Origin of the sequence: Neiella litorisoli, assembly GCF_014773395.1 — a bacterium.
Classification (GTDB): domain Bacteria; phylum Pseudomonadota; class Gammaproteobacteria; order Enterobacterales; family Neiellaceae; genus Neiella; species Neiella litorisoli.
In genome coordinates, this window is sequence record NZ_JACXAF010000014.1 from 57,672 (window position 1) to 115,342 (window position 57,671).

The 57,671-nt window shown below is 50.5% G+C and carries 55 protein-coding genes, 1 pseudogene and 1 riboswitch (2 of these 57 cut by a window edge); of the genes and pseudogenes, 41 read left to right on the forward strand and 15 right to left on the reverse strand.

Annotated features, from left to right (window positions below):
* Together alr and IC617_RS11555 are read left to right on the forward strand one after the other, a co-directional pair.
* Positions 1–943: the 3' portion of an alanine racemase gene (gene alr / locus IC617_RS11550; RefSeq protein ID WP_191145141.1), read on the forward strand. 155 nt of this gene lie to the left of the window's left edge; the window shows 943 of its 1,098 coding nt (coding positions 156–1,098); its start codon lies off the left edge, out of view; it ends in the stop codon at positions 941–943.
* 168 nt (positions 944–1,111) lie between these two features.
* A complete protein-coding gene (locus IC617_RS11555; protein WP_191145142.1) occupies positions 1,112–1,486 on the forward strand; it encodes a hypothetical protein in 375 nt (124 codons plus the stop codon).
* Positions 1,487–1,543: 57 nt separating this feature from the next.
* Here the strand turns inward: IC617_RS11555 and malZ are convergent, their stop codons facing one another.
* From malZ to IC617_RS11585, 6 genes are all read right to left on the reverse strand, one after another.
* Complete coding sequence (malZ, locus tag IC617_RS11560) at positions 1,544–3,409, reverse strand: maltodextrin glucosidase (protein ID WP_191145143.1); 1,866 nt, start codon at positions 3,407–3,409, stop codon at positions 1,544–1,546.
* 151 nt (positions 3,410–3,560) lie between these two features.
* On the reverse strand, positions 3,561–3,995 hold the full coding sequence (locus IC617_RS11565; protein WP_191145144.1) for a secondary thiamine-phosphate synthase enzyme YjbQ: 435 nt from the start codon (positions 3,993–3,995) through the stop codon (positions 3,561–3,563).
* Entirely contained in the window at positions 3,985–4,449 is a 465-nt protein-coding gene (locus IC617_RS11570) for a chemotaxis protein CheX (RefSeq protein ID WP_087506465.1), read from the reverse strand. Before IC617_RS11570 ends, IC617_RS11565 begins: the two co-directional genes overlap by 11 nt.
* 159 nt (positions 4,450–4,608) lie before the next feature.
* Positions 4,609–5,166, reverse strand: a complete 558-nt coding sequence (locus IC617_RS11575; RefSeq protein ID WP_191145145.1) for a CBU_0592 family membrane protein — start codon at positions 5,164–5,166, stop codon at positions 4,609–4,611.
* A 1-nt stretch (position 5,167) separates the two neighbouring features.
* Entirely contained in the window at positions 5,168–6,130 is a 963-nt protein-coding gene (locus tag IC617_RS11580) for a substrate-binding periplasmic protein (RefSeq protein ID WP_191145146.1), read from the reverse strand.
* A 34-nt stretch (positions 6,131–6,164) separates the two neighbouring features.
* Complete coding sequence (locus IC617_RS11585; RefSeq protein ID WP_191145147.1) at positions 6,165–7,412, reverse strand: hypothetical protein; 1,248 nt, start codon at positions 7,410–7,412, stop codon at positions 6,165–6,167.
* A gap of 246 nt (positions 7,413–7,658) precedes the next feature.
* Between IC617_RS11585 and IC617_RS11590 the strand changes: the two genes are divergently transcribed.
* Entirely contained in the window at positions 7,659–8,567 is a 909-nt protein-coding gene (locus IC617_RS11590) for a transporter substrate-binding domain-containing protein (protein WP_191145148.1), read from the forward strand.
* Between the two features lie 244 nt (positions 8,568–8,811).
* Positions 8,812–8,925: riboswitch (guanidine-I (ykkC/yxkD leader) on the forward strand.
* Between the two features lie 144 nt (positions 8,926–9,069).
* Positions 9,070–10,143: a putative urea ABC transporter substrate-binding protein gene (locus IC617_RS11595; protein WP_191145149.1), complete on the forward strand. Its 1,074-nt coding sequence runs from the start codon at positions 9,070–9,072 to the stop codon at positions 10,141–10,143.
* Here IC617_RS11595 and IC617_RS18955 read toward each other — a convergent pair.
* On the reverse strand, positions 10,110–10,244 hold the full coding sequence (locus IC617_RS18955) for a hypothetical protein (RefSeq protein ID WP_255522918.1): 135 nt from the start codon (positions 10,242–10,244) through the stop codon (positions 10,110–10,112). The genes IC617_RS11595 and IC617_RS18955 overlap by 34 nt on opposite strands.
* Here IC617_RS18955 and IC617_RS11600 point away from each other — a divergent pair.
* The 20 genes from IC617_RS11600 (at position 10,243) to IC617_RS11695 (ending at position 32,772) form a co-directional block, all read left to right on the forward strand.
* Entirely contained in the window at positions 10,243–11,073 is an 831-nt protein-coding gene (locus IC617_RS11600; RefSeq protein WP_191145150.1) for an ABC transporter permease, read from the forward strand. The two genes, IC617_RS18955 and IC617_RS11600, sit on opposite strands and share 2 nt — an antisense overlap.
* Complete coding sequence (locus IC617_RS11605; RefSeq protein WP_191145151.1) at positions 11,066–11,878, forward strand: ABC transporter ATP-binding protein; 813 nt, start codon at positions 11,066–11,068, stop codon at positions 11,876–11,878. Before IC617_RS11600 ends, IC617_RS11605 begins: the two co-directional genes overlap by 8 nt.
* Positions 11,879–11,919: 41 nt before the next feature.
* Positions 11,920–12,657, forward strand: a complete 738-nt coding sequence (locus IC617_RS11610; RefSeq protein WP_191145152.1) for an urea amidolyase associated protein UAAP1 — start codon at positions 11,920–11,922, stop codon at positions 12,655–12,657.
* A gap of 11 nt (positions 12,658–12,668) precedes the next feature.
* Complete coding sequence (locus tag IC617_RS11615; RefSeq protein WP_191145153.1) at positions 12,669–13,307, forward strand: urea amidolyase associated protein UAAP2; 639 nt, start codon at positions 12,669–12,671, stop codon at positions 13,305–13,307.
* Positions 13,308–13,608: 301 nt separating this feature from the next.
* Complete coding sequence (gene uca / locus IC617_RS11620) at positions 13,609–17,253, forward strand: urea carboxylase (protein WP_191145154.1); 3,645 nt, start codon at positions 13,609–13,611, stop codon at positions 17,251–17,253.
* Complete coding sequence (gene atzF / locus IC617_RS11625; RefSeq protein WP_191145155.1) at positions 17,250–19,061, forward strand: allophanate hydrolase; 1,812 nt, start codon at positions 17,250–17,252, stop codon at positions 19,059–19,061. The genes uca and atzF overlap by 4 nt, the downstream gene beginning before the upstream one ends.
* A 248-nt stretch (positions 19,062–19,309) precedes the next feature.
* The gene (locus tag IC617_RS11630) at positions 19,310–19,624 is read left to right on the forward strand and encodes a hypothetical protein (protein ID WP_191145156.1); all 315 of its coding nucleotides are present in this window, start codon (positions 19,310–19,312) and stop codon (positions 19,622–19,624) included.
* 53 nt (positions 19,625–19,677) lie between these two features.
* Positions 19,678–20,661: a tRNA dihydrouridine(20/20a) synthase DusA gene (gene dusA, locus IC617_RS11635; protein ID WP_369410397.1), complete on the forward strand. Its 984-nt coding sequence runs from the start codon at positions 19,678–19,680 to the stop codon at positions 20,659–20,661.
* A 271-nt stretch (positions 20,662–20,932) separates the two neighbouring features.
* Positions 20,933–21,154: a hypothetical protein gene (locus tag IC617_RS11640; RefSeq protein ID WP_191145157.1), complete on the forward strand. Its 222-nt coding sequence runs from the start codon at positions 20,933–20,935 to the stop codon at positions 21,152–21,154.
* A 140-nt stretch (positions 21,155–21,294) separates the two neighbouring features.
* Entirely contained in the window at positions 21,295–21,501 is a 207-nt protein-coding gene (locus IC617_RS11645; RefSeq protein WP_191145158.1) for a PspC domain-containing protein, read from the forward strand.
* Positions 21,502–21,688: 187 nt separating this feature from the next.
* Entirely contained in the window at positions 21,689–22,132 is a 444-nt protein-coding gene (locus IC617_RS11650) for a copper chaperone PCu(A)C (RefSeq protein WP_191145159.1), read from the forward strand.
* A 21-nt stretch (positions 22,133–22,153) separates the two neighbouring features.
* On the forward strand, positions 22,154–23,143 hold the full coding sequence (locus IC617_RS11655; RefSeq protein WP_191145160.1) for a DUF2333 family protein: 990 nt from the start codon (positions 22,154–22,156) through the stop codon (positions 23,141–23,143).
* Between the two features lie 161 nt (positions 23,144–23,304).
* Positions 23,305–25,083 (forward strand): assimilatory sulfite reductase (NADPH) flavoprotein subunit, encoded by a 1,779-nt coding sequence (locus IC617_RS11660; protein WP_191145161.1) that lies wholly within the window; start codon positions 23,305–23,307, stop codon positions 25,081–25,083.
* A complete protein-coding gene (cysI, locus tag IC617_RS11665; protein ID WP_191145162.1) occupies positions 25,083–26,813 on the forward strand; it encodes an assimilatory sulfite reductase (NADPH) hemoprotein subunit in 1,731 nt (576 codons plus the stop codon). The genes IC617_RS11660 and cysI overlap by 1 nt, the downstream gene beginning before the upstream one ends.
* Entirely contained in the window at positions 26,788–27,549 is a 762-nt protein-coding gene (locus IC617_RS11670) for a phosphoadenylyl-sulfate reductase (protein WP_191145163.1), read from the forward strand. Before cysI ends, IC617_RS11670 begins: the two co-directional genes overlap by 26 nt.
* A complete protein-coding gene (gene cobA / locus IC617_RS11675; protein ID WP_191145164.1) occupies positions 27,549–28,346 on the forward strand; it encodes a uroporphyrinogen-III C-methyltransferase in 798 nt (265 codons plus the stop codon). Before IC617_RS11670 ends, cobA begins: the two co-directional genes overlap by 1 nt.
* 117 nt (positions 28,347–28,463) lie before the next feature.
* Entirely contained in the window at positions 28,464–29,102 is a 639-nt protein-coding gene (locus IC617_RS11680; protein ID WP_191145165.1) for a tetratricopeptide repeat protein, read from the forward strand.
* A 77-nt stretch (positions 29,103–29,179) separates the two neighbouring features.
* Entirely contained in the window at positions 29,180–31,627 is a 2,448-nt protein-coding gene (gene rnr, locus IC617_RS11685; protein ID WP_191145166.1) for a ribonuclease R, read from the forward strand.
* A gap of 3 nt (positions 31,628–31,630) precedes the next feature.
* The gene (gene rlmB / locus IC617_RS11690) at positions 31,631–32,374 is read left to right on the forward strand and encodes a 23S rRNA (guanosine(2251)-2'-O)-methyltransferase RlmB (protein WP_191145167.1); all 744 of its coding nucleotides are present in this window, start codon (positions 31,631–31,633) and stop codon (positions 32,372–32,374) included.
* 2 nt (positions 32,375–32,376) lie between these two features.
* Positions 32,377–32,772 carry a DUF2750 domain-containing protein gene (locus IC617_RS11695; RefSeq protein ID WP_191145168.1) on the forward strand — a complete coding sequence of 132 codons (396 nt, stop codon included), beginning with the start codon at positions 32,377–32,379 and terminating at the stop codon, positions 32,770–32,772.
* Positions 32,773–32,814: 42 nt separating this feature from the next.
* On the opposite strand, the gene IC617_RS11700 is transcribed toward IC617_RS11695, so the two are convergent.
* Positions 32,815–33,723, reverse strand: a complete 909-nt coding sequence (locus tag IC617_RS11700) for a pepsin/retropepsin-like aspartic protease family protein (protein ID WP_191145169.1) — start codon at positions 33,721–33,723, stop codon at positions 32,815–32,817.
* 91 nt (positions 33,724–33,814) lie between these two features.
* Positions 33,815–35,053, reverse strand: coding sequence for a serine hydrolase domain-containing protein (locus IC617_RS11705; protein WP_191145170.1), 1,239 nt, complete (start codon positions 35,051–35,053; stop codon positions 33,815–33,817).
* Positions 35,054–35,280: 227 nt separating this feature from the next.
* Between IC617_RS11705 and rpsF the strand changes: the two genes are divergently transcribed.
* Genes rpsF through rplI form a run of 4 tightly spaced genes read left to right on the forward strand, consistent with a single transcriptional unit; the run spans position 35,281 to position 36,719 of the window.
* Positions 35,281–35,694 (forward strand): 30S ribosomal protein S6, encoded by a 414-nt coding sequence (gene rpsF, locus IC617_RS11710; RefSeq protein WP_191145171.1) that lies wholly within the window; start codon positions 35,281–35,283, stop codon positions 35,692–35,694.
* Positions 35,694–36,002, forward strand: coding sequence for a primosomal replication protein N (priB, locus tag IC617_RS11715; protein WP_191145172.1), 309 nt, complete (start codon positions 35,694–35,696; stop codon positions 36,000–36,002). Before rpsF ends, priB begins: the two co-directional genes overlap by 1 nt.
* An 11-nt stretch (positions 36,003–36,013) precedes the next feature.
* Positions 36,014–36,241: a 30S ribosomal protein S18 gene (rpsR, locus tag IC617_RS11720; RefSeq protein WP_087506435.1), complete on the forward strand. Its 228-nt coding sequence runs from the start codon at positions 36,014–36,016 to the stop codon at positions 36,239–36,241.
* Positions 36,242–36,266: 25 nt separating this feature from the next.
* A complete protein-coding gene (gene rplI / locus IC617_RS11725; protein ID WP_191145173.1) occupies positions 36,267–36,719 on the forward strand; it encodes a 50S ribosomal protein L9 in 453 nt (150 codons plus the stop codon).
* A 103-nt stretch (positions 36,720–36,822) separates the two neighbouring features.
* Here rplI and IC617_RS11730 read toward each other — a convergent pair whose 3' ends face one another.
* Together IC617_RS11730 and IC617_RS11735 are read right to left on the reverse strand one after the other, a co-directional pair.
* Complete coding sequence (locus IC617_RS11730; RefSeq protein ID WP_191145174.1) at positions 36,823–37,443, reverse strand: glutathione S-transferase; 621 nt, start codon at positions 37,441–37,443, stop codon at positions 36,823–36,825.
* A gap of 65 nt (positions 37,444–37,508) precedes the next feature.
* A complete protein-coding gene (locus IC617_RS11735; RefSeq protein WP_191145175.1) occupies positions 37,509–38,312 on the reverse strand; it encodes a TIGR03899 family protein in 804 nt (267 codons plus the stop codon).
* A gap of 212 nt (positions 38,313–38,524) precedes the next feature.
* On the opposite strand from IC617_RS11735, the gene IC617_RS11740 reads away from it, so the two are divergent.
* From IC617_RS11740 to IC617_RS11750, 3 genes and pseudogenes are all read left to right on the forward strand, one after another.
* Positions 38,525–38,839 (forward strand): hypothetical protein, encoded by a 315-nt coding sequence (locus tag IC617_RS11740; protein ID WP_191145176.1) that lies wholly within the window; start codon positions 38,525–38,527, stop codon positions 38,837–38,839.
* 95 nt (positions 38,840–38,934) lie between these two features.
* On the forward strand, positions 38,935–44,187 hold the full coding sequence (locus IC617_RS11745; RefSeq protein WP_191145177.1) for a PAS domain S-box protein: 5,253 nt from the start codon (positions 38,935–38,937) through the stop codon (positions 44,185–44,187).
* Between the two features lie 44 nt (positions 44,188–44,231).
* Positions 44,232–45,301, forward strand: a pseudogene (locus tag IC617_RS11750) (HD domain-containing phosphohydrolase).
* 93 nt (positions 45,302–45,394) lie between these two features.
* On the opposite strand, the gene ppa reads toward IC617_RS11750, so the two are convergent.
* Positions 45,395–45,928, reverse strand: coding sequence for an inorganic diphosphatase (ppa, locus tag IC617_RS11755; RefSeq protein ID WP_191145178.1), 534 nt, complete (start codon positions 45,926–45,928; stop codon positions 45,395–45,397).
* A gap of 98 nt (positions 45,929–46,026) precedes the next feature.
* Positions 46,027–47,031, reverse strand: coding sequence for a class 1 fructose-bisphosphatase (gene fbp / locus IC617_RS11760; RefSeq protein WP_224745963.1), 1,005 nt, complete (start codon positions 47,029–47,031; stop codon positions 46,027–46,029).
* Positions 47,032–47,282: 251 nt separating this feature from the next.
* On the opposite strand from fbp, the gene mpl reads away from it, so the two are divergent.
* From mpl to IC617_RS11795, 7 genes are all read left to right on the forward strand, one after another.
* Positions 47,283–48,641, forward strand: a complete 1,359-nt coding sequence (gene mpl / locus IC617_RS11765; protein ID WP_191145180.1) for a UDP-N-acetylmuramate:L-alanyl-gamma-D-glutamyl-meso-diaminopimelate ligase — start codon at positions 47,283–47,285, stop codon at positions 48,639–48,641.
* Positions 48,638–49,255 (forward strand): flavin prenyltransferase UbiX, encoded by a 618-nt coding sequence (locus IC617_RS11770; protein WP_191145181.1) that lies wholly within the window; start codon positions 48,638–48,640, stop codon positions 49,253–49,255. The genes mpl and IC617_RS11770 overlap by 4 nt, the downstream gene beginning before the upstream one ends.
* A 51-nt stretch (positions 49,256–49,306) precedes the next feature.
* A complete protein-coding gene (gene hpt / locus IC617_RS11775; protein ID WP_191145200.1) occupies positions 49,307–49,834 on the forward strand; it encodes a hypoxanthine phosphoribosyltransferase in 528 nt (175 codons plus the stop codon).
* Positions 49,835–49,873: 39 nt separating this feature from the next.
* On the forward strand, positions 49,874–50,797 hold the full coding sequence (locus IC617_RS11780; RefSeq protein WP_191145182.1) for an ABC transporter ATP-binding protein: 924 nt from the start codon (positions 49,874–49,876) through the stop codon (positions 50,795–50,797).
* The gene (locus IC617_RS11785) at positions 50,794–51,567 is read left to right on the forward strand and encodes an ABC transporter permease (protein WP_191145183.1); all 774 of its coding nucleotides are present in this window, start codon (positions 50,794–50,796) and stop codon (positions 51,565–51,567) included. Before IC617_RS11780 ends, IC617_RS11785 begins: the two co-directional genes overlap by 4 nt.
* The gene (trmB, locus tag IC617_RS11790) at positions 51,567–52,298 is read left to right on the forward strand and encodes a tRNA (guanine(46)-N(7))-methyltransferase TrmB (RefSeq protein ID WP_191145184.1); all 732 of its coding nucleotides are present in this window, start codon (positions 51,567–51,569) and stop codon (positions 52,296–52,298) included. The genes IC617_RS11785 and trmB overlap by 1 nt, the downstream gene beginning before the upstream one ends.
* A 108-nt stretch (positions 52,299–52,406) precedes the next feature.
* A complete protein-coding gene (locus tag IC617_RS11795; RefSeq protein ID WP_191145185.1) occupies positions 52,407–52,976 on the forward strand; it encodes a DUF4136 domain-containing protein in 570 nt (189 codons plus the stop codon).
* Positions 52,977–53,086: 110 nt separating this feature from the next.
* Here the strand turns inward: IC617_RS11795 and hemL are convergent, their stop codons facing one another.
* A complete protein-coding gene (gene hemL / locus IC617_RS11800) occupies positions 53,087–54,379 on the reverse strand; it encodes a glutamate-1-semialdehyde 2,1-aminomutase (protein WP_191145186.1) in 1,293 nt (430 codons plus the stop codon).
* A gap of 155 nt (positions 54,380–54,534) precedes the next feature.
* Positions 54,535–56,166, reverse strand: a complete 1,632-nt coding sequence (locus IC617_RS11805) for a chloride channel protein (protein WP_191145187.1) — start codon at positions 56,164–56,166, stop codon at positions 54,535–54,537.
* A 50-nt stretch (positions 56,167–56,216) separates the two neighbouring features.
* On the opposite strand from IC617_RS11805, the gene IC617_RS11810 reads away from it, so the two are divergent.
* From IC617_RS11810 to IC617_RS11820, 3 genes are all read left to right on the forward strand, one after another.
* On the forward strand, positions 56,217–56,954 hold the full coding sequence (locus IC617_RS11810) for a DUF6776 family protein (protein WP_191145188.1): 738 nt from the start codon (positions 56,217–56,219) through the stop codon (positions 56,952–56,954).
* A 93-nt stretch (positions 56,955–57,047) separates the two neighbouring features.
* Positions 57,048–57,398, forward strand: coding sequence for an iron-sulfur cluster insertion protein ErpA (gene erpA, locus IC617_RS11815; RefSeq protein WP_191145189.1), 351 nt, complete (start codon positions 57,048–57,050; stop codon positions 57,396–57,398).
* 181 nt (positions 57,399–57,579) lie between these two features.
* A protein-coding gene (locus IC617_RS11820; RefSeq protein WP_191145190.1) for an efflux RND transporter periplasmic adaptor subunit crosses the window boundary here: on the forward strand, positions 57,580–57,671 show its beginning. Its footprint extends 994 nt past the window's final position; only the first 92 of its 1,086 coding nucleotides appear in the window; it begins with the start codon at positions 57,580–57,582; its stop codon lies beyond the right edge, outside the window.

Below are 57,671 nucleotides of genomic sequence, written 5' to 3' on the forward strand. Positions count from 1 at the left end.
CGATGCCTTTGGGGTTGCGCGCTTACACGAAGCGGTGACCTTGCGCGAAGCCGGCTTTCAGCATCGTATCGTGCTACTTGAAGGCTTTTTTGAGGCCAAGGAGTTGCCGTTAATTGCGACCTTGCAGCTCGATGTTGTGGTGCACCAGCAATGGCAACTTGAAGCGCTGGAATTGATTGACGATGGTGAGCTGGAGCAGGCCATAGCCGTTTGGCTGAAAATTGACTCTGGGATGCATCGAATTGGTGTGGCACCCGAGCTGGCCGACGACTATTTGCGGCGTCTACAAAACTGTCTGGCGGTTCGCGCAGACATTAATTTGATGACCCACTTCGCTTGTGCCGATGATTTGCATTCAACCATGACCCAAAATCAGCTGGCGACGTTTGAATCCTTGTATCCCAGCTTTTCAGAACATACCTTCGGTGGCGAAGTGTCACTGGCCAACTCTGCGGCGATTATCGCCCATTCTGCTACTCATCAGGGCTGGTTGCGACCGGGCATCATGCTGTACGGCGCCAGTCCGATGCAGCATGGCCAAGCTCAGGATCATCAATTGCAAGCGGCCATGACCCTCAACAGCAAAGTGATTGCCGTGCGCGGGTTAGAAGCTGGCGAGCCTGTGGGCTACGGAGCTCGATGGCGCTCCGCCACACCGACTCGCATCGCAGTGGTGGCAATGGGCTATGGCGATGGCTATCCGCGTCATGCTGAAGACGGCACGCCGGTCATTATCAATGGCCAGCGCTTTCCGCTAGCGGGGCGGGTATCCATGGACATGCTGACGGTCGATATTGGCGATAGCGATGTCAGTGTTGGCGATGTTGTGGAGCTTTGGGGTCAACAGCTTTCAGCCGATGAAGTCGCCCGATGCGCCGGCACGATTGCCTACGAGCTATTTTGTGGCATGACGCGACGAGTGAAATTTCGTTATTGCTGGTGAAAACCAACCCATTTGTCGTTATTTGATTATCTTGTTCAGCTTTTGTTAATTTTTTGCCTGCTAATCTCTAAATCATTGCTAATATTAGTGAAAGATAAAGAAACTGCCTGACGCCAAGCGCTTAGATGGACTCAGGCTGAGTGATTCCATTTTTCAGATAGGATATGAATGATGAAAGCATTGCTGTTAGGTCTTGGGGTAATGGTTGCTGGTACGGCTGTGGCGAATGATGAAGCCCAGTTGACCGATGAGTTGGTTCAGTTGGCTGCCGAAGCGAAGTACATCAGCATTGATTGCGGTATACCGTTAGATAAAGACAAGTTCATCGATCTCACGAAAATTTATGCCTTTAATAACGGATATGATCCCAGCACTGAAATTAACTGGGAATATGTAAAGCTTGAATCGCATAAACTTTACATGGCAATGAAGAGTGACTTGCCACACGCAGGTCAGGCTTGCGATAGCCTTACTGACAAGTTTAAAGATGCGCTGCCTGCGTTAGAGAAAAAACCAGAATTAAAGTTGGACATTGATTCTTAATCAGCCCATTAAATTACGATAGCCGAGCATTGCTCGGCTTTTTTGTGCCTACAAGGGTTACTGGCACAAGATCACGCTAGCTTCGTAACCATGGACACTGAGTTGCTGTGTTGACAGAGTCAACTGAGCTTGCCCGAGTAAGGTCTGAGCATTGCTAATTGGCGTTGACCAACACGACAGATCGAGTTCAATGGCTTGCTGCTCATCACTGCGATTGATTGCCACAATAAGCATCTGCTTAGCAATAAAGCGCGCAAACACAAATAAATCTGCTTTGGCATATAAGGTGGCATAAGTACCACATTGCAACGCTGAGTATTGCTGGCGTAGCGCAATGGTTTGCTGATACCAGTGTTTCAACTCCTGATGCCAGCTTGTTTCATCCCAGTTAAAACAGGTTCGGCAATAGGGATCATTGTGGCCCGTCAGGCCTATCTCATCACCATAATAAATGCTCGGAACACCGATATAACTCATCAGTAGCAATACCGCTTGCTTCATGGTTGGTAAGTGCTCATTGACTAAGGTAAAAAAGCGTGCGGTATCGTGGCTGCCGAGCAAGTTGAATTGGGCCAATTGATGCTCAAAAGCAATGCCATGACGAGCTTCGGCTAGCCAGTCATCAAAATCTTCGGCGCGAATTCGGCATGGTTGATACGCTACATCCTGATGGGCGAGAAAGGCTCGCACTGGGGTGGCAAAGCCAAAGTAGTTCATGGCGCCATCTTCCTGATCGCCCTGTAACCAGCGGCTAGCCTCAAAGAAATGTTCACCAAGAACCATGGCTTCGGAGTTGGTTTGTTTCACTGCTTGGCGAATTTGGCGCATGCGAGCGGCATTGTTTTTAGCGCCGGGTCCATCGCCCAACATGTGAATGACATCAAGACGCCAGCCGTCAATGCAGTAGGGTGGTTGCAGCCAGTGCTGAATGACTCCCGACTGTGGATTGCAGAAATAGTCTTGCACTTGCGGATTGCTCCAATCGAGAGTCGGCAGCGTTTTAGCGCCTTTCCAACAGTGATAAGAGTCGGCATTGGCCGGATCGTAAAAATAGTAATAGTCGCGTGTCGCTGCGTTTGGTGAAGCGTATGCGCCGGCTGAGTCGTGCTGCTGCCAGCGATCAAACCAAGGGTGACTTTCCGAGGTGTGATTGAATACGGCATCAAGGACGATTTTCATCTGACGTTGGTGGATTTGTTGGCATAAATCAGCCAGCGCGGCATTACCACCGAAGTGACGATCAACATTAAAGTAATCTTCGGTATCGTACTTGTGACTGCTTGGCGAGCTAAATACCGGATTGAGGTAAATCGCGGTAACGCCTAGTTGTTGAATATAATCAATGCCTTGTTGAACGCCAATAAGATCACCACCGTAAAAAGCGGCTTGATCGCCTTCGGCTAGAATAGCCTCGCCCCACGACATGGCTCGGCTCGCCACTTCGCCGTGATAAAGATAAGCATTGGACTGGACATTAAGCTGAGGATCGCCATTGCGAAATCGCTCAGGAAATACCTGATAAAACACTTGGTGGCGAAGCCACTGTGGCGGGTGATTGGCAATTAGCCAACGAAACTGATGCTCACGTTTCGGTGCTCTGGGGTTCATTCCTGTTGCGTCTAACCATAATTGGCGGTCACCACAAATGGCCTTAAAGCAGTAAAAAAATGTCAGCTCATGGTCTGACAGTGGCATTTGCGCCGTCCACCATTGCCAATGCTCATCGGCACCTTCTTGGCGCATTGCCGTCAACTGCTCTTCGTTGTCTGGCTCGGTGCGCAACCATAGTTGATCGACGACGGCATCTTTAGCGAAACGCAGGCGCACGACGAGCTGACCATCGGTGCTGTGGCGATACTCAGGTAACGGATAGTGATGCATATTGTGGGGGTAAGGCGGTGTGGGGTAAGCAGCGGCGACCATGAGCAACAACCAAAGACGATGTGATTAAGCCATTTTAGCGTAACCTTGATGGCAGCGATGGTTGCATTATTTGGTATTCGACAAATGAAATTTGTTGCCACAGCAAGGTGGCGCTAAAGCGGCGTCTTGCAAGTACTGGCCCAACGGTGAGCTAGGTCTGGCCTTGCACGGTAACGATGATTGAGCGGCTAGAGGCGTGATCACGATGCTCGCCGAGGTAGATCCCCTGCCAAGTTCCTAGCGCTAAGCGGCCAGTCTGAATGGGAATACTGACACTCGCACCAAGCAAGGAGGCCTTGAGGTGTGCCGGCATATCATCTGGGCCTTCGTAGGTGTGTTGATAGTAGGGTGCGTTCTCTGGCACCGAGTGGTTGAAATGGCGCTCGAAATCGCCACGAACCGTGGGATCAGCATTTTCGTTGATGGTCAGTGATGCCGAGCTATGGCGAATAAAGGCGTGAAACAAGCCAACGTCAATCTGGCTCAATTCAGGTACGGCAGCGGTTAGCGTATCAGTGATGAGATGGAAACCGCGTCGATAGGGGCGGAGATCAACTTGGGTTTGAAACCACCGACTATTTGTCAAAGCAAATCTCAATGTAGGCTTTGCCGGCGTCGCTGGTAAACGGCAGAATCAGTTTTGGACCTTTTGCTTTGTGGGTAATGGTGTGAGCTGGGCCAGATACCACTGCCGGTGTCGCCATATCAAACTCATAGCCTTTATCGCCCAGTAGATTTTTCGCACCGCCGGTCACCATATTGGTGATTTCACCCACCATATCGGTGACTTCTTCATTCACGCTGGTAGGGCGCTCACCCAGCATTCGCTGCATGATTTCAAAAGCCAGCTCTTGCTCAAAACTAATGGAGAACGAGCCTTTGGTTTGTGGGCCAATCATGCCAATTAACCCTGAAACGTCCCCTCTGGCCACTTCATCTCGCTTTAAGCCTGGCTTGCCTGGCGTTAATTGCATGTTCGCCATAGTGCCAAGAACATTTTGGAGAGAGGTCAGAAAAGGGTTCACGAATTCAGCGTTCATTGAGCAATATGTCCCTGAGTCTTTTGGCTAAGTAAGGTATTTGTCAGACTCTACGGATTCTAATACGAATTAAGTCTTTGACAACTGTTGGGATGCAAGATTATGCAATGCTTTGTTGAGGGTCACAACTATGGCGCTCGATGATGATTTTCTGGCCCGTTACTGGGGTTTATCATTGCTTTTTGTCGACAGAAAGGCTGTCAACGAGATAAATCCCCAAACCACTTCCAAACCAAACACTGGCCAGTTGCCATCTTGATACAGTTGAAACAGCAAAATCCAAGCGGCATAGGTATTGAGTAAATAGTAGTGTTTGGCCTGTAACCGGCCTGCCGAGAATTTCCAATAGCCTAAACAAAACGCGAGTGTTGAACTCCACCCCCATACGGCAATGCCAGACATCGAGCCTTGTAGCAACATGCCGCAACCGATTAACAGCATCAGCAAACAGCTGGCAAACAACACGCGGTTAGATATTGGCAACTTCGGCAGCTGCCAGCATTGAAGTGAAGCTATGCTCACCATCAACCAGAACAGATTAATCGCGACAGGTTGCCAGGACATCAGTGCCAATGAGCTGATCACTAGTGCCAACGCTGCTGTCGCATTAAAGCCAAAGTAAACCGGATCGGCGGATTTACCCAGCACACTGATCCGAGCGTGGGCATACAAGTAGCAAAGGGTGCCAAACCAGCCGAGCAGTGACAACAAGGTCATGTTAATCAATCTCGATGTGCATGTTGCGGATATAGAGCTGCTTGCCCGCATGTGGTCCATTGGCAATCTGAACCAATGAATAACGCATCATGCCATCAAAGATCTGTTCGTTATCGTGAGGCTTTAATACCACCGGATGCCACCTGAGCACCTCGCCGCGAGAGCCTTGCGGTATGACAAAAAACTGTTTGCTACCGTCTTCCGTCAATTGATAGCCAGTGACGACAGGAAACCCTTCTGCGGGCACCAAGCGGATAAAGCCTGAACCTTCAACCATCCGGCCCGAGCTGAGAATTTCATCAAATAAGCCCTGTGCTTTGAGGGTCGCCAGTGCCTGATCAAATTGCTCGATAAAGGCTTGTCCAGAGGCGTTATTGGGGGCCACTAGGTAGACATTGTTGTAGGCGCGATGCTGATTCAACACCTTAAATTCGTGGGTTTTATGGGGCATGTAACGGCGAATCAAGTGCTTCGCCACTTGAATACTAATCGGTAGTAAGTCGATATCGCCGTTGGCCAACGCCTCAAGCGCCAGCAATTCGCTACTAAAAATCTTTGCTTCGGGAAGCAGTTCATCGATTTGTTGGCCATAGCTGTAACCCGCGACACGACCAAATTTCAACGCTGGATTGCGGCCAACGGCGAGTTTGCTGATGTCCTGATGCCAGCGCTCGGAGTAAAACATGCCATTTTCGACTCGCATCAGCGGCGCAGAAAATAGCGCTTGGGCTTGTCGCTCGCGCGTTTTAAAAAATGGGAAGGCTGCAGTAATGTCGCCCTCGGCAGCCATTTTAAAACTGAAGTAGTAATCAATATGCTGCCACGAGGGGCTGCGTTTCATTTGGTATAGCACCAGTTGCACGATGCGCTCGGCGCTGCCCAGATGTTCTTCATCGCCGGTCACAAATGGTGGCCATGGTGCGGTGTAAACCGGTTGTTGTTGCAGTGCTTCAGCTTGAATCACACTGCTCCAACAACACAGAGCAAGTAACAGAGGTTTAATGACGTTTGGCATACAGGTAAACGAAAAAAGCAAAAACAATAAAGAAGAAACTAATCAGTAATAGGTGATCCGTTTCTAAGGTGGCAATCATGGTCAAAAATGATGAAGGCGCCGAATCTCGATAACCCAGAGTGGCGCTGGCAGTATAGGTTCGGCTGTATTCGGACAGCGTAATGGCCAAGTCAAACAGACTAATAAAGCCGATCGCCACCAGAATTAAATCGGTGTAGTAGCTACTTTTCTCTTCCTGAGTTGATTGAATATCGTGGAGCCGGCTCGAACAAATATCGATAAGGCGCTCGGAGTTGGCCGTCACTTTGTCAAAATCCCAGCCTTTGAGGATTTCGTCAATGAGCCGCTTCTTCTCTGGCTTGAGATACTTACGCGCTTCTTGAAAACTACTGATATGCATTCGGGTAATCGCCCGAATCGCGGTGATCGCAGTTTTTGCCTGTTGGACGCTTTTATCTAGATAGGTGGTCGAAATGGTCTCGTACAAATTGCTGTTGCAGGTGTCTTGCACGGCATAAACATATTGGGCCGAGACCATCGCGGCAATTCGCATGTCATTCAGCGGCGCGTCGGTATCGACAAAAACATAGTTGAGCCAGACCATGGAAACATCGGATTCGCCAGCGATAATGGCATCAGCATCTTCTGGGCATGGCGTGTTACTGAGCCATTCGGTAATTAAATTGGCGTGGCTTTGTCGCTGCGATGGCTGCAGGCGCAGCGATCGCGCACTCCATAATTGCTCGACCTCATCATCGGTACTGAATGGTTCGTTGATATCAATAAAGCCGGAAAATTGCCCAATGGGTTCTAGGTATTTCGGTGCTAACTTGGTCGCCAGCAGCTGTAACTGGGGCAGCAAGTGCTGCTGGTAGTATTGGTTAATCAGCAAGGTGGTGTGGTCTTGGACCCAGTTTTCTAAATCGCTATCGGGCAAGGTTTGTTCGTCAAATAGCAGCTCAATGACACTCACCGTATTGCTGTAAATGTGGGCTTTGAGGCTAATTCCAGGTTGCTCGAAACTGTGACTTAAGCTAAACAGCTTCAAGCCATCGCGATCATCAACCTTGAGAGACTTATAAGCTTTTGCTGAGCGTTGTTTGGGGATTTCGGCTGTCGGCACCAGTGATTGGATGGTGTCGAGAAATACTCGATATCCAGCTGTTTTTTCGTTAACCCCAAGGCGCAGGTTCAAGTGCGATCGGATTGGCGTGATGGTGACTATTTGCATGAGTTTACTTTGGCAACTACAACTTCGGTTCCAAGGCTACCATAACGCTTTTGTGAGTTGTTGATTTGTATATAATATTTGCTGGTGTAGTTGGCAGCCGTCAGTATTCGGCAGTTAGTTAGCGCTTTTAGCTTTAAAATAAGGCGTGATGGAACAAGCAATTACTAAGTCCTACCAGCAACAGAGGTTGGTTTTTGCCTAAGATGAACAAAGTCGAACAACAGCTTGGAGCGCGAGGAGCCGTCATTGTTTTATGATTATCAGGCCTGGCTGCGGGCAAGCCTTGCTGCGGTGTTGCTTGTTTCGACCAGTGTTGTTGGCGAGCCAGCGCAAGTGCCGCAAAAAGTTATTTTCAGTGATGCTAGAGCATCTGATGATCCGCGGGTGACCTATAAGCTGGAAGTGTTGACCCAAGCACTAGAAGTGACTCAAGCGCAATACGGCCCTTATGAGCTGGTGATCAATAACGGCCGAATGACTAACAAGCGGGTGATTCAGCGACTCGAAAAGGGAGGCGCGGAAAACGTTTATTTTGGCGTCACATCACACGAGCTTGAGCAGCGACTTCTGCCCATTCGTATTCCTACCCGTATGGGGGTGCTGAATTATCGGTTATTACTGATCCACAAAGATAATGCACACCGGTTTGCCGATATACGCACTGTTGAGCAACTCAAGGCACTGACCGTTGGCTTGGGCTCCCAATGGGGCACGCGTCAAGTTCTCGAATCTCAGGGATTCTCTGTGACGCCCAGCAACACCTACGACGGCTTGTTTAAAATGTTAGAGACCAAGCGTTACGACTATGCTCCTCGTGGCCCCAATGAAATCTACCTTGAGCTGGAACATTTTCGCGAGCAGATGCCCAATGTCATCGTTGAACCGACTTTGGCGCTGTTTATCGCTGCGCCGTTTTACCTATTTGTCAGTCCGCATAACCCCGAATTAGCGGAGCGATTACAAGTCGGGCTTGAACACATGGTCAAATCAGGGTGGCTTCGGCAGCATTTTTATCAACATTATCAAGCAAATATTGAGCGCGCTGCAATCGACAAGCGATACGTCATTTACATCGATAACCCCTTGCTGCCAGAACAGACTCCACTTGAGCGTTCCGAACTTTGGTATTGGCCACATCCGCCGAGAGGCAACTGATCGCCAATTACTGTCTTCTTTGGTGCAGTCAGATTTATGGTGACCTTTATTGGTGCATTTCCTGCTTGGCAAATTAGAAACGAAAAGCTGCTCGATGCTCGCCTATCGTTGTTGTAGCAGCATTTGTCGCAAATTAAGTGCATTGGCACAGGCCTTGCTTCGTCATTCATAACGCACTAGAGAGAACTATCTCCGCTACCAACAAGCTGACGGCTTGTGATGGACCAGCGTTGACCACAATTTGAAAATAGACATCTAGGGTTCCGGCTGACTTCAAATCAGTGACTGGTCCGAGAGTTGTCAACCTCACCGCTTTATCGCAATCGAGGTCACACGGAGGGACAAAAGCCCGGGAGAACGACCTTAGGTCAAAGTTTCTCTCGTGCCACAAGTTTCTTTGGGTGAGCTCAACGCGCACATCCAAATTCGCAAAACTAAAAAATTGAACCACAAGCTATTGCCTGTTTGCGTAGCTTCAAAAATAACCAAGGTGAGGTTAACCATGTTGCAAGTTTTTCGTTCTGTAAAACGAGTTGCCGCGGTCGTTTCTGTTTGTGCATTGACGATCTTCGGTACAGCCCAAGCTGCTGAAAAAACTGAATTTAAATTAGCCTGGACGATTTATGTTGGCTGGATGCCATGGGATTACGGTGCTGCATCCGGCATCGTTGATAAGTGGGCTGACAAGTACGGCATCAAGATTGATGTGGTGCAAGTCAATGACTATGTCGAGTCCATCAATCAGTTCACTGCGGGTCAGTTTGACGCCACCGTGATGACCAACATGGATGCGCTGACCATTCCTGCCGCCAGCGGCGTTGATTCCACGGCGTTGATCGTCGGTGACTTCTCCAACGGTAACGATGGTGTGGTGCTCAAAGGCGACAAGTCGCTCAAGGACATCAAAGGTCAGAACGTTAACTTAGTGGAATTGAGTGTTTCTCACTACCTGTTGGCTCGCGGTCTTGAATCCGTTGGTATGACAGAGCGCGATGTGACTGTGGTCAACACCTCAGATGCTGATTTGGTGGCTGCATTCACCACCGATGATGTCACTGCGGTAACCACCTGGAACCCGCTATTGAGCGAAATCACGGCGATGCCAAAGACTAGCAAAGTGTTTGATTCGTCAATGATCCCAGGCGAAATCATCGACTTGTTAGTGGTCAACACAGACACCCTGAAAGCGAATCCGAAACTGGGTAAAGCGCTGACTGGCGCTTGGTATGAAATCATGGCCACTATGTCGGGTTCAGATGCGGCGGCAGTCAAAGCCAAGACCTTCATGGCCGAAGCTTCAGGTACAGATCTGGCTGGTTATGAAGCGCAATTAGCGTCAACCAAAATGTTCTACAAACCTGCTGATGCTGTTGCATTTACCAATAGCGACAAACTCACAGCGACTATGGCCAAGGTATCTGAATTCTCCTTCGAACATGGTTTGCTGGGTGAAGGTGCGCCTGATGCTGGCTTTATTGGCATTGAAACGCCAGCTGGCGTGTTTGGTGACAAAGGCAACATCAAGTTGCGCTTTGACCCAAGTTACATGGCAATGGCCGCCAAAGGCGCGCTGTAAATACCGTCTGCTGCAATGCTCTTCGATTTTGCCCAGTCGCGTCGTGGCGCTGGCTGGGCGAGATCCGCTTGAACACCAAACACCGACTGTGAGGTGCCCATGACGCGCATCATCAATCGCCAACCCAATCGCTATGGCCGCATTGTGCTTGGGATCCTGCCGTTCATTATTTTGCTGCTGTTCTACTTATCAGCATCCGATGCGAGATTGGCGGAAAACCCTAACGATAAGCTATTGCCTGCATTCAGTAGCTTTGCCGAAGCCATTGAGCGGATGGCATTCGAACCCAGTAAGCGCACTGGTGAGTACCTGCTGTGGCAAGACACATTTGCCAGCTTGCAGCGATTAGCGATGGGAGTTGGTATTAGTGCCTTGATTGGCCTGTTGATTGGCATTGGCAACGGCATGGTGCCTTACATGCGCTCGCCGTTATCGCCTTTGGTAACCGCCTTGTCACTCATTCCGCCAATGGCGATTTTGCCGATTCTGTTTATCGTCTTTGGTTTGGGTGAAGTGTCCAAGGTGGTGCTGATTGTCATCGGTATCAGCCCGATTATTGTCCGTGATTTACAACTTCGCACCGATGCGCTGCCCAACGAACAACTACTCAAAGCGCAGACCCTTGGTGGTAACAGTTGGCAGATTATTGTGCGGGTGGTATTGCCGCAAATCATGCCACGATTGATTGAAGCGATTCGCCTGACGTTGGGTAGTGCTTGGCTGTTTTTGATTGCCGCCGAAGCCATTGCTGCTACCGAGGGCTTGGGCTATCGCATCTTTCTGGTTCGGCGCTACCTGTCGATGGATGTCATTTTGCCATATGTCCTTTGGATCACGGCGCTGGCATTTGCCATGGACTGGTCATTAAAGCGTTTGTCGCTGCTAGCGTTCCCTTGGTATCACGCATCGAAAGGAGGCCGCGATGACTGATTCAATTATTGAGTTCAATAATGTCTGGAAAGAGTACGGCGATAACGTGGTGCTCGAACGGCTAAACCTCAGCGTCAAAGCAGGGGAATTTGTCAGCATTGTTGGTGCTTCGGGTTGTGGTAAAACGACGTTTCTCAACTTATTGCTGGGAACAGAGCAAGCTACTCGCGGCGAGATTTTGCTCGATGGCCAACCGCTCAACCCTGAGCCGGGCATTGAGCGCGGTATTGTGTTCCAGCGCTACTCGGTATTCCCGCACCTGACGGCATTGGAAAACTGCATGCTGGGCGATGAGTTTGCTGGTTCTTTGACGAGTTTATTGCTTGGCCGCTTGGCCGGAAAAGCAAAAGCTGCCGCTCGCGAGCGTGCCATGGGCATGCTGGAAAAGGTGGGCTTGGCTAATGCTGCCAATCGTTATCCCAGTGAATTATCCGGTGGTATGCAGCAGCGTTTGGCGATCGCTCAGGCGTTGCTCAAGCAACCCCGCATATTGCTGCTTGATGAGCCATTTGGCGCTCTCGATCCGGGCATTCGCAAAGACATGCATGGCCTGATTGGTGAGCTGTGGCAGGAGCAACAACTCACCGTCTTTATGATCACCCATGATCTAAGTGAAGGCTTCCACCTCGGTAGTCGGCTCTGGGTGTTCGACAAACTGCGCCACGACCCGCAAGCACCTGAGCGGTTTGGAGCTCAAGTGACTTTTGACATTCCACTTCATCATGAACATTCATCCGCAGCGCAAATGGATCAACTGGCAACCTTGCCGGGAACGCCAAAAGCTGCGGTGCTAGCTGCGTCTTAACCGATAACAATTAAACACGTAGCTGAGTTAGAGGATTTTTTATGGCCGAGACAATTTTTACTGATGTGATACCGCCAGCGGCCCACTGGTCGATGGTGGTTCCACAAGGGCATACCTTAGTGCTCACCGATCCTGAAGGTGGCGCCAATCTGAGTATGTTGTTTTACAACCCCAATAACCTGCTAGAGCGCTACAATGCGCCAGATACCCTCAAGTGTCAGCACACCTTCAAACTGACCCAAGGACACTGCCTGTACTCCGACATGGGTCGGGTATTTTGCTCGATTACTCGCGATGATACCGGTTGGATCGATTCAGTTGCGGGCGTTGCCAATAAAGCTAAGGTCGCCAGCAAATGGGGTAAGCGCGATTACCAGACTGACCGCAACGACTGGAAGCAAAATGGTTATGACGCGCTGTTGGTTGAGGTCGCCAAATACGGCTTAGGTAAAAAAGATCTGGCGGCGAATTTAAACCTGTTCAGTAAAGTGCATACCGATGCTGAGGGTAATTTGCAGTTTGCCACTGATCACAGCAAGGCTGGCGATGTCATTGAATTGCGCTTTGAAATGGACACCTTGGTGGTGTTTACCACTTGTCCTCATCCAATGAATCCGGCTACTGAATACCCGCGCCATTCTGTGCAACTCAGTATGGTTAAGTCGGCTGCGGTCGCTGATGATGATCCGTGCCTTAATTCGAGGCCAGAAAATGGTCGAGGCTTCGAGAACAATCGCCGTTATTTGGCTCATTCGGGCCATAGTACTGGCTGCTGTTAGGAGACAAGTCGATGATTAAAGAAAGTAACTTGCTCGCAGAACACGCGGTACAACGAGATGTGGTCGATGCCGGTGATTACTACATGAAAGTGGTCAAGGCCGGTCAGACAGTAAGAATTCTCGATCTGGAAGGCAATCAGGCAGCCGATACTTTGTTTTATAACGCCCACGATCCATCGGAGCGCTACAGCGCCATGGATACCATTCGAGAGCAGGGTAACGTCTATTTAACGGCAGGCACCGAGCTGCTATCCAATGAAGGGAATCTGATGTTGGAAATTGTCGCCGATACTTGCGGTCGACACGATACTTTGGGAGGTGCTTGCGCGACGGAAAGCAATACGGTGCGCTACGCCATCGACAAAAAATGCATGCATGCTTGTCGAGACAGCTGGCTCCTCGCGGTTGCGGAAAACGAGCAATTTGGCATGAGCAAGCGCGACATTACCCACAATATCAACTTCTTTATGAATGTGCCTATTACTGAGCAAGGTGGCTTAACCTTCGAAGACGGCATTAGTGGTGCGGGCAAATATGTAGAGCTAAAGGCGGCGATGGATGTGATTGTGCTGCTATCGAACTGCCCACAGCTGAATAACCCCTGCAACGCTTACAACCCGACGCCGGTTGAAGTGCTGATCTGGGACTAATTGAAACATCGAACCAATTGGGCAGGGGACGACCCCGTTAAACGCCCACTATTCATCTCGGGACGACCCGAACTAAAGACGCCAGCTGGCAAGGCCAATTGAGTCAACTGCATGCTCGTTCGGACAGGATGTTTATTTCGCAAGACGCCGTGAAATCATCCTTGATGGCTCTACTGCCGCATCCATGCGGCAGAAGCTTGCTTCACAAACATCCTGACCTCCTCAAGGAGCTACTGTGATGATTTTGAAACCAAGCACCAGTTTGATTTTATTAGGCCACTGGCGAAAAGGTGAATGACCTATGTTTGCAAAAGTGCTGATTGCCAATCGCGGCGCGATTGCTTGTCGCATTATTCGGACGTTGCGAGCCATGAACGTCAAAAGCGTGGTGGTGTATGCCGAGGCTGACGCCGATAGTTTGCATGTCTCGCAAGCTGACGAAGCCTACTCCTTGGGTGATGGCGCAGCCGCTCAAACCTACCTTAACCAAGACAAGTTACTGGCCATCGCGGCTCAGTCTGGTGCCCAAGCGGTTCACCCTGGCTATGGTTTTTTGAGTGAAAACCCAACCTTTGTCGAGCGTTGTGAACAGGCTGGACTGGTCTTTCTCGGTCCCACTGCAGCCCAGATGAATGGCTTTGGCCTCAAGCATGAAGCGCGCGCGCTGGCCGAGCAAGCCAAGGTGCCGCTCTTGCCAGGCACCGGATTACTCGATTCGCTAGAGCAAGCGTTAGCGCAGGCTGAGCAGATTGGCTATCCGGTGATGCTGAAAAGTACTGCTGGTGGCGGTGGCATTGGCATGCAACGCTGTGACACCGCTGAAGAGTTGTGCGATAACTACGAGTCAGTCAAGCGCTTGAGCGAAAACAATTTCGCCAACGCCGGTTTGTTTCTGGAGAAATTCATTCAGCACGCTCGCCATATTGAAGTGCAGATCTTCGGCGATGGCCAAGGCGAGGTGGTTGCGTTAGGCGAGCGTGATTGTTCGGCGCAACGTCGCAACCAGAAAGTGATCGAAGAAACCCCTGCGCCGCATTTGTCCGATGACACTCGCGCTGCCCTGCAACAAACAGCGATTCGATTGGCGGCACAGGTCAACTACCGCAATGCGGGTACCGTTGAATTTGTGCTGGACCAACAAACAGAGCAGTTTTACTTTCTTGAAGTGAACACTCGCTTACAAGTAGAGCACGGCGTTACTGAGCAAGTGTTTGCCGTCGACTTAGTGCGCTGGATGATCGAGTTGGGGGCCGGTGAGCTCACGCCACTGGCCGAGTTAGCACCAACACTCAAACCTCAGGGGCATGCAATTCAGGTTCGTTTGTACGCCGAGGATGCCAACAAAAACTTTCAACCTTGCGCCGGTTTGCTCACTCAAGTTGATTTTCCGGCCAATGATGGCTTGCGCGTTGATCATTGGGTTGAGGCGGGGTTGGAAGTGTCGCCATTTTTCGATCCGATGCTGGCGAAGATCATCTTTACTGGCACCGACCGTCAGCATGCGCTCAATGGCCTGGCCAGTGCCCTCGCCGATACCAAGCTTTATGGCATTGAGCATAACTTGGGTTATTTGTCGCAACTGTTGGCCACTGAATTGGTGCAGCAAGGCAAGGTTCTCACTCGAAGCCTGAATGACTTCCATTACCAGCCAACAAGTGTCGATGTTGTTAGTGGTGGTACCCAAACTACCATCCAAGACTATCCTGGTCGGGCCGGCTATTGGGATATCGGTGTGCCACCTTCGGGGCCGATGGATTCATTGACTTCACAGTTGCTCAATCAGCTACTTGGTAATGACGAGTCTGACGCTGGCTTGGAAATGATCATCAGTGGCCCAACTCTCAGTTTTAACAGTGATAGCCAAATTGCCATTGGTGGTGCGGCGATCGATGCCAGGTTAGATGGTCAAGTCATTGCACCTTGGACTGTGATTGACGTTGCCGCCGGCCAAACACTCTCTCTGGGTAAAATTAGCGGCGCTGGCGCTCGTAGCTATCTGGCGGTCGCCGGAGGGATTCAGTGCCCAGATTACCTAGGCAGTAAATCAACGTTCACCTTGGGACAGTTTGGTGGTCATGGTGGCCGCGCTTTGCGTGCCGGTGATGTCTTGCATTTAGCTCAACAATACACGCCAAAGGCCGCGACCAGTAGCGCTATCTCGAAGCCGCCAGTGATGACCCAGGATTGGTCCATTCGGGTGATATACGGTCCCCACGGAGCCCCCGACTTTTTTACCCAAGCCGACATTCAGGCATTTTTCGATGCCCAGTGGCAGGTTCATTTTAACTCGTCTCGAACCGGTGTTCGTTTGATTGGCCCTAAACCACAGTGGGCTCGTAGTGATGGCGGTGAAGCTGGTCTGCACCCATCAAATATCCATGATAATGCCTATGCCGTAGGGACCATTGATTTTACCGGCGATATGCCGGTCATTTTAGGGCCGGATGGTCCGAGCTTGGGTGGTTTTGTCTGTCCTGCCACCATTATCAAAGCAGATTTGTGGAAAATGGGGCAGCTCAAGGCGGGCGACACCATTCGCTTTGTTCCCGTCAGCCATGAGCAAGCAGAACAGGCTGAAAAGCAGCAACTGTTAGCCATTGAAGAAGGACGCTTTGAAGAAACCGAGTTGGACGCTGTGCCCTATTCGGCCGAACAACCGCTACCTTCGCCGATACTGAAAACCCTTGATGCTGCTTGTTATGGTGAGCAAGTGGTTTACCGACCCAGCGGTGAGGATTTTTTGCTGGTGGAATATGGCCCGCAAGTGCTAGATATTCGCCTGCGATTTCGCGTCCATGCGCTAATGCTGGCGTTGCAGGAGCAAGCCATTGAAGGCGTGCTTGAGCTCACTCCGGGTATTCGCTCGCTGCAAATTCACTACAACAATTTGCAGTTACCACAAGCCAAACTACTGGCTCAGTTAGAGCAAATCGAAACGTCGTTGGGCGATATTGATCAGCTGACTGTTCCTGCTCGAGTGGTTCACCTGCCATTGTCTTGGGACGATGAAGCGACCCGCTTAGCGATCAAAAAATACGACGAAGTGGTCCGCAAAAATGCCCCTTGGTGTCCCGATAATATTGAGTTTATTCGCCGTATTAATGGCTTGGATTCAGTCGATGAGGTCAAGCAAATTGTCTTCGATGCCAACTATTTGGTGATGGGATTAGGCGATGTGTACTTAGGGGCGCCGGTGGCAACACCGATGGATCCGCGACATCGCTTAGTGACCACCAAATACAATCCCGCCCGCACCTGGACACCGGAGAATGCAGTTGGGATCGGTGGTGCTTATTTGTGTGTCTATGGCATGGAAGGGCCGGGCGGCTATCAGTTTGTCGGTCGGACCATGCAAATGTGGAATCGCTACCGGACTACCGAAGCCTTCAGTAAACCTTGGTTACTGCGATTTTTCGATCAAATCAAATTCTATGAAGTCAGTGCCGATGAGCTATTGACCATCCGCCAGCAGCATCCGCGTGGTCAGTATCCGGTGAAAATTGAACAGACTGAGTTTTCGCTGGCCGATTATCAGGCCATGCTCGATGCCAATCAGCCGCAAATTCAGCAGTTTAAAACCAAACAACAACAAGCATTTGAAGCGGAGCGGCAGCGTTGGATTGACAGTGGTGACGCCAATTTTGAGGCCGAGACCATTGCTCAAACTGAAGCCAGCGACGATCAACTTAACGACGGCGAACAAGCCGTTGAAAGTCATGTGGCAGGCAATATCTGGCAAGTGTTGGTGAAGCCCGGTGATGCGGTTAAAGCAGGACAAGTAGTGATGATTTTAGAAGCGATGAAGATGGAATTGGAAGTGACGGCGCCGAGCGATGGTGTCGTCGTCAATCTGACACAACAAGCTGGCGCGCAAGTTCATGCCGGTCAGCGTTTGCTGGTGATATCTGAAACTGAGCAAGCTGTTGCAACGGAGGCTGGCCAATGAGCGAATTGAATCTGGTTACTGTCAGTGGCGTACTGGCCGCTTATGCCGAGGGCAAGATTAAGCCCGCGACGTTTTTGCAGCAAAAACTCGATGATGCTCGCGCGGATAAAAATAACTGCTGGATTAGCCTGCTCAGTGACGAGCAGTTATCGGCCTATGTTGCAGCCTTGGAGGACAAATCGGCCGCTGATTTGCCCCTTTATGGTGTGCCATTTGCCATTAAAGACAACATTGATTTAGCTGATCTACCAACGACAGCAGGCTGCAAAGAATACAGCTACCAACCGACTGAATCGGCGTTTGTTGTGGCGCAATTAATTGCTGCAGGCGCGGTGCCCTTGGGGAAAACTAATCTTGATCAGTTTGCCACAGGTTTGGTCGGAACACGTTCTCCGTGGGGCGCGGTGAGCAATAGCTTTGATGCCAGTTATATCTCTGGAGGCTCTAGCTCTGGCAGCGCCGTGAGTGTCGCCACCGGTCAGGTGTGTTTCTCGTTGGGGACCGACACCGCGGGCTCTGGGCGAGTTCCTGCCGCTTTTAACAACATTGTTGGCATGAAAGCGAGCAAGGGCCGCTTGAGTTGCTCTGGCGTGGTCCCCGCTTGCAAGAGCCTCGACTGCGTGACGCTATTTGCCCATACCACCGACGATATTGAACGATTGCTGGCCATTGCTGGTGCGTATGACGGCAATGACTGTTATGCCAGACCACAGCCATTATCGAGCGAGAGCTATTTGCCGCAGCAAGGCTTAGCTGGCAAGGCTCTCGGGGTACCTAAGGCCAGTCAGTTGGCGTTCTTTGGCAATGAGTCGGCATCTGAGTTGTTCGCCGAATCGTTGCAACAGTTGAGTCAGCAAGGCGCAACCTTGGTTGAGGTCGACTTTGAACCATTTTTACAAGCGGCCAAGCTGCTGTATGAAGGACCATGGGTGGCGGAGCGCTATGCCGCGATCCAATCGTTTTTCGAAGCAGACAGCAGTCGTTGTCTACCGGTGATCGAAACCATTATCGGCGGCGCTCAAGGCAAAACCGCGGTTGATGCATTTAACGCCATGTACAAATTGCAAGCCTATAAGGTGCAATGCGATGCCATCTTGGCTGAATTGGATGCCATCGTCACCCCAACTGCCGGCACTATCTACACGATTGACGAGGTCAACGCCGATCCCATTACGTTGAACTCGAATATCGGCTACTACACCAACTTCATGAACCTCCTCGACTACGCTGCGATTGCCGTGCCTGCTGGATTTCAAACGACGGAATTGCCGTTTGGCATCACTTTGTTTGCTGATGCTTGGCAGGATGGCGCGTTGCTGAGTATGGCGGGGCAGTTACAGCAAGCCTATGGCTTCAAATTGGGGGCAACCGAGGTGGCCTTGCCGCCGTTAGCTGAGCAAGCTGAAGCCGCTGCAGAAACGGTTGAGCTGGTGGTTTGTGGTGCTCACTTGCAAGGTTTACCGCTCAATCATCAATTGCTGGAGCGAGGCGCAACCTTGCTGGAGCAAACGGCCACCTCTGCCAATTACCGTTTCTATGCGTTGGCTGGTGGGCCGCCATTTCGCCCGGGTTTGATTCGAGATGAAGCGAACGGTGCCGCGATTGCCGTGGAAGTCTGGCAAATGCCGGTGGCGCATTTGGGCAGTTTCCTTGCAGGTATTCCACAGCCACTGGGTTTAGGGAAAGTAGAGTTGGCCGATGGCCGTTGGTGCATCAGCTTTATTTGTGAAGGCTACGCCATTGAGTCCGCCACCGAGATCACCCACCTTGGCAGTTGGCGCCAATACCTCGAAAGTCTCCCCAGTTAACATCTGGGGGGCTGCTGGCCCCTGAATCTTGAACCACAGGGCTTGATGATTCAATCAAGCCCTTTTTTGTGGGTTCTGGTCCAAAGTCGCGCAAGTGCCTATAGGGAAATACTTATTTTAAAAGTTGGCAACGTGTAAGCATTTTGTTGATTGTTATAGGAAAAGGGTGACTTTTTGAACTAACTAACGGTATTGTTCTCTGGAGAGTTTTAAAGTGACCGCCTTTTACTGGCGTTGAGGGGCTTTGTGTGAGTCATGTGGTTTTCATCCTACTGCTTGGTGGGTTTTGGCTAATTAGTTATTACCAACAATGGTCATTGGTATGGCCTGCGCTGGTGACGGCTATTTGGTTGATTGGACGTGTCCGTAGCCGCAACCTCCAGCGCATCAGAGATCAAAAAGCCAGCCAAATCATCCATTGTGCCGCAGCCCTTGGTGTGCCTGAATATTTTGTCGATAATTATTTTGAACGAGATGATTGGAAATCCCGCGATAGTTACAATGATGTTCATCCTGGCCGCATTGCCGAGCAACTGGCTGAGGAATTTAAAGCCCAGCGTTAGTGAACTCTGGTAAACTTCGCAGCATCTAGATTTATACCTTTCCGAGTTTGTTTGTGAGCAACGATCCTCTCGCCTTTAATCGCCGTCTTTCCATTGCACCCATGCTAGATTGGACGGACCGCCATTGCCGTTATTTCCACCGTCAGCTGAGCGCTGATGCGTTGCTATATACCGAAATGGTCACCACCGGTGCGATTCTTTATGGCAAAGGTGATTACTTGGCATTCAATGAGCTTGAGCAGCCGGTTGCCTTGCAATTGGGCGGCAGCGATCCGGAGGATTTGGCAAAAGCGGCCAAAATTGGTGCCGAGCGCGGTTATTCGGAAATCAACCTGAATGTTGGCTGTCCATCGGATCGAGTACAGAAAGGTCGCTTTGGCGCGGTGTTGATGACTGAGCCCGAGCTGGTGGCTCAGTGTGTCGATGCCATGAAACAAGTGGTTGATGTGCCGGTGACGGTAAAACACCGGATTGGCGTTGATGAGCAAGACAGCTACCAATTTGTCCGAGATTTTGTCGGTACCGTTAATCAGGCGGGCTGCGATGTGTTTATTGTTCATGCCCGCAAGGCGTGGCTGCAAGGATTAAGCCCCAAAGAAAATCGCGAGATCCCGCCGCTTGACTATCCGCGCGTGTACCAGCTTAAGCAAGACTTTCCGGCCTGCCACATCTCTATTAATGGCGGCATCATGACATTGGCGCAAGCGCGCGAGCAGTTGCAACACCTTGATGGCGTTATGATAGGTCGAGCTGCCTACCAAAATCCCTATTTGCTGGCTGAAGCCGGAGAATTGATGTTTGACCAGCAAGACGGTGAAACCATCAGTCGAGCAGAAGTGGTTGAAGCCATGTTGCCGTATATCGAGCAGCAAATCACCCAAGGTGCGCGCTTAAACAACATTGTTCGCCACATGTTGGGCTTATACCAAGCCGTACCCGGGGCGCGTGCTTGGCGCCGATATTTGAGTGAAAACGGCCGCGGCGATGACAAAGGCATTGAGATATTGCAACAAGCAATGGCGTTAGTATACGACTGATCGCTTTTCCCCAAGACGGCAATGAACAAACCTTGTGAAATTGACCACTAGGCTGGTTAATTTCACTAACTCATTCTTTCCATGGTCCCCTCGTTAATTTGCTAAAGTTTAATTTAATCTAATTAAATCAGTGGCATAAAAATATTTTTCAATTCTGGCACAAGCCTTGAAATAGTCTCTTCGTAACGCAGTGAAGCGCAGCAGTGTCACTGGACATTGAACATTACCCTTACCCCTGCAACAGACAGGACGGGCACTTGGAGAAAACATCATGAAACGCATTCAAATCGCACTTATTTCTGGTTTAACTTTGGCGGCTAGCACAGTAGCGCCTAGCGCATCGGCAAATGAACTGACCAGCGTCGTTAGCGACGTGGCCTTGGAAGTGGCAGAGCAAGTTGCTGTCGATATCAGAGAAAGTTCGATTCGTCAGTTAGAGCAAGTCTGGGCGAGCTTACAGAGCGTTGTTGCTGACACAGAGCAGAGCGAGTAACGGCCATGTTGTCACCAGTCGAATTAATGATGTGGTGGAGCCTGCCACTTGCAGGGTGGCTGGTGACTTGGGCGGGACTACATTTTTTATCGGTTTGGGGTCGAAATGATGACGCCAAGCAGGCGGGAGTTTGAGGCAAAATGAACACTTATCATCAACTATATCGTGATCCAGTGCAGGGCAAATTGGCCGGTGTGATTGCCGGCTTCGCCAACCACTGGGGATTAAGCCGATTTTGGTTGCGAATCATCGCATTAGTCATGCTGTTTAGCATGCCGCTGGTGATGATCCCAGGCTACCTGCTCGCCGCGGTACTGATGCCAACTCCGCAATCAAGACTCAGATAAAGCTCAATGGGCGACAGTTTTGTCGCCTTTTGTTTGCGTTCAATCATTATATTTATTTGATTATTAGAGTTTTCACGCTGACTTGATATGCTGATTACATCTCCCATGTGTTGATGGCACCGTTGGCAGCAGCAAGACGTCCGAAGTGCCAAGGCAGATGAGAACAATCAATTAAACAGGTGATTATGTGATTAAACGCGCCGCATTCTTATTCATGGCATCAATGATAACGTCGGCCTCGGCATGTGAGCTGACAATCGAAAACGCTTACGTTCGCTCAGTGATCCCCGGCGTACCGAATACCGCCGCATTTTTATCCATTGCGAACGATTGTCAGCAACCTGTGTCGTTAGTGAGCGGCCAAACCGATGTGGCTGATCGGGTGGAGCTGCATACCCATGTTCATGACGATGGCATGATGAAAATGCGTCAGGTTGATGCCATTGTTGTTCCTGCTTCGGGCTCCGTGCAATTAAAGCCCGGAGGTTATCACCTGATGATGATGGGTGTTGATCCAAGCATTAATCAGGCGACATCTATTCCAATTTTGCTAACCTTCAGTAACGGCAAGCAATTATCTTTCGATGCGCCGTTAAAAGACGTAAAGTCATCTCATCATCACCATCACTAATGTTTGTTAAGTGAGGCTTGTGTGTACAAACGATACTGGAAAAGTGCAGCCCTTCTGATTGGCTTTCTATTCGTGGTGTTTTACTTCATCGCGATTTGGTGGAGTGGCGAGCCCGATGTGCCCAACGTGGAAGCAGTGGCGAAGCAGCAAGCACAACAAGAACAAGTTGTGATGGTGCCGGGTTACACTTCGACCACAGCGTTGGTGCTGCTGGTTGATCACTTGCTCGAAAAGCCAGGAGGCTATTTGAGCAATGATGTCACGCCGCCGGGAATTTTTATGGACAATATGCCGAACTGGGAATTTGGCGTACTTGAAGTCGCTCGCGATACTGCATTGGCGATGCGCCGTGATTTTGCTCGCAGCCAGTCGCAGTCAACCGAAGATTCGGATCTCAATTTGGCCCACCCTGCGCTGAATATTTCCCACACCAGTTGGGTGTTTCCTGCTGCTGAAGATGAGTACGATAAAGCAAGAAGACTGTTGCTGAGCTATCGTTCGCGGCTAGCCGACCCGGCCGATTTCTCGGCGCAATTTTACACCCGAGCGGATAACCTTAACGAGTGGCTACGCTTTGTAGAAAAGCGCTTGGGCTCGGTCTCTCAGGGGCTTAGCGCCAGTGTTGGTCGCGATCGCATTAATGTCGATATGCTCAGCGAGAATTACCAAGATCCGTCTTCTGCTATTGCCGAGCTGCAATTTGAGCAGACCTCGTGGTGGAAAATTGATGATATTTTCTATCATGCCCGCGGTACCAGTTGGGCGCTGTTGGTGATGTTCAAAGCCATTGAAGTCGACTTTGCCGAAGTGCTTGAGAAGAAGAATGCGACCGTTGGTTTGCAACAAATTATCCGTGAACTGGAAGCAACTCAGGAAGCGTTGTGGAGCCCAATGGTACTAAACGGCTCTGGCTTCGGTATGTTGGCGAACCACAGCTTGGTGATGGCCAACTACATTTCCAGAGCCAATGCTGCTGTCATTGACTTGCGAGAGCTACTCGACCAAGGGTAAGCGACCAGCAGACGCTATTGTAGGGCAGCCTTAGGGCTGCCCTTGTTGTTTTTAGTTTGTTATCTCTTTTTGGAATATAAAAAGCAAAATCAATTCTTTTACGTTATTTCTTAACTTGTTTAGTCTTTATCACCTCTGAAAAAGTAAGGTTAGTAACCGCCATGCAATTAAACGGACTCACCAGTCCTTTAACGGACCAACAATTAAGCCTGCTTCAACAGGCTCTGGCTGGCATGTCACCGCTGCAAATTAGCTGGGTCAGTGGCTATTTAGCTGCGCTGAGCCAAACCGGCGCCGGCACAGGCGATGCGCCTGCCGCTGCCGCACCTGCTGCTGACAGTGCCACGCTCACTATTCTGTACGGATCGCAAACGGGTAATGCCGAAGGTGTTGCTAAACAGCTGAAGGAAAAAGCAGATGCCGCTGGTGTCCCTGCTGATGTCTTTAGCATGGGCGATTACAAACCAAATAAACTGAAGAACGAAAAGCTGCTAGCTATCGTCGCGTCAACTCACGGTGAAGGCGAGCCGCCGGATGATGCCGAAGAGCTGCACGGTTTCTTGGTTGGTAAAAAAGCACCAAAACTTGATGGTGCTCGTTATTCAGTGCTGGGTCTTGGTGACTCAAGCTATGAATTTTTCTGCCAGACCGGTAAAGATTTTGATGAGCGCTTAGGTAAGCTCGGCGCAGAATCCTTCGTGCCACGTGTTGATTGTGACGTTGATTACGATGACGCGGTTGCCGAGTGGATCGACAAAGTCGTCGCCGAAGCCAAATCGCTGACCAGTGTTGCCGCGGCACCTGTTGCGGCTGCAACTGCCGCTGCGCCTGCAGCGAGCCAGTACAACAAAAAGAACCCATTCGCCGCTAGTTTGCTGACCAACCAGAAGATCACCGGTCGTGATTCAATCAAAGACATCCGTCATATTGAAATCGATCTGGAAGGCTCTGGTTTGCAGTATCAGCCAGGTGATGCCCTTGGTGTTTGGTTCCAGAACGATGAAGCTTTAGTTGATGAGCTATTAGCGCTGGTGAAAGTCGACGGCAACGCTGAAGTTGATGGCAAATCAGTACGCCAAGCGCTGATTGAAGACTATGAGCTAACGCTGAGTTATCCGGGCTTTATCAAAGCGGTGGCCGAAGCGACTGGCGAAAAATCGTTAACGGATTTAGCCGCCGATGCCAGTAAATTGCGTGATTACATCGCCGATCGCCAGATCATCGATATTGTTCGCGATTACCCCCTTGAGTTAACCGTCGAGCAGCTAATCGGCGCCCTGCGCAAGATGGCGCCGCGGTTGTACTCAATTGCCTCAAGCCAAGCCGAAGTGGATGAAGAAGTGCACCTGACTGTTGGTGTGGTTCGTTATGACGCTCACGGCAAAGAGCACATGGGCGGTGCCTCTGGTTTCTTGGCTGAGCGACTGGAAGAAGGCGGCGATGTCAAAGTATTTATCGAGCATAACAACAACTTCCGTTTGCCAGAAAACCCAGAAACACCAATCGTAATGATTGGCCCTGGCACTGGTGTTGCGCCATTCCGTGCCTTTATGCAGCAGCGTGAAGCGGACGGTATTGAAGGCAATAGCTGGATGTTCTTTGGCAACCCGCATTTCACTCAGGATTTCCTCTATCAGGTGGAATGGCAGTCTTATCTTAAGTCTGGCGTGTTAGCCCGCATGGATGTTGCCTGGTCGCGTGACCAAGCCGAGAAGGTTTATGTGCAGCATCGCATCGTCGAGCAAGGTGCCGAGCTGTACCAGTGGTTGGAAAAAGGCGCTCACGTTTATGTTTGTGGCGACGCCAACCACATGGCCAAAGATGTTCATCAGGCCCTGCAAACTGTCATCCAACAGCATGGCGGTAAATCAGAAGAAGACGCGCAGCAATATCTGACCGAACTGCGTAAAGCCAAGCGTTATCAACGGGATGTCTACTAATGAGCGACATTAACATCGAAGAGTTACAGGTTCAGGGTAAGCTGGCCGACAACGAGCGTTTGAAGCGTGAAAGTAATTTTTTGCGCGGTACTATTGCTGAAGAATTAACGGATCAAATCACCGGTGGTTTCAGCGCTGATAACTTTCAATTGATCCGCTTCCACGGCATGTATCAGCAGGATGACCGTGACATTCGTGCCGAGCGCGCCAAGCAAAAATTAGAGCCGCTGCATACGGTGATGCTGCGGGCGCGTTTGCCGGGCGGCATCATTCAGCCAAACCAGTGGTTGGGCATTGATAAATTTGCTGAAGAAAAAACCATTTATGGCAGCATTCGCTTAACCACACGGCAGACTTTCCAGTTCCACGGCGTGCTCAAGCGCAACATGAAGTTGATGCACCAGACGCTTAACGAGATGGGCATTGATTCCATTGCGACTGCCGGTGACGTCAACCGTAATGTGCTGTGTACGTCGAATCCGATTGAGTCACAAGTGCATGCCGAAGCCTATCAATGGGCAACCAAGATCTCCGAGCATTTGTTGCCAAAAACCAATGCCTACGCTGAGATTTGGTTAGATGGTGAAAAAGCGGTGTCAACGGAAGAGCCAATTTTGGGCTCAACTTACTTGCCGCGTAAGTTCAAAACCACGGTGGCTATTCCGCCGTTAAATGACGTCGATGTTCACGCCAATGATTTGAACTTTGTTGCCATTGCTGAAGACGGCAAACTGATTGGCTTTAACGTGCTGGTTGGTGGCGGTTTGGCAATGACCCATGGCGATACGGCAACCTACCCACGCAAAGCGACCGACTTTGGTTTTATTCCGCTTGAAGCAACCTTGGACGTTGCCGCCGCGGTTGTGACCACTCAGCGTGACTTGGGCAACCGAGTCAACCGTAAGAACGCCAAAACCAAATACACGTTGGAGCGTGTTGGTGTCGATGTGTTCAAAGCTGAGGTTGAATCCCGAGCTGGCATTAAGTTTGAAGACAGTCGTCCGTACGAATTTACTGAACGCGGCGATCGCTTCGGCTGGGTTGAAGGTATCGATGGTAAACATCACCTGACCTTGTTTATTGAAAACGGCCGAATTCTCGATTTTCCGAATAAGCCGCTGAAAACCGGGATGCGCAAGATTGCAGAAATTCACCAAGGTGATTTCCGCATGACCGCCAACCAAAATTTGGTGATCGCCGGTGTGCCTGCTGATCAAAAAGGTGCGATTGAGCAACTAGCCCGCGACCATGGCTTGCTCGACGACCACACCAGCAACCAGCGCAAGAGCTCAATGGCTTGTGTGGCGTTTCCAACCTGCCCGTTGGCGATGGCCGAAGCAGAACGTGTATTACCCGCTTTTGTTACTGATATTGAGGGAATTCTGGCCAAGCATGGCGCGCCAGAGGAGTCCATCATCACCCGTATCACCGGTTGTCCAAACGGCTGTGGCCGCGCCATGTTGGCGGAAATTGGTCTGGTGGGTAAAGGTCCGGGTAAATACAACTTGTATTTGGGCGGTACTCACAATGGCGAGCGCATTCCACGTCTGCACAAAGAAAACATCAGCGACAGCGAAATTCTCAGCATTATTGATGAGTTAGTGGGTCGTTGGTTGCAGGAACGCGATGGAGAAGAGCGCTTTGGTGATTTCGTTGTTCGTAGCGGCATCATTGCCCCTGTGATCGACTCAGCAAAGGACTTCCATGATGTTGGCGCACTCCCAGCTTAAATCGCTATCGGCGTTGTCGCCTGCTGCACAGCGTGCTGAACTGGCCTCAATCAATGGTCACTTAGAATCGCTCAGTGCTCAGGAGAGAGTGGCTTGGGGCTTGGAGCACCTGCCGGGTGCTCAAGTGCTGTCGTCCAGCTTTGGTATTCAGTCGGCGGTGTTGTTGCACATGTTAGTGCAGCAGCAGCCTGATATTCCGGTGATCTTGGTCGATACCGGTTATCTGTTCACTGAAACGTACCAATTCATTGATGAGTTGCAGCAGCGCCTTAACCTAAATTTGCAGATTTATCGCAATCCGATTAGTCCCGCATGGCAAGAAGCTCGCTACGGCCGTTTGTGGGAAGAAGGTGTTGAAGGCATCGACAAATACAATCGGATGAACAAGGTTGAGCCAATGCAGCGTGCGCTTGATGAGCTTAACGTTGGCACTTGGTATTCAGGGTTGCGTCGCAGTCAATCGAGTACTCGTAGCGAGCTGCCAGTGGTCGATACCGTCAAAGGTCGCTTCAAAATGCTGCCGATTATTGATTGGAGCAACAAAGACGTCCATTACTACCTGAAAGAGCATGGCTTGCCGTACCACCCATTGTGGGACAAAGGCTACGTTTCGGTGGGCGATGCCCACACCAGCCGACCGTTGGAGGCGGGCATGACCGAAGAAGAAACGCGTTTCTTTGGCCTTAAGCGCGAGTGTGGTCTGCACGAATCGAATGTCGACGGGGACGGTATTTAATGAGCCACTCCCAGCTATTAAATATTCCCGGACACTTGCTGTCAGCGCCAACCGCCGCGATTTCGCTGGTTGGTGCTGGTCCCGGCGATGTCGGCTTGCTGACCATCAACGCCTTGCTGCGCATTCAGCAGGCCGAAATCGTGCTGTACGATTATCTGGTGTCCGAGCAAATTTTGTCGCTGTTGCCAAGCCATTGCCAACGCTACTGTGTTGGCAAACGAGCCGGCCAACACAGCATGACCCAAGATGCGATTAATCAGTTGTTGTTGAAAGTTGCCGCGACTGGCCAGCGGGTAGTGCGCTTAAAAGGCGGCGATCCGTTTATCTTCGGCCGTGGTGCGGAAGAGATGCAGGTGTTGCTGGATAATGGCCATCACGTTGAGGTCATTCCGGGGATCACCGCGGCTTCTGGTTGTGCCGCTTACGCCGGCATCCCCTTGACCCATCGTGATGTCGCCCAGAGTGCGACTGTCGTGACTGGTTACTGTAAAGCCGAAGGCAAGTCACCAGACTGGGCGCAAATGGCTGTGACTAATAGCACCGTGGTGGTTTACATGGGGTTGTTTAAAGCCGCGCAAATTGCCGCAGAGCTGATCAAGCATGGTCGCGCCGCGAGCACGCCCGTTGCCATTATTGAGAAAGGCTGCACACCAGAGCAGCGCGTTGTTGAGTGTCAGCTCGATAACTTGGCCGACACCATTGCCTCGCAAGCAATTCAGTCGCCGGCTTTGTTGGTTATTGGTGATGTGGTGGCGATGCGCTTACAGCAGCCGTTAGCAACAGAGCACGTTGCCTGACCGCGCGCTAACGAGCAAACCATTCAACTCTGGAACTGGCCCTCAAGAAATATTGGTAATTGTCGATACAAGCGTTATAAGTAGTTTTTATCGTTTGTTCAGATGGTTCATTGCGCTATGGCTAGGTCAGTTCCTTATTTTCTCAAAGCAGTCGCACTCAGCGCGGCGTTATCTGTATCCGCAGCGCAAGCGGATTCCATCTTATCGGCGGTACAAATCTATTCTCAGGATGATCTGCTGGAGCTGATCAACAACAACGAGCACCTCAAACGCGTCCGCGACGATGACTGTCAGTTGGTCGAAGATATCAAAGCCCGTGCCGAAAAAATGAAAGTGCCAGCCTATCAGTTTCTCTACGGTGATATGTTGCTCTACGGGGTATGCATTGAGCGCGATGCTGAGCTGGGCATGTTGTATATCGAAATGTCGGCAAAGCAAGGCTTGCCTGCCGGTTTAGAGCAGCTGGGCCGCTATTATGCACAGGGCAAATTTGTTCGACCGAACAAAGTACGAGCGGCAGAATACCTCTACACCGCGTCATCCACCGGCCATGTTAAAGCGCAAATGCAATTGGTTGAATTGTATCTGCAAGGCTATGGCGATCCGTCCGCCTATTACGATGTTTATCATTGGCTGCACAACGCTGTGATTGCCGATCAACAGCAACAACAACGCGCCAGCGAGCTATTAGCGCAACTGGCCAATAAAATGCCAGCAGAGTTAGTAAAACAGGCGCAAGGACCGCTAGAGCGTTAATTTGCGTGTATTTTCTTCGTTGCTCAATCGCTCCATAAGGTATACTCAGGGCTATCAGGCCTAATCGACGAGCCAGCGTGAGTAAATCCAAACACTATCAAGATCCGCATCAGGATCGAGAAGCTAAAAAATACGACCGACCCATTGCCTCTCGGGAATTGATTTTGCAACTGCTGCAGGATCAACCCGAACCTCTCAATCGATCACAAATCGAAAAGCACTTAGGGCTCCATGATGAGGAGCAACAAGAAGCGTTGCGGCGCCGCCTGCGCGCCATGGAACGTGATGGTCAGTTAGTGTTTACTCGCAGTAAATGTTACGCCTTACCTGAAAAGATGGGCGTGATTAGCGCAACTGTCATTGGCCACCGTGATGGCCATGGTTTTGCCCGTCCCGACGAGGGCGGCTCGGATTACTTTATTCCACCGCGGCAGATGCTGGCCGTGTTACACGGCGACAAAGTGCTGATCTTACCGACCAAGCATGATCGCAAAGGGCGAATGGAATGTCGCATTGTGCGCTTATTGGAAGATGCCAAGCGCAGTATTGTCGGCCGCTATTTTGTTGAAAAAGGCACTGGCTTTGTAGTGCCTGATGATAATCGCCTCAACCAAGACATCGTCATCCCTAAAGACGATAGCAAGGGCGCCCGTCAAGGGCATGTGGTGGTTGTGGAATTAGTGCAGCGCCCGAATCAACGCCAGCATGCCATTGGCAAAGTTACCGAAATTCTCGGTGAACACATGGCGCCTGGGATGGAAATCGAAACCGCTATTCGACGCCACGAAATCCCTCACAAGTGGCCCAAAGCGGTCACGCGCGCAGTCAAAGGCATTCCTGAGGAAGTCCCTGAAAAAGACAAACACGGCAATGGTCGGGTTGATTTACGTCATTTACCTTTGGTGACCATCGACGGTGAAGATGCCCGTGACTTTGACGATGCTGTTTACTGTGAACGCAAGCGCAGCGGTGGTTGGCGCTTGTGGGTAGCCATTGCCGATGTCAGCTATTATGTCCGCCCCGGCAACGCGTTGGATGATGAGGCGGTTAACCGTGCTACCTCGGTGTATTTCCCACAGCAAGTGATCCCCATGCTGCCAGAGCAGCTTTCCAATGGTTTGTGCTCATTAAATCCAGAAGTGGATCGCTTGTGTATGGTCTGCGAAATGACCGTCAGCGAGCGCGGAGCGCTGTCAGGCTATAAATTTTATCCGGCAGTAATGGAATCCAAAGCCCGCTTAACCTACACCAAAGTGGCGGCAATTTTAGATGGCGATGCCGAGCTGATTGAGCGCTATCAGCCTTTGGTTGGCCATATTACCCAACTGCATCATCTCTATCAGGCGTTGCATGCCGCTCGAGTTGAGCGCGGCGCGTTGGGGCTTGAAACGGTCGAAACCAAGTTTATCTTCAACGCGTTTCGTAAGATTGACCACATCGTTCCAGTGGTCCGTAATGACGCCCATAAGATCATCGAAGAGTGCATGATCCTAGCGAATGTCTCGGCGGCAAAATATGTTGAGAAGCACAAAGCAGCGTCGCTGTTCCGTGTCCATGATTCGCCGGGTGAAGAGCGTCTGACTAACTTCCGCAATTTCCTCGGTGAGCTCGGACTGCACCTTGGTGGCGAAATGGAACCCACGCCAAAACACTATGCGGATTTACTTGAGCGAGCAGCCGATCGACCGGACGCTGAGCTCATTCAAACCATGTTGCTGCGTTCGATGCGGCAAGCGGTTTACGACGCAGAGAATATTGGTCACTTTGGCTTGGCATTGAAATCTTATGCTCATTTCACCTCGCCAATTCGCCGATACCCAGATTTGCTGTTGCATCGCACCATTAAATACCTGATTGCCAAAGAGCACGGCGAAGTGCCTGATCGTTGGACGCCGATTGGTGGTTATCATTACTTCGATGAGGACATGGACTATTTTGGTCCGCACTGTTCGATGGCCGAGCGCCGTGCTGATGAAGCCACGCGCGATGTTGATAGCTGGCTCAAGTGCGAGTACATGCAAGATCATGTTGGTGATGAATTCAGCGGCGTGATTGCCTCGGTGACCAGCTTTGGTTTCTTTGTTCGCTTGGATGAGCTGCACATTGATGGTTTAGTGCATATCTCCAGCTTGCAAAATGACTACTACAATTTTGATGGTGCCCGTCAGCGCCTTGTCGGTAACGCCTCCGGTAAAAGTTACCGGATTGGCGATGTGGTCGAAGTGCAGGTGGCGGCGGTGAACCTTGATGACAAGATGATTGATTTTGTCCTTGCAGGTCAGACGGCAGGGCGTAAAGGCAACAAATCTAAAGGCAAGTCGAAAGCGAGTTCGAAAAAAGGTTCCGGCGGCAAAGGCGTCTGGAATGATACTGGGATTGCCAAACCTAAACCGGGATCAGCCCGAGCGGCAGTGTCCGCGGCCGGTGCCGCACTGGCAAAAAGTAAAAAATCGAAAGGGCCGAAAGGCAAGTCTAAAGCAAAAGGCAAAGGCGCAAGCGCCGCCAAAAAACGCAAGAAAAAGTAATACATGAGTCAACTTGAATCAGTGTTCGGCATCCATGCCGTGCGCGCAATTTTAGATGCAGCACCGCTGCGTGTGGTCGAACTATGGTGTCTCAAAGGGCGTGATGATGACGCCTTTCAGGCCATGGTTGGACTAGCTCGTCAGCATGGTGTCAGCATTCAATTCGTTCCTCGAAAAACCTTGGATGATCGCGCTAAAGGTGAAAATCACCAAGGGGTACTGGCCCGCATTAAGCCCGCCAAGATCGCCAATGAATCCGATCTTGACGCCATTTTGGCGGCCAATGATCAGCCGCTGCTATTGCTACTTGATGGTGTTACCGATCCCCACAACTTAGGCGCTTGTCTGCGAACGGCCGATGCCGCTGGTGTTGATGCGGTCATCGTGCCGAAAGATAAATCTGCGAGTTTGAATCCAACGGTGAGAAAAGTGGCCTGTGGTGCGGCAGAAACCGTACCTTTAGTACAGGTCACAAATTTGGCCCGCACCATGCGCTTCTTGCAGGAGCAAGGCGTGTGGTTGGTGGGCACTGCAGGGGAAGCGGAGCAAAGCCTGTTTGATTGCAAGCTGCGCGGACCAATGGGCTTGGTTATGGGAGCTGAGGGCAAGGGCATGCGCCGACTGACCCGAGAAAACTGTGACGAGTTGGTGAAGCTGCCAATGGCCGGAGCAGTGAGTAGTTTAAATGTGTCGGTGGCTACCGGCATTTGTTTGTATGAAGTCGTGCGTCAACGGCTAGGAGCATAAGCATGAGTGAATACTCAGAACAACAAATTACAGAATGGGGACAACAAAACGAAGAGCAGCGTTTTGATTTGTTCCTTGGATTAGCCGTTAAGCACAAACAAGTTTGGGCTCTCTCCGATGAGCAAGGTTGTTTGATCGTTGACAGTGACGGCGAGCAATTGTTGCCGGTATGGCCGCTGGAAGTCTTTGCTAAGGCTGCTTCCGTTGAAGAATGGCAGGGCTTGGAGCCACTTGCTATTTCGCTCGACGACTGGGAGCAAAAGTGGCTGCCGGGAATGGAAAACGATGTGATTGATGTCGCTGTGTTCCCTGATCTGGAAGGCAATAGTGAAGTGATTGCTGCCGAAGAGTTGGCGGTTCATCTGAAGCTACAAAAGAAAAAAGCACCCATTGTTTGAGTGCTTTCGCCACGTTTGAAAAACCGCCTGACGGCGGTTTTTTTATGCCGCTGGCAGAGCAATATGCGCTCGGCCGTACTTTACGTCCAAGGTTAAGACGAAGTGTTTGAGTACGTCATAGCCGATGATGCCTTGAACTTTTCTACTGCGCCCTAATCGGTCCATGGTACCGTTTGGACGCATTAAATTGATTTTGCTTCCCTTGCTCGGTACCAATGTTGGTACGTCCGAAAGTTCAAACGGCCCAAACTGTATGCTCGGTAAAACAAACTCTTGCATCACTGATGTTTTATTTACGCCAGAGTACTCAACATCCGACAGCTCAAATCGATCGAGCCAGTCATTGTGTTCAGCAATTCCTCGTTTAATGATGACGCCACCATTATTACCGGTATCGAGTAACAGCCAAGCGTCTTCTTCGTTATTCATTGACACTTTAACGATAGGAAGTTTAGAGCCCTTGTTCGAACGGGTGTCTAGGTTGGCGACTGACTTGAGATCAACGTGCTCTCGGGTCATTAGTCTCATTCGACTATTTGGATAGTCGAATTGCACGATAAAGCGCTCTAAAAAGGAGTGACCCAGTATGATTTGGTTTTCTGGAGGCCCGATGCTCAGTAGTGCTAACTGATCAAGCTCTGCATCCGTTGAAAACACATGAGCTTGAATATTGTTAACCAATGACGTGCGCTGCTCGCCAAAGGCGCCATCCATAATTATGGGCATACCTTTGTCGACCTCTAGATCGTATTTAGTTATGAATGCGCGATTAATCGCATTGGTGTTGGCGCCAGAGTCAATAATGGCGTAGCCGTCGATACCGGCAATTTTGCATGGCAAGCGAATATGGCCACTGTCGCGGCTGAACTCGATCCATTCGGTAATGGCGGCGGTTGATGACAGACTAACGAAGGCTAAACCAAGGGCGAGTATATTGCGGAGGTATTTCATCGCATGAATTCCTGTTCATATTGGTGAACATCATCCGTGATGCGTCGTTTCGAATTCTAGGAGGTGACGTTGGCGTCGTCCAGTGTTGCTTTTATAGTTCGTGACTGCGATAGGGTTGAATATGGGCGTTGCGAAGCAAGATTGTCGATGACTGACGCGGCTCAGCCTTGGGCCGATGATCAGCCAGCAGTTGCATCGCATTGGGCTTAGTCATCATTTCCCAGAAATGAGTGGTGACAAAATTAATGGCGTGGGATTCCGCATTGAGCAATACCACCACACCAATGTCGAGCTGCGGCGCGTAAGCCAGATCGGCGCGAAAACCGGCAACCCAACCACCGTGGTACACCAAATCAGTGCCAGCAAAATCGTACAGTCGCCAGCCGAGTCCATACTCAGCGCGTTTGAGATATTTGCGCCATTGACGTCGTTTTAAATCGCGCCGAGTGGTGACATTGGCCTGTTGCATGTCGGCTAGTACCGCTGGCGCTAATACGTCTGGCTTATGGCCTAATTGCGCGATTAACCATTTGCTCATGTCATTGATGCTGGCATTGACACCGGCTGCGGCGGGAAAGTTGTAGTAGTCACGCTTGGGCTTTTTCGGGTACCAGCCGCGCTTTAATTTCAGGTGGCCAGTTGCATGGTTGGGATTGCTAATAAATGCATCGCGGCCGAGGCTGGCGTTTTTCATCCCCAACGGCGCGAAAATTTCCTGCTGCATCAGTGCTTCATAGGAAAGAGGGTTGGTTTGCTCAATCACTTGCTCGATCATGCTATAGAGCACGTTCTGGTAGCCATAACACTGGCCGGGCTTACACAGCGGTTTGAGTTTTTTAAATTGCGGCAATATTTTTGGCAGTGACTGACCCGCTTCAATCAAGTTGTCATAAGCATTGGGCACCAAGCCACTGGTGTGGCTCAGTAAATTTCGGACTTGCAACTTCTCAGCATGGCCGGTCGTTTTAAATTGCAGCTCCGGCACATAGTTGAGTACAGGATCGGACCAACTAAATGCACCGGCGTGTTCCTGCTTGGCGGCCAAGGTGGCAGCAAATGTTTTTGACACCGAAGCAAGGCGAAAGGTGGTGTGAATATCAATTGGCGCCGAGCTGCGTTGTTTTCGAACGCCATATGGCCGCAGGCGAAGCACCTGATCGCCATAAACGATGGCGTAAGCGCCGCCGGGCACTTTGTGTTTTTTCATCTGAGCCAGAAAGTAGTCGTCGAACTGTTGCAATAGCTGATCCACGGATTCAGCTTTTTTGCTCGCAGCAACAGCGGCTACAGGCACTGCCAGTAGCAACAATAGCAACAATGATCGAACCATTCGACTAAGCAACATCATTAAGACGAATAACACCTTCTGAAAAAAGTCGCGCTAGGTTAACAAATTTGAATCAAATTCGGGAGTTGCAATATTCCATCACAGCTGTTGCGGTCGCTGCTTGCTTTCTGTACACTACGCGCCCTTAAATCAGTCAAACTAACTTTAGTTCCTTGCTTCTATGTGGTGTGACTGAGCCTAACGAAGCTAATAATCCGTAAGGAGCAAACATGCGTCATTACGAAATCGTATTTATGGTTCATCCAGATCAGAGCGAACAGGTTCCTGGTATGGTTGAGCGTTACACCGGCCTTATCGAAGCCGATGGTGGTAAAGTTCACCGTCTGGAAGACTGGGGCCGCCGTCAACTGGCTTACCCAATCAACAAGCTGCACAAAGCTCACTACGTGTTGCTGAACGTTGAAGCTAACCAAGCTGTAATCGATGAGTTGGAAACTACTTTCCGCTACAACGATGCTGTGATCCGTAATGTGATCATGCGTACTAAAGATGCTGTAACTGAGCCTTCGCCAATGGCGAAAGCAAAAGAAGAGCGTGCCTCTCGTGAAGAGCGTGCTCCTCGTGAAGAGCGTCCTGCCAAAACTGAAGAAGCACCGGCTGCAGAAGCTAGCGCAGAAGAGTAATGGCCGATAACTGGCTGGTGTTGAGCGGCGTTATTAGCCGAGCACCGCAGCACAGTGTAAGCCCCGCAGGGATTCAACATTGCCACTTCTCGCTCGACCATGAGTCGGAGCAACAAGAAGCCAACAGACCGCGCCGAGCGTGGTGTCGGATTCAAGTGGTGGCAAGTGGTGAAGAACTGCAGACGCAAACAGCGTCTTTGACAACGGCAATGCAAGTAAGAGTAAGCGGCTTTTTAAGCCAGCAAAAAACCACCAACGGCTTAACGCGCTTGGTGTTGCATGCCAGAAGCATTGAACAGATTAACTAGGAGATAGCCTCATGGCTCGTTTTTTCCGTCGTCGTAAATTTTGCCGCTTCACAGCGGATGGCGTAACCGAGATCGATTACAAAGATATTGCTACTTTGAAAAGCTACATCACTGAAAGTGGCAAAATCGTACCAAGCCGTATCACTGGTACCAGTGCTAAGTATCAGCGTCAGCTGGCTCGTGCTATCAAGCGCGCTCGCTACCTGGCTCTGTTGCCATACACTGATGGCCACAAGTAAGCCCTGCTAATTAGGAGAGATTAAAATGCAAGTTATCCTACTTGATAAAATCGCTAACCTGGGCAGCCTGGGTGATGAAGTAACCGTTAAAGCTGGTTACGCTCGTAACTTCCTGCTGCCTCAAGGCAAAGCAGTAGTTGCTAACAAAGAAAACGTTGCTTTGTTTGAAACGCGTCGTGCAGAACTGGAAGCAAAACTGGCTGACGAGCTAGCTGCTGCCGAAGCACGCGCTGCCAAACTGGCAGAGCTGGAAAGCGTTGTGATCACCTCTAAAGCTGGTGATGAAGGCAAGCTGTTCGGTTCTATCGGTACTCGTGACCTGGCCGACGCCATCACCGCTGCAGGTGTTGAAGTTGCTAAGTCTGAAGTGCGTTTGCCTTTGGGCACATTGCGTAACCTGGGTGAGTACGACATCGACGTACAAGTTCACTCAGACGTTACAGCAACTGTTAAAGTTGTGATTGAAGCTGAAGAGTAATCTTCTGCTTCGCTCCTTCACTGGATCTCGAGCGTAAAGAAAACACCGCCACATGGCGGTGTTTTTTATGTCCAAGGATGGACGGTATGCCGCGGGCATGTTATTACACTTTGTGATAGGACGCAGCCTGAAACTCGGGCAGCTGTTCGACGGTGGCTGAATAGCGCGACAGCAAAGGAAATTGCTCAGGGTCGATGACACCTGGAATCATGTGCTGGGTGAAATACCAAGCGCAGGCCACGGTGATACCCGTTTGCCGAATATCATCGCTGCGTTTCGCTAAATTACTTTTCGATAGCTCTTGTTCTAGCAGCTGATAGCAGTGCTGTAATTGCCCTTGCACCCGTTCAATCCAAGGTTGATGTTGTTTGTCCTCTGGCCGAAGTTGCTGTTCGTAAACCAATTGAACGCTTTTCTCACATGCAGTGAGGGCCAGACCAACGATATGCAGTGCCAGTTGATATTCTGAAATGCCATGGGGCATTAAGCTTCTACTGTTGCCCGCAATGGCTTCTAAATAGTTCAAAATGAGATTAGAGTCGGTCAGCAGGCGGCCATTGTTACAGATCAGCGTGGGCGCTTTGACCGTAGGGCTAATGCGTTGAAATTCCTCAAAATCACGAAATACTGACAGCGACTGATGTTCGAATTCAATGTTCAATAATTGCATTGAAATAGCGACCCGCCTGACATATGGCGAATCGAGCATACCAATGAGTTTCATGTGTTACTCCATTCTTTAAAAAGCGGTATCTATCTGACTAATCGCCGATGAATCAGTAATGTCCATTAACTTGTTTGTGGTGCCGCCGGTTTCATGACCTTGGCAAACATGGCGAGTAGCGCCTGATGATAGGCCTCGTGTTTGATATTTCCGATCAACGGTGCTAATTCGTCGCCAACAGGGGTAAAACGGTAGTAGCGCAGTTTCAATTTGTCTACTGCTGGGGTGAAGCGGTGAAGCTCGCCGGTTAGCCGGATCTGGTATTCCTGCTTGGGTGCCAACGGGCTGGTTTCCAGATCGCTACTAAACAGCAAGCCATGTTCCATCAACCAAAGGATACTTGAGTAAGGCAAGCCGAATTGATTCAAGCTCAATGACTCCGAGCGATTGTCGGAAAAGAATCCCCATGTTTCATAGTGGTAGCCAAAAATAATTTTGCAGGAGCGATCGCCCGGTGTGCGGCTATGCAGCGCAACGGCCTGCTGAAATAGCTGGGCGTCTTTGCGGGTCATCTCGCTTAATGTTTGCAGACTGCGGATGCTAAAACTGCCGGCATGACAGGACTCTTTGGCAAAGATGCTGGCCCACAATGCTTGCATGTCACTATTGGAGCTTTTTTCCGCCAACGATAAAAAACAGTCGAGCCAGTCGGCATCTAGCGGGTGATCGGTGGCCGCCTTTTCAATCAGACGCAAGCCCTTAGCTAATATCGCCTCTAGATTTTTTTGGTATTGCAACTGACGCTGCTGAAGACGCGTATCGAGCCGTTTTTCCAGCGTTGTTCCGGTGACAGATAACGTCACTCCAGCTTGTTGCAAGGCGGCTTTGGCACCAGCAATTGCACTGTTTTTTTGTTGTTCTGAAGCCATGCTGTTCCCTTGCTGCTCAATCGCATCTCAGCATGACGAATGATTGCTAAGGGCGCAAGTGGTGAGGTGGTAAGTTGGTATGATTGTCAAACCAAAGAACACTTTTTATCAACAGGCTCTAGAGCCTGTTGATCTTTGGTGTATGAATTTTGTTCGTTCAAAATGCTCTAGAATAAAGTATCTGAACTTATCAAAACTCCGAAGGTGTCTCGATGCGTAGTCTGTTATTGATCAGTTGCCTGCTATTTTGCGCCGCTGCCGTAGCTGGCAAAATTGTGGTCAGAAAAAGTTCGGATCCCGAGTTTGATGTCTGGGCGTTAAAGCAGGAATTAATCGAACAAAACGCCTGGAACGAAGCATTACGCCAGCAGCAAATACTCAACTGGGTTTACTCAATTCCGCCCGGCTGCCTGTTGTATCGCACGCCGTATCATTATTACGCCTGTAACAATCAATATTGGCGACCGTATGCCCACCAAGGGCAACAGCTCTACATCGAAATAGACCCGCCCAAGCAGCGTCCATAGCGACTAATTCATCTTTCTTTTCGGTTAGTTACAGGAAAAATTTGCAGTTATTGCCTACCCTGTTGGGAGTAGGTTTTCACAGGACTGTGTCTTACATGCGTTTGTCGACGGACTCTTTTCAAAGCCGCATTGTTTTTTGGATCGCTTTTCCCATTTTGTTGATTGTGGTGATACTCGATGGTATCGAAATATACCTTGAACATCAGCGCCTCAATAAGCAACAGCAAAGCCACCTTGAAGCCATTACGGAAGATGCGGCGCGTCAGCTCAATGATCAATTCCAGCTGGCGCGGCTAACCACCAAAGCGGTGGTGCGATTTCTCGAACTTCAGGGTACTGAAATCACTGAAGAGCGGATCGATCAGTTACTGTATTGGCAATTGCAGCACAACGAGCTGATTTACGGTTCGGCCATTGCCTTTACGCCCAATCGATTGCCCGGCCGAACCCTTTATAGCCCTTATGTCTATCGTGGCGACAATGGCCAAACTAAGCGAATCGACATCGCGATTGATGGCTATGACTATCGTGATGGTAGCCATGACTGGTGGACACTGCCGGTGCAGATGGAGCGTGATACTTGGGTCCGGCCCTATTTTGATGAGGGGGCGGGCAATGCTTTGATGACCACGTTCAGCGCGCCTTTTTATTGGCAAGGCGAAGTGGCAGGCGTCGTCACTGCCGATGTTGCTCTGAACTCTTTGTCGGCACGTTTGACCCAGCATCATGAGCAACTGCTGATCGTTAATCGTGAAGGGGAGATCTTCCACAGAGACGAAGAACTGCAATTTTCCGGTGACAAATTAGGGCAATTGCTGGAACGCGATAGTGCCGCTATTGCCGTTGCCAATGGCATGCTCAAAGGCGAGTCTGGCTTTGAGTCAGTTGAGATCAACGGCGCGGGCTACTTGATGGCCTATGCACCTGTTGAGGCGATTGATTGGCTGGTGGTGATGACAACGCCAGAACAGGCCTTCTTTGCCGTTGCTAATCAGCGTCTGTGGCAAGATTTGCTGGAAGTTATCCTACTCGGATTGATGACGATTGTGCTGGGTGTCTTGATTAGCCGCCGCCTGACGCGGCCACTGGTGCAATTGCAGGACACGATTAACGAAGTCGCTACCGGTAATTTGACCACTGCGCTGGATGTGGCTGGCCCACGGGAAGTGAAAGCGGTAGTGCGCAGCGTCAGTAACATGGCTAAATCACTGCGCCTGAAAGACCAAGCGATTCGAACAGAGCGGGCCGAGCGATTTGCTGAGCTGATTGATTCTTTGGGGTATCGGGCCATTTATGTGGCATTGGATCAAGCTGGCAAAGTCATTCAAGTTAGCCAATCGGTTGAGCTGATTCTTGGCATAGCGCCATCTGAATTCGCCAATAACTTACTCCAGCGGGTCGCCGACCAAGCGAGCAATGAAGCCCATCTGCATCACTTACAACTGTTATTGCAAGGGCAATCAGTGGATGACACTGAGCAGCAGGTGACATTGCAGCATCGCAATGGCAACAGTGTTCGATTTGATGTCGCCATGCACGGTTGCCATGACAGCAATAACGCGGTCGCGGTGGAGTTACTGTATACCGATGTCACCGAAAAATTATCAACATCAGAGTGGTATCAGGCGGTTATTGAAACCTCGCCTGATGCCCTGCTATTGGTGAATGAGCAAGGTGATATTACTTACGCCAATAGCCAGAGTTGCCGCCTGTTTGGTTATCAGTCAGAGGAATTAGTGGGCGAAAAAGTGGAAGTGCTGATCCCCGAGCGTTTTCGCCATCATCATCCGCAGCAGCGCGGCGGCTTTTTTCAACATCCAGTCACTCGAGAAATGGGAGAGGGGTTGGAGTTGTTTGCAGTGTGCAAGTCCGGTCAGGAATTTCCGGTGGAAGTGAAACTGAGTTTGTTGCCGCTGACCCAGAAAAAAGAGCGAGTGGCCGTCGCCATCTTGCGTGATGTCACCGAAAAGCGTCAAGCCAAGCAGCGTTTAGAACAGAGCGAACAACGATTCCGAACCATGGTTGCCAACGTACCGGGGGTGATTTATCGCTGCCTGCTCGATGAGCATTGGACCATGCAATACATCAGCGACCACATTGAGGATATCTCCGGCTATCCGGCCAGTGATTTTGTCAATAATGCCAAACGCACCTTTGCCAGCATTATTCACCCAGAGGACAGTCCGTTTGTTGAACTGGAAGTTGAAGACAAAATTAGCCGGCGCGAGCCTTATTCGGTGCAATATCGGATCCTTGACCATAATGGTGTCGAGCGTTGGATCTATGAAAAAGGTCGAGCCCTGTTTGAAGGGGATAAAGCGGTCTATCTCGATGGCGCGATGAATGAAATCACTGAGCAGAAACTAGCACAACGTAAGCTCAGAGAGTCGCAGCAGCTGCTTTCCAATATCACCAATTCATTGCCCGGTACTGTGTTCCAGCTGCGAGAAACGGACGAGGGCAAATATCAGTTTACCTTTGTCAGTATTGGCAGCCTGAGTACCCTTGGCTTGCCGCAAGAACAGTTGATGAAGGGCTTTAACGCCTTTACCAGCATGTTGGCTGCAGACGACCACAATAGTTTGTTGCTGTCGCTGTCTGAAAGTAAGAGTTACCGGCGCCCTATTTCGTTGAAGATCCAGGTCACCTCGCCCAATGGCCAACGGATTTGGGTGGAATGGACTGCGATGCCGATTTTCCGCGACGGCGAGGCGGCGGAGTGGAACGGCTACATCCAGAATATTAGTGAAAGGGTGCGAGCAGATGAAGCTCGAGCCCACAGTGAAGCGCACTTCAAAGCGCTATTCAGCAACGCCGGCATCGGCATGACCAACATGGACCGTCGCGGCAACTTAATCAATTGCAACGAACGGTTTAGCGAGTTCACAGGCTACGGTGCCGAGCAACTGAAGCAAATGCACTTGTTAGAGCTGATCCACCCATCTCAGCACAGTGAATGTAGCGGCTTGATTAAGTCGTTATTGGCCGGCGAGCGGGAGCGAGTCGATGCCCAGTTGCAGTTTGTTACGCTAGAAAACGAAGTGCGTTGGGGTGATATGAGTGTCACTACCTTACCGGCTGAAGATGCCAGTGATGCCGTTGCTGTGATGACCGTCGATGACATTACCGAGCAGAAGCTGCTAGCCGAGCAATTGAAGCAAGCCACCGAAGAAGCACATTCGGCAAATCAGGCCAAAAGCGAATTCCTAGCCAACATGAGCCATGAAATTCGAACGCCGATGAACGCCATTATTGGCATGTCGCACCTGTGCTTGCAGACTGACTTAAATGCCAAGCAGCACAACTACGTGCGCAAGATTGATAATGCCGCAACGGCGCTACTCAATATCATCAACGATATTCTGGATTTCTCCAAAATCGAAGCGGGCAAGTTGGAGCTTGAGATCATCGACTTCAAGCTGGAGGACGTGCTGGAGCGCCTCAGCGATATGTTTGGTCCGCAAGCACAAGATAAAAATATCGAAATCATGTTTGAGGTGGCCAATGAAGTGCCCAGCGCCATGCGTGGCGATCCGCTTCGTCTTGGACAAATCCTCACTAATCTATTTAGTAATGCTCTGAAGTTCACCAAGCACGGTGAAATCATGCTGAAAGTGGCGTTTCTAGCGACCAATGAAGGCAAGCACCAGCTCAAATTTACAGTCCGAGATACCGGTATTGGCATGTCGCCAGAGCAAACCAACAAACTCTTTCAGAGTTTTAGTCAGGCAGATAGCTCCACCACTCGTAAATATGGCGGCACCGGCTTAGGGCTCGCGATTTGTCGTCGTCTGTGTCATCTGATGGGCGGCGAGATTTGGGTGGAAAGTCAGCTTGGACGCGGCAGTGACTTTATCTTTACCGCCAACTTTGATGAGTCGGATGGTGTGATGCAACGTAGTCAGCCGAGCCAGCAACTACTCAACAAGCGTATTTTGTTGGTTGATGACAATGCCCATACGCTCGAGGTACTCGAAGCCCTTCTGAATAATTTCGGCTTTCAGGTGATCTGTGCCAGCAGCGGCCAAGAAGCGCTTGATCAGTATCAGCAAACGGATATCGATTTGGTGTTGCTAGATTGGCAAATGCCGGGCATGGACGGGGTTCAAGTGGCAGAGCGCATTTTGGCGATGGATACCGAGCAACCGGCTCGCATCATTATGATCACCGCCTATGGCAATGATGAACTTGATGACCGTTTGCGGGCCTTGAAACTTCATACGGTACTGCATAAACCCATTAGTCCGTCATCACTATTGGACGGCATTATGGAAGCTTTTGGCGAGCGTCTTGACGAGCCGGGACAGGCGAAAGATCGCAGCAATATCGTTGTTGATCCTGAAGTGCTGGCTAGTAAATCGATTTTGCTGGCTGAAGATAACGTGGTGAACCAAGAAGTGGCACTGGAAATTCTGGCGGAGCTAGGCTTTACCAATGTCACGGCCGTTGATAACGGCTTATTAGCGTTAGAGGCGCTTGAAGTTGGCGACTATGACTTGGTGCTGATGGACTGCCAAATGCCGGTATTGGATGGCTATGAAGCCACTCGGCAAATTCGCAAGCGTGACTACTGGCAAAAACTACCGGTTTTGGCGATGACGGCCAATGCCATGGCTGGCGATCGGGAAAAGTGCCTAGAGGCGGGCATGGATGATCACATCACTAAGCCTATCGATGTCGGCCAATTACAAAATGCCTTGCTCCATTGGTTACAAATCTCCGGTACTGCCGGACCGCGAACCGCCGAGCAGAGTAGCTGGCCGTCACATCCCGAATTAAATGTTGATTTGGCGCTACAGCGAGTTCAGGGCAGCGTCAAAATATATCGCAAATTGCTGCTACGCTTTGTCGAGCATCATGCCGGTTTTGCTAATGAATTTAAGAACTTAATTGACCGTAAACAACTGGCAGAAGCAGAGCGGTTTGCTCATACCTTTAAAGGCTTGAGTGGCAGCATTGGTTGTGAAGCATTGCAGCAATTGGCCGCGGAGCTGGAACAGCTTGTAGCGAACGACCCGCAAGCCGCGGCTGACGCTATTGCGCCAATCGCCTCGTTGACCACTAGTGTCTGTCAGGCCATTGCCAGCTGGCAGCAAGAACAGATCGCACAGGATGCGCCAACACTATCTATAGCAACAACAACGGCAGTGCCGCCGCAAGCCGAATTGCAGCGTTTGCTCGTGCTGTTGGCAGACAGCGATGCCGATGCGGTTGATATGGCGGAGAACTTAGCCGAGCAATATCCGAATTCGGGTTGGCGCGAGTTAATTGAGCTTATCCATAGTTACGATTTTGAAGCGGCAGAGCAGCTGCTCAAGGACACATTTCAGTTGGCAGTTGATGAGTGAATCTGACTGCTAATGATGAAAGCCAGGAGAAAGGCATGAGTGAAGTGACAAAGCAGACCGTATTAGTGGTCGATGACACGCCAGAAAACCTTGACGTTCTCGCGGGTATTCTGAAAAAAATTACAAGATTCGTGTTGCAACCAACGGAATGAAGGCGCTTAAGCTTGCCGACAATGCATCTCCACCAGATATTATCCTGCTCGATATTATGATGCCTGAAATGGACGGCTACGAAGTTTGCCAGGAATTGAAAAAGAACCCCAGAACAGCGCGTATTCCGGTCATTTTCGTCACCGCTAAAGGTGATGTCGCGGATGAAACACGTGGCTTCGAGCTGGGGGCTGTCGATTACATTACCAAGCCGGTTAGTCCGCCTCTGGTACTGGCGCGAGTGAAAACTCATCTGGCGCTATATGATCAAGAACGTTATCTCGATGCATTGGTGGCTGAGCGTACCAAAGCCCTTGAGAGTACTCGGCTGCAGATCATTCGTCGCTTGGGTCGGGCTGCTGAGTTTAAGGATAATGAAACGGGTATGCATGTTGTTCGCATGAGTCACTATTCCCGTATCATTGCCGAAGCCATGGGCATGCCAGAAGACTATTGTGATCTGATATTGCAAAGTGCACCAATGCACGACATTGGTAAAATTGGCATTCCGGACAGCATTTTATTGAAACCTGGTCGGCTCACTGATGAAGAGTGGGTGACCATGCGAAAACACCCTGAGATTGGTTCGTTGATCATTGGTGACCATGATTCAGAATTGCTGAAAATGGCCAAGATTATTGCCCAGAATCATCATGAAAAATTCGACGGCAGTGGCTATCCCAACGGCCTTGCTGGAACTGATATTCCCATTGAAGCACGGATTGTTGCCATTGCGGATGTGTTCGATGCCTTGACCACCGAGCGGCCTTACAAAAAAGCATGGACGGTCGAAAAAGCGGTCAGCGTGATCCAGCAAGATGCCGGCTCTCACTTTGATCCAGAGCTGGTTGAGATCTTCGTACAGGAGCTACCTAAGGTATTAGAGATCAAAGAAAAATATGCTGAGACAGTGGAGTCCATTGATGATCAGCTTGAGCGGGTCGTGATCACCGAAGGCAACTAGCACCATTTGTTGGATGCATCGGATCACCCGTACTGCAAACAAAAAAGCCAACCTCGCGGTTGGCTTTTGGCATTCTTGGGCAAGCTTGGCTAATTAAGCGTCAGCTTGATAGCGCTTGGCGCTTTCCAGAATTTCTTGGCGAGCAGCTGCGGCATCTGCCCAGTTCTCAACCTTAACCCACTTACCAGGCTCCAGCGCTTTGTAGTTTTCAAAGAAGTGCTGGATTTGGTTTTTCAGCAGATCAGAGACGTCATCAATGTCTTTGATGTCATCGTAATCTTTGCTCATCTTGGTGTGTGGTACGGCGATGATCTTGGCATCTTCACCCGACTCATCGGTCATGTTCAACACGCCAACTGGGCGGCAGCGGATCACTGAACCTGGCAGCAATGGATGCGGCGTCGGAACCAACACATCAACCGGATCGCCGTCTAAAGACAAGGTTTTGTTCACGTAGCCATAGTTGGCTGGGTAGAACATTGGCGCAGTCATCAGGCGATCAACAAAAATAGCGCCTGTGTCTTTGTCTACTTCATATTTGATTGGGTCAGCGTTGGCTGGGATCTCAATGATGACATAGATGTCATCAGGCAGCTCTTTGCCAGCAGGTACGTCATTCAGACTCATGTGTGGCTTCCTTCACGTCAAAGTTGGATCAGTTTTCGTCGCAGCATTATAGCCGCGACGACTCTGAATACCAGCCAACTGATGCCAAAAGCGACAGATTAATCGGCGTACTCGCTCATAAACTCTTCAGCTTTGCGGATCATGTCAGGCGATCCAACAAAGAAAGGTTCGCGCTGGTGCAGTTCGGTAGGCTCAATGTCCATGATCCGGCGGCTACCATCAGAAGCAATCCCGCCAGCTTGCTCGGCGATAAAGGCAATCGGGTTACACTCATACAGCAGGCGCAGCTTACCTTTCGGGGCCGACTCGGTTGTTGGGTAAATATAGATGCCACCTTTGAGCAGGTTGCGGTGGAAGTCTGATACCAATGAACCGATATAACGAGAGGTATAAGGGCGATTGGTCTCGGCATCGCGTTCCTGGCAATACTTAATGTATTTTTTCACGCCGTTAGGGAATTTGATGTAGTTTCCTTCGTTAATCGAATAGATGTTACCGGTTTCTGGCATTCGTAAATTTGGATGCGATAAGGCAAATACACCCAGAGTCGGATCGTAGGTAAAACCGTTAACGCCATTACCTGTGGTGTACACCAACATGGTTGATGAGCCGTAAATGACATAACCGGCAGCAACTTGATTGTGGCCTGGTTGCAGGAAGTCGGCAGCGGTGACTGGGGTGCCGGCTGGCGTGACTCGACGGAAAATCGAGAAAATGGTGCCCACAGAAACGTTCACATCGATGTTTGATGAGCCGTCGAGAGGGTCCATCAGCACCACGTATTTGGCATTTTTGCTGCGCTCATCATCAAAGATAACAAACTCATCTTCTTCTTCTGAGGCGATGCCACAAACTTCACCGCGAGCACTTAATGCTGCTTTGAATTTGTCGTTGGCAAATACATCTAACTTTTGCTGGGCTTCACCCTGAACATTTTCGATACCTGCAGCGCCGATAATATCGGGCGATAGGCCGGCTCGATTGATTTCACGGTTAACGATTTTTGCGGCTAATCGAATGGCGCTGATCAGCGAAGAAAGTTCGCCGGTTGCATGGGGGAATGCGTGTTGTTGCTGAACAATGAACTCGCCCAGCGTAGTCATGCCTGCCATAGCTGACATCTCCTTGTTAGTGTAAAGGTTATTCATGCCACAGGCTGAATTTTTTTTACAGTTAAAATGAAAAAAAATTACACATTTTGGCCGTTTGTTGAACGGGTGCTCGAATTTGAGCGGTTTGCCGCTTGGTCAGCCGGGCTTGTTTCGGTGTTGTTGTCTGCGGTGCTTTGTTAAACTACAGCGTTATCCGTTAGATGTGGCGCCGTTGCGCTGCGATTTCATGAGTTTTCTTCACTATGCACCTGCATATTCTTGGTATCTGTGGCACGTTTATGGGCGGAGTCGCGGCGCTGGCCAAGGCGCTGGGACACAAAGTGACTGGCTCCGATGCCAATGTCTACCCGCCAATGTCGACCCAGCTCGAAGCGCTGGGGATTGAACTAACCCAAGGCTATGATCCTGAGCAGCTCAATCCTAAGCCCGATCTGGTGGTGATTGGTAATGCCATGTCACGGGGAAACCCTGCCGTTGAGGCCGTTCTTGAGCAACGTATTCCGTTTATGTCTGGGCCGGAGTGGCTGCATCGTTATTTGTTGCAAGACCGCTGGGTGCTGGCTGTTGCTGGCACCCATGGTAAAACCACCACATCGAGCATGTTGGCGTGGATTTTAGACTACGCCGGAATGGCGCCGGGCTTCTTGATTGGCGGCATTCCACAGAACTTCGGTGTTTCTGCTCGGTTGGGAGAAACGCCGTTTTTCGTGGTAGAAGCAGATGAATATGATTCGGCGTTTTTTGATAAGCGCTCCAAGTTTGTTCATTACCACCCGCGCACCTTGATACTCAACAACCTCGAATTTGACCATGCCGACATCTTTGATGATTTAGCGGCCATCGAGCGTCAATTTCATCATTTGATTCGCACCGTGCCGGGCCAAGGGCGCATCCTCTACCCGAGCAACGAGCCAGCGTTAAGCCGAGTGTTGGAGCAAGGCTGTTGGAGCGAAACCGAAACGGTGGGCGAAGCCCAAGACTGGCAATATCGCTTAGAGCAAGCTGATGGCTCGGCATTCAGCGTGGCTTATCAGGGGCAATGGTTTCCGCCATTGAAGTGGGATCTGCTCGGAGAACACAACGTCAGCAATGCGGTGATGGCTATTGCCGCGGCTCGTCATGTTGGTGTTACGCCGGAAGTGAGCTTGGCGGCGTTAGCGAACTATGTAAACACCAAGCGTCGTCTAGAGTTGCGCGGTGAAGTGGCCGGTATCCGAGTGTACGATGATTTCGCCCATCACCCCACTGCAATTAAGACCACGGTTGCTGGCTTGGCGAATCATATTGATGATGGCCGTTTGATTGCGGTATTGGAGCCTCGCTCAAACACCATGAAAATGGGCGTTCATCAGCAAACACTGGCGGCTAGCCTGCAGCAGGCTGACGTTGTTGCTTTATTCCAGCCGCCTGGGATCGAATGGTCGGTTGATGCCGTACTAGCTGAGCAAAAGCAAGGTTTGGTTGCTGATGATGTTGACGCGCTGGTGGCGCAACTTGTGGCACTGGCTAAGCCTAGCGATCACTTGCTGGTGATGAGCAATGGTGGCTTTGGTGGCATTCATGGCAAGTTACTGGCGGCACTAGAGGAACGATTCGGATGAGTTTTGATGGTCAAGTTACCGTCGCCTTGACTGGCGCATCGGGGGCACCTTATGCACTGCGTTTGCTGCAGTGTTTGCTGGCTGCTAATCGGCAAGTGTTTGTGTTGATGTCGAGCGCTGCCAGAGTGGTTCTGGCAACCGAAAACGATTTAAAAATCCCCGCCGCTCCGGATCTCGCAAGTCAATTTCTCACTGACTATTTTTCGGCAAAACCAGAGCAGCTTCAGGTGTTTGGCAGAGAGCAGTGGTTTTCGCCGGTGGCGTCAGGCTCGGCTGCGCCCAAGCAAATGGTGGTGTGCCCTTGTTCAACCGGTTCGTTGGCGGCGATTGCCACCGGCATGAGTGACAACCTTATTGAACGAGCCGCCGATGTGGTGATTAAAGAGCGCGGCCAGCTTATTTTAGTGCCTCGCGAGACGCCGTTTTCCGCCATTCATCTGGAGCACATGTTGTCGTTGGCTAAACTTGGCGTGACCATCATGCCAGCAGCGCCGGGCTTTTATCAGCAGCCGCAGTCGATTGACGATTTGGTCGACTTTATTGTCGCAAGGCTGCTCGACCATTTACAGATCCCGCAAGACCTGATGCCGCGGTGGGGCTATCAACACGGCTGATGCCTGCGTCTCGCGAACAAATTTAAGGCTTAACAAGAGCAAAACAAAATGATTGAACACAAAGTAGAGCAAATGATTAGTGCTGAAGCATTACAACAGCGAGTGAAAGAACTCGGTGATGAGATCAGCACTTACTACGCCGGCAGTGAACACCTGATCTTGGTCGGACTGCTGCGTGGCTCAGTGATTTTTATGGCCGATCTGGCGCGCGCAATTGACCAACCGGTAACGCTCGATTTCATGACCGTATCCAGTTATGGCAATGCCATGAGCTCGACTCGAGATGTCAAAGTGCTCAAAGATCTCGATGAAGACATTGAAGGCGCCGATGTGCTGTTGATCGAAGATATTGTCGACTCCGGTCATACCTTGAGTAAGGTGCTGGCGATGTTGGCATTGCGCAACCCGCGTTCGTTAAAGATCTGCACCCTGCTCGATAAGCCGTCTGGTCGAGAAGTTGATGTGGCCGCCAAATGGGTCGGCTTTGAAGTGCCAGATACCTTCGTGGTGGGCTATGGCATTGACTACAGCCAGCGTTATCGCAACCTGCCGTATCTTGGCAAAGTTGTCCCCGTTTAACATCACTTATCAGTCATCATTGGATTAGCTAGTCGCTCTATGAATGCAATTGAAATCAGAGGGTTAACCAAAACCTATAGTAATGGTGTGGAAGCCCTCAAGGGCATTGATTTGACCGTCCAACAAGGTGATTTCTACGCCTTGTTAGGCCCCAATGGTGCGGGCAAGTCGACCACCATTGGTATCTTAAGCTCACTGGTCACCAAGTCATCCGGCTCGGTATCGGTATTCGGCCACAGCATTGATAACGCGCTAGAGCAAGCCAAGAGCTGCATTGGCTTGGTGCCGCAAGAGTTCAATTTCAATCAGTTTGAAACCTTGCTGCAGATTGTGGTGAATCAGGCTGGATATTACGGTGTGCCGCGCAAAGAAGCGTTGCAACGTGCAGAAAAATACCTGACTCAGCTGGAGCTGTGGGAAAAGCGCAACCACCGAGCGCGGGAGTTATCTGGCGGCATGAAGCGCCGTCTGATGATCGCACGGGCGTTGATGCACGAACCACAAATGCTGATCCTAGATGAGCCCACGGCAGGGGTGGATATTGAAATTCGCCGCGGTATGTGGGACTTCCTACGGGAAATCAATCAGCAAGGCAAAACCATTATCCTGACGACTCATTATCTGGAAGAAGCCGAGTTGTTGTGCCGCAATATCGGCATCATCAACAAAGGCCAAATCGTCGCCAATACCAGCATGAAGGATTTGCTGGCCACCCTGAATGTTGAAACCTTTGTCCTCGATTTATCGGCTGCGGCAGACTCGATCACGCTCAGTGGTTTCGACTGGCGGCAAGTCGATGGCAGCTCGATTGAAGTTGATGTGGCGAAAGAAAAGGGCATGAACCCTGTTTTTGCGCAACTGGATGAACAAGGTATTCAGGTATTGAGTATGCGCAACAAGGCTAATCGATTAGAGGAATTGTTTGTTGCCATGATGGATTCCGCAGGGGAGAAAACGGCATGAGTGCGGCAGTCAATTACATCGCGCTAAAAAGTATTGTGCGCAAAGAATGCACCCGTTTTATGCGAATTTGGGTGCAAACGTTGGTGCCGCCGGCAATCACCACCACCCTGTATTTTGTCATTTTCGGCGGCTTGATCGGTAGCCGCGTTGGGCAAATGGGTGGCTTTAGCTACATGGATTACATCGTGCCCGGTTTAATCATGATGAGCGTGATCACCAGCTCCTACTCCAATGTCGCATCGTCGTTTTTCTCGGCCAAGTTTCAGCGCAATATCGAAGAGCTATTGGTCGCTCCGGTGCCCAATTACATCATCATCATGGGCTATGTTGCCGGTGGTGTGTGCCGCGGTTTGTTGGTCGGCAGCATTGTTACTCTAGTGGCGATGGTGTTTACCGATTTGCAATTCCACCACGTTGGTGTGTTGGTATTGGTGATTTTGCTCACGGCGATATTGTTTGCATTGGGTGGCATGTTCAACGCGCTATTCGCCAAGACCTTTGATGATGTCAGTATTATTCCGACCTTCGTGCTAACGCCGCTGACCTACCTTGGCGGCGTGTTCTATTCGATCGCAATGCTGCCTGAATTCTGGCAATGGGTCTCCAAGCTCAACCCTGTGGTCTATATGGTCAACACCTTCCGTTACGGTTTTCTTGGCGTCAGTGATATCCCGGTGTTGCCGTCCGTGATCATGCTGTTGGTGATGACGGTTGTGCTGTTTTTGGTGATCCTCAATATGTTGAAGCGTGGCGTGGGAATCCGTTCCTAATGGCGGGTAATTCAAAGCAAATCGTCAGCAATCAGCCAAGCGTTCATGAGCACTTGGCTGGTAAAGTGAATCGTCACCTGAGCCACCCGTTCAAAAAGCCGGTGGCTGAACATACGTTAGGTGTCTTTCGGCAACTTAATGAACAAGTTCAGCAATGGCAGGGGCCGGTGATCCTCGATGCCTGTTGCGGCGTTGGCGAGAGTACCAAGGTGTTGGCGGCGTGCTATCCAGATAGCTTGGTTGTCGGCATTGATAAGTCAGCCTGTCGAATTGACAAAGGGTTGCAGCAAGCAGGTGATGGCCACTATGTGTTGGCGCGAGCCGATTTGAACGACTTATGGCGGCTGGTCTGGGCTGCCAACTGGCCCCTTAGTCGGCAGTTTATTCTTTATCCCAACCCTTGGCCGAAAGCCGAGCACTTGGGCCGGCGTTGGCATGGAGCGGGGGTGTTCCCTTATATTCTTGCTGCTGGTGGCGTGCTGACGGTGCGAAGTAACTGGCACATCTACATTGAAGAAATCGCTCAGGCCATGACGATTGCGGGTCTGGCTGCCAAGCCAGCCCCTTATCCAACCGCAGCGGCAGTTGAGCCGATGACACCATTTGAGCGTAAGTACTGGCAGTCTGGCCATGACAGCACTCAGGTCGAGGTTGATTTGGCGGGTTATCAGGCGCCGCAATGGTTGCAGGATTCGCGTTCCTGGTTACAAACTGTTGTCGCTAAAAACTGAACCTTGGCGTAACGAAATCAACATTAATGTAGAAATTACAACCAATAATCGCATCTACGACTAGTCTTATAACTTGAGAGATAAATTATTTAAATTGGAGGCCCGAGCATGAAACGAGTGACCCGTTGTTGGACCCTAATGCTGGCCAGCCTGATGTTGATCCTGACCGGCTGTGCTTCAACCCCGAAAGTCGATTCTGACTATGCAGAGGGATTTAATTTCGCCCATCTGAAGTCGTTTCATCTGGTACCGATCAACAACAGCACTTATACCGGTCAGCCGGGCGCCAGCTTGACCGAGCAGCGCATTGAGCAGTCGATAAAGAGTTATCTGACGAACCGTGGAATGACTGAAGTGCCCGCTGATCAGGCCGAGATTCTGGTGTCCTATCATGTGACGACCCAAGATAAAACTCAGATCCGCAGTTATAACAACCAGTTCAGTTATGGTCGTAGCTACTACAATCGCGCTTGGGGTTACGGCTGGGGCAATGATATTGATGTCCGTCAGTTCACTGAAGGGCAGCTGTTAATCGATTTGGTTAACCCCGCGACCAACAATGTTGTTTGGCGCGGCATTGGTACCAAACGATTAAAACGCTCGACCACTCAAGATGAACGAATCGATACCATTAACGAATACGTCAATGCGATGTTTATGCAGGTGCCGAGTTGGTAATCGCATCATCGTTGTGAAACAGAGTTTGAAAACAAAAATGGCGAGATGAATATCTCGCCATTTTTTTGCTTTGAGTGGTGCTAAAGCACCGAGTGCGATTCGCGAGCCGCTCAGTCAGCCTTGGCTAACGCAGCGAATGCCTTGGCCGCAGCGGCAATGGTTTTATCAAGATCTTGCTGGCTATGAGCATAGGAAACAAACCCCGCTTCATAGGCCGATGGTGCCAGATAAACACCTTCATCAAGCATCAAGTGGAAGAACTTCTTGAAGCGCACGATATCGCATTGAGTTGCTTGCTCGAAGCTCGTCACTTGCTCTGCATCGGTAAAGAAATAACCGAACATGCCGCCAACGGTCACTGTCGCCAGTGATACGCCAGCCTCTTTGGCTGCCGCACGGAAGCCCGCCATCAGGTACTCTGCTTTTTCAGCGATGGTTTGGTGGATCTCTGGCGGCTGAATTAGTGCCAAGGTTGCGAGGCCCGCGGCCATTGCAACTGGGTTACCCGATAAGGTACCGGCCTGATAAACCGGCCCAGTCGGCGCGATGTGGTCCATGATTTCGGCTTTACCACCAAATGCTCCCACTGGCATACCGCCGCCGATAATTTTACCGAGCGTGGTTAAATCTGGGGTGACGTCATACAGCGCTTGTGCGCCCCCTAAAGCAACGCGGAAACCGGTCATCACTTCATCAAAAATTAGCACGCTGCCATATTGATCACAGATCGCCCGCAAGCCTTGCAAGAAGCCATCAGCTGGCGGGATACAGTTCATGTTGCCGGCAACAGGCTCAACAATGATTGCCGCGATATCGTCTCCGCATTCAGCGAATACCGCTTTGACTTCATCGAGGTTGTTAAAGCTGACCGTTACCGTGTGCTTGGCTAAATCGGCAGGTACGCCAGGTGATGTTGGCTCGCCCATGGTCAACATACCAGAGCCCGCTTTGACCAGCAGACTATCTGAATGGCCGTGATAGCAGCCCTCAAACTTGAGCAGTTTATTGCGCCCAGTGTAGCCTCGAGCCAGACGAATGGCGCTCATGGTGGCTTCGGTGCCAGAGTTAACCATGCGCACTTTTTCCATCGCCGGCATAATGCTCTGAATGGTCTCCGCCATGGTGACTTCTGCTGCCGTAGGAGCGCCATAGCTCAAGCCTTGCTGTACCGCATCAACCACCGCCTGACGGATTTTCGGGTGGTTGTGACCCATGATCATCGGTCCCCAAGAGCCGACGTAATCGACATAATTTTTGCCGTCCACATCATATAAATAGGCTCCATCTGCTCGCTCGATAAAGACCGGCGTGCCACCGACACCATTGAATGCTCGCACCGGTGAATTAACACCGCCGGGAATGGTCTGACAGGCTTGTTGATAGAGTTGTTGCGAACGGCTCATGAAGCGATCTCCGATGATGAAGTTGATTAGCAGGAATAAGCGCCACAATCGCGCCGAGACTGCTGTTTATTGGCGCCTCACTATATCAAACCAAACAGAAAAATCATGCGAGATTTGAGAGTGGGTATTTACCGATGGTGCTAGCAAGCTGTTCGCTAAGCCACTTCCTTATGCAGGTATTCAGCCAGCATCGGCCAAGTGATAATGCCTAACAGTTGCTCGCGACTGTCACCGTAAACATAAACCGCACCTTTTCTGATCCGCCGCAGGCGCTGGTAGGCGATGGCAAGAGAGGCTTGCTGATCGATGCCCTCCATTCGCAGGCGCTCGCCATTGTCAGGATCGATGTAAAACAGGCGGTCATGGGCTTCACCTTTTTCTTTGGTCAGCACAATCCCTTTGACCGCAGCCATATCATCAATGTCACTGAGCCATTGGAAATTGCGTTCCATCAAGGCCAGTGCGCCGGTTTTTTGCAGACTCAACACCACAGGCGATTGTTCATAGGTCATCCCCTGCATTTGCATTTGCTGAACAAACATCGACGGTTTATTGAATATTTGGCCGACCATCAACTGGGCAGGGATCATCACCAGCATGGCTGGCAGTACCACATCAGGGCTGTTAGTCAGCTCCGCAATGGCGACCATTGCGGCCATTGGCGCATGCAGCGACGCCGCCATCATGCTACCCATGCCAATGATGATGAAAAACGGCGTCAATGCTGGATCCCAGTCAAGATAGGGGCTCAGTAGCGTCAGGAAGCAGCCAGTAGCTAGTGCGCCCATGGCGTAAAGTGGGCCGATAATCCCGCCGGGAATACCCAACCCCAACGCCACGGAGCAGGCGACTAACTTGCCAACAAACAACGCAGCAATGAGTTCAAAGGTGAGGCTGCCGTCAAGTTGGCGCAGCACGGCCTCGGACTCGGTCATGTTCAATTCGGGAACAAACCAAGCGATGATGCAGGTGACACTGCCGGCGATGGTCAAGCGATAGGTCAGTGACAAGCGGTAACTGGCTTGAGTCACCCAGCTGAGCATGGCGGCGAAAATGACCGATAGCAATCCAAGACCAACCCCCAAAAGCACTAAACTGCCAGCAATTTTCCAGTCAATCGCAGGAAATTGACCAAGGGTGACATCCAAGCTGTGGCCCAGATTGAGCTGGTTATGGACAATTGCGCCGCAAGCCGCGGCCAGTAGCACAGGTAACACCATGTGCATTTTGTATTCTTTCAACACCACTTCCATGACAAAGACGACCGCGCCCAGCGGGGTGTTAAACGTTGCTGCAATACCGGCCGCGATACCGCTGGCGGATAACACGCGGGTGGCATTGTTGGGTAATTTCAACCACCAGCCGACTAACCCGCTGCCAGCAGCGCCCAAATGCACCGCAGGGCCTTCTCGGCCAACGACAAAACCGCTGGCGAGGGCGATGCTCGCGCCAATAAATTGGTTGATGGTGTTTTTCAACGGCATCGAACCGTTGTGCGTCCGAATCCGGTAGATCACAAAGGGAATGCCTAGCCGGTAATATTGCAAGCCCATTGAAATGGCGATGAGCAAGATAATGGCAACGCCCAACAAAGGCAGACCATGGGCTAGCAGCGGAAATTCAATGACAAGTTGGGCGAAGAGATCTTTTAAGAAGCGAATGGAGCCGATGAACAAAACAATCAGTAACGATGCACAGAAGCCACCGATAAGGCCTAGCAGTGTTAATTGCCAGCTCACTCTGGGAACAGCGAGGCGATATCGCAATAAGTGCAGTAGCTTGTTCATCCTGATTTCAGCTATCAACTCGAGTTGGGATTGAATATGATAGATATTCTATGTGGATTGTTAAGCAGTTACATCATTTGATTAAGAGAATATTGGCGCTGGAAGTGTTTCGAACTGGGCGCGTGACCATACTGCTGGCGATGGCGTTTTGTGTCATGGCCGGTGTTGTCGCGGGTCGATTTGGCTACGATCAGCAAGTTCAAAAACGCTTGGATGCTGAACGACAGGTCGAACTAGCCGAGTTACATCTACAAGAAAATCAAAAGATTACATCAAGTAAAGACATCTCCCTACGAATGGTGAATGCGGAGCTGACTTGGCTGCAAGAAGAAATCAAGCGGCTTGGCGATGAAAAACAAGCCCTGACCGAAGAATTGAACTTATACCGTAAAGTGTTTCGCGATGGCGGCTCCAATGATGTCATGGCCATCGACTCGGCGACCATCCTCAATACCAATGCTGCGAATGTCTTTCGCTTTCGTATCACCTTGATTCAATTAGGGCGGTTTGACCGGCCAGTGAAAGGGGAATTGTCGCTGTCGTTATTTGGTATTCGCTCAGAACAGCCGGTGCAGTTTGATACCTGGGCGTTGGTTGCGGCGGCCGACAAAGCCAGTTTGCAGTTTAGCTTTCGTTATTTAACGACGATTGAAGGCATCATTCAGGTGCCCGATGATGTGGTGCCCGAGCAACTTGAACTGCAAACCAAGCTCAGTAGCATGCCGCGCAGCAAAAGCACGGTTACAGCGACCTATGAATGGCGCGACATCGTTCAAGCCGATTTTTAGCCCACTGGTTAAGTGTGACTGAGCGCAAGTTAATACTTGAATAAAATACTCGGGTATTGGATAATCCCGCGGTAATGTAACAGTGAGGTTTGTATGTCCCAGCCTGAAGTCGCAGCGTTGCCCATTCAGTTTTCTGACGCCGCTGCTCAAAAAGTGAAAACACTAATCGCCGAAGAGGAAAATCCGGAGCTGAAGCTACGGGTCTACGTGACCGGTGGTGGTTGTTCTGGCTTCCAGTATGGCTTCACTTTCGACGAAAAGGTCAATGAGGGTGATACCACCATCGACAAAGAAGATGTGACTCTGGTGATTGACCCAATGAGTCTGCAATACCTGATCGGTGGCATCGTCGATTACACCGAAGGCCTTGAAGGTTCTCGCTTTTTTGTGAATAACCCGAATGCGACAACCACGTGCGGTTGTGGTGCTTCGTTCTCTGTTTGACGCTCTCCAATTCTCTTTCTGGTCATCATGATCACGCCTTATCTGCTTCGCGGGTAAGGCTGTCTAGCCCTTCATAACTCGTAACATTTTTACATCCACATTTACTTTATGGTCTTTTACGATAGCGGAGTCGAAATAGAACCCGGCCCTCTGCTCGTTTTGGCCGGACAAGGAATGCGTCATGTCGAAACTCTCTCAAGGCCTGCAACTGCTATCGGCTAAACCCTGGATTATTGCCATTGCAATTAGCGTGCTGCTGGTCGCGTGGATGGC

Excerpts from the sequence above, each read along its gene's own strand:
- IC617_RS11555 (WP_191145142.1), top strand. The coding sequence starts at position 1,112 with ATGATGAAAGCATTGCTGTTAGGTCTTGGGGTAATGGTTGCTGGTACG.
- malZ (WP_191145143.1), bottom strand. The coding sequence starts at position 3,409 with ATGGTCGCCGCTGCTTACCCCACACCGCCTTACCCCCACAATATGCAT.
- IC617_RS11570 (WP_087506465.1), bottom strand. The coding sequence starts at position 4,449 with ATGAACGCTGAATTCGTGAACCCTTTTCTGACCTCTCTCCAAAATGTT.
- IC617_RS11575 (WP_191145145.1), bottom strand. The coding sequence starts at position 5,166 with ATGACCTTGTTGTCACTGCTCGGCTGGTTTGGCACCCTTTGCTACTTG.
- IC617_RS11585 (WP_191145147.1), bottom strand. The coding sequence starts at position 7,412 with ATGCAAATAGTCACCATCACGCCAATCCGATCGCACTTGAACCTGCGC.
- IC617_RS11595 (WP_191145149.1), top strand. The coding sequence starts at position 9,070 with ATGTTGCAAGTTTTTCGTTCTGTAAAACGAGTTGCCGCGGTCGTTTCT.
- IC617_RS11600 (WP_191145150.1), top strand. The coding sequence starts at position 10,243 with ATGACGCGCATCATCAATCGCCAACCCAATCGCTATGGCCGCATTGTG.
- IC617_RS18955 (WP_255522918.1), bottom strand. The coding sequence starts at position 10,244 with ATGGGCACCTCACAGTCGGTGTTTGGTGTTCAAGCGGATCTCGCCCAG.
- IC617_RS11605 (WP_191145151.1), top strand. The coding sequence starts at position 11,066 with ATGACTGATTCAATTATTGAGTTCAATAATGTCTGGAAAGAGTACGGC.
- IC617_RS11610 (WP_191145152.1), top strand. The coding sequence starts at position 11,920 with ATGGCCGAGACAATTTTTACTGATGTGATACCGCCAGCGGCCCACTGG.
- IC617_RS11615 (WP_191145153.1), top strand. The coding sequence starts at position 12,669 with ATGATTAAAGAAAGTAACTTGCTCGCAGAACACGCGGTACAACGAGAT.
- uca (WP_191145154.1), top strand. The coding sequence starts at position 13,609 with ATGTTTGCAAAAGTGCTGATTGCCAATCGCGGCGCGATTGCTTGTCGC.
- atzF (WP_191145155.1), top strand. The coding sequence starts at position 17,250 with ATGAGCGAATTGAATCTGGTTACTGTCAGTGGCGTACTGGCCGCTTAT.
- IC617_RS11640 (WP_191145157.1), top strand. The coding sequence starts at position 20,933 with ATGAAACGCATTCAAATCGCACTTATTTCTGGTTTAACTTTGGCGGCT.
- IC617_RS11645 (WP_191145158.1), top strand. The coding sequence starts at position 21,295 with ATGAACACTTATCATCAACTATATCGTGATCCAGTGCAGGGCAAATTG.
- IC617_RS11660 (WP_191145161.1), top strand. The coding sequence starts at position 23,305 with ATGCAATTAAACGGACTCACCAGTCCTTTAACGGACCAACAATTAAGC.
- cysI (WP_191145162.1), top strand. The coding sequence starts at position 25,083 with ATGAGCGACATTAACATCGAAGAGTTACAGGTTCAGGGTAAGCTGGCC.
- IC617_RS11670 (WP_191145163.1), top strand. The coding sequence starts at position 26,788 with ATGATGTTGGCGCACTCCCAGCTTAAATCGCTATCGGCGTTGTCGCCT.
- cobA (WP_191145164.1), top strand. The coding sequence starts at position 27,549 with ATGAGCCACTCCCAGCTATTAAATATTCCCGGACACTTGCTGTCAGCG.
- IC617_RS11680 (WP_191145165.1), top strand. The coding sequence starts at position 28,464 with ATGGCTAGGTCAGTTCCTTATTTTCTCAAAGCAGTCGCACTCAGCGCG.
- rlmB (WP_191145167.1), top strand. The coding sequence starts at position 31,631 with ATGAGTCAACTTGAATCAGTGTTCGGCATCCATGCCGTGCGCGCAATT.
- IC617_RS11695 (WP_191145168.1), top strand. The coding sequence starts at position 32,377 with ATGAGTGAATACTCAGAACAACAAATTACAGAATGGGGACAACAAAAC.
- IC617_RS11700 (WP_191145169.1), bottom strand. The coding sequence starts at position 33,723 with ATGAAATACCTCCGCAATATACTCGCCCTTGGTTTAGCCTTCGTTAGT.
- IC617_RS11705 (WP_191145170.1), bottom strand. The coding sequence starts at position 35,053 with ATGGTTCGATCATTGTTGCTATTGTTGCTACTGGCAGTGCCTGTAGCC.
- rpsF (WP_191145171.1), top strand. The coding sequence starts at position 35,281 with ATGCGTCATTACGAAATCGTATTTATGGTTCATCCAGATCAGAGCGAA.
- priB (WP_191145172.1), top strand. The coding sequence starts at position 35,694 with ATGGCCGATAACTGGCTGGTGTTGAGCGGCGTTATTAGCCGAGCACCG.
- rpsR (WP_087506435.1), top strand. The coding sequence starts at position 36,014 with ATGGCTCGTTTTTTCCGTCGTCGTAAATTTTGCCGCTTCACAGCGGAT.
- rplI (WP_191145173.1), top strand. The coding sequence starts at position 36,267 with ATGCAAGTTATCCTACTTGATAAAATCGCTAACCTGGGCAGCCTGGGT.
- IC617_RS11730 (WP_191145174.1), bottom strand. The coding sequence starts at position 37,443 with ATGAAACTCATTGGTATGCTCGATTCGCCATATGTCAGGCGGGTCGCT.
- IC617_RS11735 (WP_191145175.1), bottom strand. The coding sequence starts at position 38,312 with ATGGCTTCAGAACAACAAAAAAACAGTGCAATTGCTGGTGCCAAAGCC.
- IC617_RS11740 (WP_191145176.1), top strand. The coding sequence starts at position 38,525 with ATGCGTAGTCTGTTATTGATCAGTTGCCTGCTATTTTGCGCCGCTGCC.
- IC617_RS11745 (WP_191145177.1), top strand. The coding sequence starts at position 38,935 with ATGCGTTTGTCGACGGACTCTTTTCAAAGCCGCATTGTTTTTTGGATC.
- ppa (WP_191145178.1), bottom strand. The coding sequence starts at position 45,928 with ATGAGTCTGAATGACGTACCTGCTGGCAAAGAGCTGCCTGATGACATC.
- fbp (WP_224745963.1), bottom strand. The coding sequence starts at position 47,031 with ATGACTACGCTGGGCGAGTTCATTGTTCAGCAACAACACGCATTCCCC.
- mpl (WP_191145180.1), top strand. The coding sequence starts at position 47,283 with ATGCACCTGCATATTCTTGGTATCTGTGGCACGTTTATGGGCGGAGTC.
- IC617_RS11770 (WP_191145181.1), top strand. The coding sequence starts at position 48,638 with ATGAGTTTTGATGGTCAAGTTACCGTCGCCTTGACTGGCGCATCGGGG.
- IC617_RS11780 (WP_191145182.1), top strand. The coding sequence starts at position 49,874 with ATGAATGCAATTGAAATCAGAGGGTTAACCAAAACCTATAGTAATGGT.
- IC617_RS11785 (WP_191145183.1), top strand. The coding sequence starts at position 50,794 with ATGAGTGCGGCAGTCAATTACATCGCGCTAAAAAGTATTGTGCGCAAA.
- trmB (WP_191145184.1), top strand. The coding sequence starts at position 51,567 with ATGGCGGGTAATTCAAAGCAAATCGTCAGCAATCAGCCAAGCGTTCAT.
- IC617_RS11795 (WP_191145185.1), top strand. The coding sequence starts at position 52,407 with ATGAAACGAGTGACCCGTTGTTGGACCCTAATGCTGGCCAGCCTGATG.
- hemL (WP_191145186.1), bottom strand. The coding sequence starts at position 54,379 with ATGAGCCGTTCGCAACAACTCTATCAACAAGCCTGTCAGACCATTCCC.
- IC617_RS11805 (WP_191145187.1), bottom strand. The coding sequence starts at position 56,166 with ATGAACAAGCTACTGCACTTATTGCGATATCGCCTCGCTGTTCCCAGA.
- IC617_RS11810 (WP_191145188.1), top strand. The coding sequence starts at position 56,217 with ATGTGGATTGTTAAGCAGTTACATCATTTGATTAAGAGAATATTGGCG.
- erpA (WP_191145189.1), top strand. The coding sequence starts at position 57,048 with ATGTCCCAGCCTGAAGTCGCAGCGTTGCCCATTCAGTTTTCTGACGCC.